Source organism: Dyella sp. (assembly GCF_051954575.1).
GTDB lineage: Bacteria > Pseudomonadota > Gammaproteobacteria > Xanthomonadales > Rhodanobacteraceae > Dyella_B.
Genome location: NZ_JBQCHP010000043.1, coordinates 1 through 56834, shown reverse-complemented (window position 1 = coordinate 56834; position 56834 = coordinate 1). Strand labels below are relative to the sequence as shown.

General features: G+C 63.9%; 53 protein-coding genes and 1 pseudogene. 35 read left to right on the top strand and 19 right to left on the bottom strand.

Going from position 1 to position 56834, the window contains the following annotated elements; translation table 11 throughout:
* Positions 1–77: 77 nt before the first annotated feature.
* Both ACTHNE_RS06540 and secB read right to left on the bottom strand, forming a co-directional pair.
* The gene (locus ACTHNE_RS06540; RefSeq protein ID WP_324944424.1) at positions 78–1103 is read right to left on the bottom strand and encodes an NAD(P)H-dependent glycerol-3-phosphate dehydrogenase; all 1026 of its coding nucleotides are present in this window, start codon (positions 1101–1103) and stop codon (positions 78–80) included.
* A 20-nt stretch (positions 1104–1123) separates the two neighbouring features.
* A complete protein-coding gene (secB, locus tag ACTHNE_RS06535) occupies positions 1124–1630 on the bottom strand; it encodes a protein-export chaperone SecB (protein WP_324944421.1) in 507 nt (168 codons plus the stop codon).
* 305 nt (positions 1631–1935) lie between these two features.
* On the opposite strand from secB, the gene rpmB reads away from it, so the two are divergent.
* The 5 genes from rpmB to ACTHNE_RS06510 all read left to right on the top strand — a co-directional run bounded on the left by rpmB (position 1936) and on the right by ACTHNE_RS06510 (position 4058).
* Positions 1936–2172, top strand: a complete 237-nt coding sequence (rpmB, locus tag ACTHNE_RS06530; protein ID WP_115477825.1) for a 50S ribosomal protein L28 — start codon at positions 1936–1938, stop codon at positions 2170–2172.
* Between the two features lie 12 nt (positions 2173–2184).
* Positions 2185–2352 (top strand): 50S ribosomal protein L33, encoded by a 168-nt coding sequence (gene rpmG / locus ACTHNE_RS06525; RefSeq protein WP_026635435.1) that lies wholly within the window; start codon positions 2185–2187, stop codon positions 2350–2352.
* 102 nt (positions 2353–2454) lie between these two features.
* Positions 2455–3027, top strand: a complete 573-nt coding sequence (locus ACTHNE_RS06520) for an isochorismatase family protein (RefSeq protein WP_324944412.1) — start codon at positions 2455–2457, stop codon at positions 3025–3027.
* A 67-nt stretch (positions 3028–3094) separates the two neighbouring features.
* On the top strand, positions 3095–3646 hold the full coding sequence (locus ACTHNE_RS06515) for a DUF4166 domain-containing protein (protein WP_324944409.1): 552 nt from the start codon (positions 3095–3097) through the stop codon (positions 3644–3646).
* A complete protein-coding gene (locus ACTHNE_RS06510; RefSeq protein ID WP_440268807.1) occupies positions 3639–4058 on the top strand; it encodes a thiol-disulfide oxidoreductase DCC family protein in 420 nt (139 codons plus the stop codon). The genes ACTHNE_RS06515 and ACTHNE_RS06510 overlap by 8 nt, the downstream gene beginning before the upstream one ends.
* Here ACTHNE_RS06510 and ACTHNE_RS06505 read toward each other — a convergent pair.
* On the bottom strand, positions 4045–5157 hold the full coding sequence (locus ACTHNE_RS06505) for a saccharopine dehydrogenase NADP-binding domain-containing protein (protein WP_440268806.1): 1113 nt from the start codon (positions 5155–5157) through the stop codon (positions 4045–4047). The genes ACTHNE_RS06510 and ACTHNE_RS06505 overlap by 14 nt on opposite strands.
* 64 nt (positions 5158–5221) lie before the next feature.
* On the bottom strand, positions 5222–6418 hold the full coding sequence (locus ACTHNE_RS06500) for a DesA family fatty acid desaturase (RefSeq protein WP_440268805.1): 1197 nt from the start codon (positions 6416–6418) through the stop codon (positions 5222–5224).
* A 144-nt stretch (positions 6419–6562) separates the two neighbouring features.
* Between ACTHNE_RS06500 and ACTHNE_RS06495 the strand changes: the two genes are divergently transcribed.
* Genes ACTHNE_RS06495 through mutM form a run of 5 tightly spaced genes read left to right on the top strand, consistent with a single transcriptional unit; the run spans position 6563 to position 10742 of the window.
* On the top strand, positions 6563–7315 hold the full coding sequence (locus tag ACTHNE_RS06495; protein ID WP_440268804.1) for an ABC transporter ATP-binding protein: 753 nt from the start codon (positions 6563–6565) through the stop codon (positions 7313–7315).
* On the top strand, positions 7312–8097 hold the full coding sequence (locus ACTHNE_RS06490) for an ABC transporter permease (protein WP_324946120.1): 786 nt from the start codon (positions 7312–7314) through the stop codon (positions 8095–8097). Before ACTHNE_RS06495 ends, ACTHNE_RS06490 begins: the two co-directional genes overlap by 4 nt.
* Positions 8097–9422 (top strand): GldG family protein, encoded by a 1326-nt coding sequence (locus tag ACTHNE_RS06485; RefSeq protein ID WP_324946123.1) that lies wholly within the window; start codon positions 8097–8099, stop codon positions 9420–9422. The genes ACTHNE_RS06490 and ACTHNE_RS06485 overlap by 1 nt, the downstream gene beginning before the upstream one ends.
* An 8-nt stretch (positions 9423–9430) precedes the next feature.
* Entirely contained in the window at positions 9431–9913 is a 483-nt protein-coding gene (locus ACTHNE_RS06480) for a hypothetical protein (RefSeq protein WP_324946126.1), read from the top strand.
* A gap of 1 nt (position 9914) precedes the next feature.
* Positions 9915–10742: a bifunctional DNA-formamidopyrimidine glycosylase/DNA-(apurinic or apyrimidinic site) lyase gene (mutM, locus tag ACTHNE_RS06475; protein ID WP_324946129.1), complete on the top strand. Its 828-nt coding sequence runs from the start codon at positions 9915–9917 to the stop codon at positions 10740–10742.
* A gap of 178 nt (positions 10743–10920) precedes the next feature.
* Here mutM and ACTHNE_RS06470 read toward each other — a convergent pair whose 3' ends face one another.
* Positions 10921–11694, bottom strand: a complete 774-nt coding sequence (locus ACTHNE_RS06470; protein ID WP_440268803.1) for a hypothetical protein — start codon at positions 11692–11694, stop codon at positions 10921–10923.
* A 33-nt stretch (positions 11695–11727) separates the two neighbouring features.
* Positions 11728–12360 (bottom strand): thymidine kinase, encoded by a 633-nt coding sequence (locus tag ACTHNE_RS06465; RefSeq protein ID WP_324946134.1) that lies wholly within the window; start codon positions 12358–12360, stop codon positions 11728–11730.
* A gap of 141 nt (positions 12361–12501) precedes the next feature.
* Here ACTHNE_RS06465 and ACTHNE_RS06460 point away from each other — a divergent pair, with 141 nt between their 5' ends.
* Both ACTHNE_RS06460 and bluB read left to right on the top strand, forming a co-directional pair.
* Positions 12502–14484, top strand: coding sequence for a UvrD-helicase domain-containing protein (locus tag ACTHNE_RS06460; RefSeq protein WP_440268802.1), 1983 nt, complete (start codon positions 12502–12504; stop codon positions 14482–14484).
* Between the two features lie 8 nt (positions 14485–14492).
* Complete coding sequence (bluB, locus tag ACTHNE_RS06455) at positions 14493–15185, top strand: 5,6-dimethylbenzimidazole synthase (RefSeq protein WP_440268801.1); 693 nt, start codon at positions 14493–14495, stop codon at positions 15183–15185.
* 83 nt (positions 15186–15268) lie between these two features.
* Here bluB and ACTHNE_RS06450 read toward each other — a convergent pair whose 3' ends face one another.
* Complete coding sequence (locus tag ACTHNE_RS06450) at positions 15269–16297, bottom strand: AI-2E family transporter (protein ID WP_440268818.1); 1029 nt, start codon at positions 16295–16297, stop codon at positions 15269–15271.
* An 85-nt stretch (positions 16298–16382) separates the two neighbouring features.
* Here ACTHNE_RS06450 and ACTHNE_RS06445 point away from each other — a divergent pair, with 85 nt between their 5' ends.
* The 3 genes from ACTHNE_RS06445 to plsB all read left to right on the top strand — a co-directional run bounded on the left by ACTHNE_RS06445 (position 16383) and on the right by plsB (position 21211).
* Positions 16383–17270 carry a 5'-nucleotidase, lipoprotein e(P4) family gene (locus ACTHNE_RS06445; protein WP_440268800.1) on the top strand — a complete coding sequence of 296 codons (888 nt, stop codon included), beginning with the start codon at positions 16383–16385 and terminating at the stop codon, positions 17268–17270.
* 284 nt (positions 17271–17554) lie between these two features.
* Positions 17555–18532 carry a hypothetical protein gene (locus ACTHNE_RS06440; protein ID WP_324938841.1) on the top strand — a complete coding sequence of 326 codons (978 nt, stop codon included), beginning with the start codon at positions 17555–17557 and terminating at the stop codon, positions 18530–18532.
* 33 nt (positions 18533–18565) lie between these two features.
* Positions 18566–21211 carry a glycerol-3-phosphate 1-O-acyltransferase PlsB gene (plsB, locus tag ACTHNE_RS06435; RefSeq protein ID WP_440268799.1) on the top strand — a complete coding sequence of 882 codons (2646 nt, stop codon included), beginning with the start codon at positions 18566–18568 and terminating at the stop codon, positions 21209–21211.
* A gap of 51 nt (positions 21212–21262) precedes the next feature.
* Here plsB and ACTHNE_RS06430 read toward each other — a convergent pair whose 3' ends face one another.
* Positions 21263–23995 (bottom strand): S8 family serine peptidase, encoded by a 2733-nt coding sequence (locus ACTHNE_RS06430; protein WP_440268798.1) that lies wholly within the window; start codon positions 23993–23995, stop codon positions 21263–21265.
* A 1018-nt stretch (positions 23996–25013) separates the two neighbouring features.
* On the opposite strand from ACTHNE_RS06430, the gene ubiE reads away from it, so the two are divergent.
* Positions 25014–25763 carry a bifunctional demethylmenaquinone methyltransferase/2-methoxy-6-polyprenyl-1,4-benzoquinol methylase UbiE gene (gene ubiE / locus ACTHNE_RS06425; RefSeq protein ID WP_440268797.1) on the top strand — a complete coding sequence of 250 codons (750 nt, stop codon included), beginning with the start codon at positions 25014–25016 and terminating at the stop codon, positions 25761–25763.
* A 94-nt stretch (positions 25764–25857) separates the two neighbouring features.
* Here ubiE and ACTHNE_RS06420 read toward each other — a convergent pair whose 3' ends face one another.
* Positions 25858–26547, bottom strand: coding sequence for a glutathione S-transferase family protein (locus ACTHNE_RS06420; RefSeq protein ID WP_440268796.1), 690 nt, complete (start codon positions 26545–26547; stop codon positions 25858–25860).
* Positions 26548–26586: 39 nt separating this feature from the next.
* Positions 26587–27510: a DMT family transporter gene (locus tag ACTHNE_RS06415; RefSeq protein WP_324938825.1), complete on the bottom strand. Its 924-nt coding sequence runs from the start codon at positions 27508–27510 to the stop codon at positions 26587–26589.
* A gap of 120 nt (positions 27511–27630) precedes the next feature.
* Between ACTHNE_RS06415 and ACTHNE_RS06410 the strand changes: the two genes are divergently transcribed.
* The 5 genes from ACTHNE_RS06410 to ACTHNE_RS06390 all read left to right on the top strand — a co-directional run bounded on the left by ACTHNE_RS06410 (position 27631) and on the right by ACTHNE_RS06390 (position 32629).
* A complete protein-coding gene (locus tag ACTHNE_RS06410; protein WP_440268795.1) occupies positions 27631–28131 on the top strand; it encodes an Lrp/AsnC family transcriptional regulator in 501 nt (166 codons plus the stop codon).
* Positions 28132–28162: 31 nt separating this feature from the next.
* The gene (pip, locus tag ACTHNE_RS06405) at positions 28163–29113 is read left to right on the top strand and encodes a prolyl aminopeptidase (protein WP_440268794.1); all 951 of its coding nucleotides are present in this window, start codon (positions 28163–28165) and stop codon (positions 29111–29113) included.
* A gap of 121 nt (positions 29114–29234) precedes the next feature.
* The gene (locus ACTHNE_RS06400) at positions 29235–31085 is read left to right on the top strand and encodes a M1 family metallopeptidase (RefSeq protein WP_440268793.1); all 1851 of its coding nucleotides are present in this window, start codon (positions 29235–29237) and stop codon (positions 31083–31085) included.
* A gap of 166 nt (positions 31086–31251) precedes the next feature.
* On the top strand, positions 31252–32232 hold the full coding sequence (locus tag ACTHNE_RS06395) for an alpha/beta fold hydrolase (protein WP_440268792.1): 981 nt from the start codon (positions 31252–31254) through the stop codon (positions 32230–32232).
* Position 32233: 1 nt separating this feature from the next.
* Entirely contained in the window at positions 32234–32629 is a 396-nt protein-coding gene (locus ACTHNE_RS06390; protein ID WP_440268791.1) for a GFA family protein, read from the top strand.
* A gap of 34 nt (positions 32630–32663) precedes the next feature.
* Here the strand turns inward: ACTHNE_RS06390 and ACTHNE_RS06385 are convergent, their stop codons facing one another.
* The 7 genes from ACTHNE_RS06385 to ttcA form a co-directional block, all read right to left on the bottom strand.
* Positions 32664–33515, bottom strand: a complete 852-nt coding sequence (locus ACTHNE_RS06385) for an SDR family oxidoreductase (protein ID WP_324939357.1) — start codon at positions 33513–33515, stop codon at positions 32664–32666.
* A gap of 86 nt (positions 33516–33601) precedes the next feature.
* Positions 33602–35197 carry an alpha,alpha-trehalase TreF gene (gene treF / locus ACTHNE_RS06380; RefSeq protein WP_440268790.1) on the bottom strand — a complete coding sequence of 532 codons (1596 nt, stop codon included), beginning with the start codon at positions 35195–35197 and terminating at the stop codon, positions 33602–33604.
* A gap of 420 nt (positions 35198–35617) precedes the next feature.
* Positions 35618–35920, bottom strand: coding sequence for a YciI family protein (locus ACTHNE_RS06375; protein WP_324939352.1), 303 nt, complete (start codon positions 35918–35920; stop codon positions 35618–35620).
* A gap of 10 nt (positions 35921–35930) precedes the next feature.
* Positions 35931–36698 (bottom strand): M48 family metallopeptidase, encoded by a 768-nt coding sequence (locus ACTHNE_RS06370; protein ID WP_324939349.1) that lies wholly within the window; start codon positions 36696–36698, stop codon positions 35931–35933.
* 278 nt (positions 36699–36976) lie between these two features.
* Positions 36977–37888 (bottom strand): recombination-associated protein RdgC, encoded by a 912-nt coding sequence (locus ACTHNE_RS06365; RefSeq protein WP_440268789.1) that lies wholly within the window; start codon positions 37886–37888, stop codon positions 36977–36979.
* A gap of 107 nt (positions 37889–37995) precedes the next feature.
* Positions 37996–39195, bottom strand: coding sequence for an amino acid aminotransferase (locus ACTHNE_RS06360; RefSeq protein WP_324939344.1), 1200 nt, complete (start codon positions 39193–39195; stop codon positions 37996–37998).
* Between the two features lie 64 nt (positions 39196–39259).
* Positions 39260–40174, bottom strand: coding sequence for a tRNA 2-thiocytidine(32) synthetase TtcA (ttcA, locus tag ACTHNE_RS06355; protein ID WP_324939341.1), 915 nt, complete (start codon positions 40172–40174; stop codon positions 39260–39262).
* Between the two features lie 75 nt (positions 40175–40249).
* Between ttcA and ACTHNE_RS06350 the strand changes: the two genes are divergently transcribed.
* The 13 genes from ACTHNE_RS06350 (at position 40250) to ilvA (ending at position 54244) form a co-directional block, all read left to right on the top strand.
* Positions 40250–40456, top strand: a complete 207-nt coding sequence (locus ACTHNE_RS06350) for a YdcH family protein (protein ID WP_324939338.1) — start codon at positions 40250–40252, stop codon at positions 40454–40456.
* Between the two features lie 111 nt (positions 40457–40567).
* The gene (locus ACTHNE_RS06345; protein ID WP_324939335.1) at positions 40568–41176 is read left to right on the top strand and encodes a GNAT family N-acetyltransferase; all 609 of its coding nucleotides are present in this window, start codon (positions 40568–40570) and stop codon (positions 41174–41176) included.
* Positions 41177–41685: 509 nt separating this feature from the next.
* Complete coding sequence (locus ACTHNE_RS06340) at positions 41686–43347, top strand: 2-isopropylmalate synthase (RefSeq protein WP_324939332.1); 1662 nt, start codon at positions 41686–41688, stop codon at positions 43345–43347.
* Positions 43344–44282, top strand: coding sequence for a branched-chain amino acid transaminase (locus ACTHNE_RS06335; RefSeq protein WP_324939329.1), 939 nt, complete (start codon positions 43344–43346; stop codon positions 44280–44282). Before ACTHNE_RS06340 ends, ACTHNE_RS06335 begins: the two co-directional genes overlap by 4 nt.
* Positions 44279–45691 carry a 3-isopropylmalate dehydratase large subunit gene (leuC, locus tag ACTHNE_RS06330; RefSeq protein ID WP_440268788.1) on the top strand — a complete coding sequence of 471 codons (1413 nt, stop codon included), beginning with the start codon at positions 44279–44281 and terminating at the stop codon, positions 45689–45691. The genes ACTHNE_RS06335 and leuC overlap by 4 nt, the downstream gene beginning before the upstream one ends.
* Positions 45688–46272: a 3-isopropylmalate dehydratase small subunit gene (leuD, locus tag ACTHNE_RS06325; RefSeq protein WP_324937443.1), complete on the top strand. Its 585-nt coding sequence runs from the start codon at positions 45688–45690 to the stop codon at positions 46270–46272. Before leuC ends, leuD begins: the two co-directional genes overlap by 4 nt.
* Positions 46269–47360, top strand: a complete 1092-nt coding sequence (gene leuB / locus ACTHNE_RS06320) for a 3-isopropylmalate dehydrogenase (protein ID WP_324937441.1) — start codon at positions 46269–46271, stop codon at positions 47358–47360. Before leuD ends, leuB begins: the two co-directional genes overlap by 4 nt.
* 11 nt (positions 47361–47371) lie before the next feature.
* Positions 47372–49072, top strand: coding sequence for a dihydroxy-acid dehydratase (gene ilvD, locus ACTHNE_RS06315; RefSeq protein WP_324937438.1), 1701 nt, complete (start codon positions 47372–47374; stop codon positions 49070–49072).
* Complete coding sequence (gene ilvC, locus ACTHNE_RS06310) at positions 49069–50085, top strand: ketol-acid reductoisomerase (protein ID WP_440268787.1); 1017 nt, start codon at positions 49069–49071, stop codon at positions 50083–50085. The genes ilvD and ilvC overlap by 4 nt, the downstream gene beginning before the upstream one ends.
* A gap of 73 nt (positions 50086–50158) precedes the next feature.
* Positions 50159–50473, top strand: coding sequence for a hypothetical protein (locus ACTHNE_RS06305; protein WP_440268786.1), 315 nt, complete (start codon positions 50159–50161; stop codon positions 50471–50473).
* Positions 50474–50540: 67 nt separating this feature from the next.
* Entirely contained in the window at positions 50541–52409 is a 1869-nt protein-coding gene (ilvB, locus tag ACTHNE_RS06300; RefSeq protein WP_324944591.1) for a biosynthetic-type acetolactate synthase large subunit, read from the top strand.
* A 39-nt stretch (positions 52410–52448) separates the two neighbouring features.
* Positions 52449–52688, top strand: coding sequence for an acetolactate synthase small subunit (ilvN, locus tag ACTHNE_RS06295; RefSeq protein ID WP_324944589.1), 240 nt, complete (start codon positions 52449–52451; stop codon positions 52686–52688).
* Complete coding sequence (ilvA, locus tag ACTHNE_RS06290) at positions 52685–54244, top strand: threonine ammonia-lyase, biosynthetic (protein ID WP_324944587.1); 1560 nt, start codon at positions 52685–52687, stop codon at positions 54242–54244. The genes ilvN and ilvA overlap by 4 nt, the downstream gene beginning before the upstream one ends.
* Here ilvA and ACTHNE_RS06285 read toward each other — a convergent pair.
* The gene (locus tag ACTHNE_RS06285; RefSeq protein ID WP_324944585.1) at positions 54233–54616 is read right to left on the bottom strand and encodes a VOC family protein; all 384 of its coding nucleotides are present in this window, start codon (positions 54614–54616) and stop codon (positions 54233–54235) included. The genes ilvA and ACTHNE_RS06285 overlap by 12 nt on opposite strands.
* 237 nt (positions 54617–54853) lie before the next feature.
* Here ACTHNE_RS06285 and ubiA point away from each other — a divergent pair, with 237 nt between their 5' ends.
* Positions 54854–55756 (top strand): 4-hydroxybenzoate octaprenyltransferase, encoded by a 903-nt coding sequence (gene ubiA, locus ACTHNE_RS06280; protein ID WP_324944598.1) that lies wholly within the window; start codon positions 54854–54856, stop codon positions 55754–55756.
* 117 nt (positions 55757–55873) lie between these two features.
* Here ubiA and ACTHNE_RS06275 read toward each other — a convergent pair.
* A pseudogene (locus ACTHNE_RS06275) lies at positions 55874–56686 on the bottom strand (IS5 family transposase); the annotation flags it as partial.
* Positions 56687–56834: the final 148 nt, after the last annotated feature.

Below are 56834 nucleotides of genomic sequence, written 5' to 3'. Positions count from 1 at the left end.
ATCAAAACCTTGAGCTTAGCAGCGATCAGGGTGCACGCCGCAACAAGCGCGTGCACGCCGATCGAAAAACGTGCCGCTCAATGGGTTTCGAACAATCCCTGCGGATATTCCGGCTTCTGTTCGCGCGCCATCAGCGCCTTCAGGCTTTCCACCGGCGTGACTTCGCCATGCAGCACGGCGCGCACGCCCTTGCTGATCGGCAGATCCAGGCCATGCTTGTCGGCCAGACGCATCACTTCGTCGGCGGTGACGACGCTTTCCACCACCTGGCCGATCTGCGCAACGGCTTCGTGAATGCCGATGCCCTGCCCCAGCGCGAGGCCCAGGCGGCGGTTGCGCGACAGGTCGCCGGTGCAGGTGAGCACCAGGTCACCCAGGCCGGACAGGCCCATCAAGGTTTCCGGTTTCGCGCCGAGCGCCACGCCCAGGCGCAGCATTTCGTTCATGCCGCGCGTGATCAGGCCGGCACGCGCGTTCAAGCCCAGCTTCATGCCATCGGCCACGCCGGTGGCGACGGCCAGCACGTTTTTCATCGCGCCGCCCAATTCCGCGCCGAGCACGTCGTTGCCGGTGTAGGCGCGGAAGTTCGGCGCATGCAGCAGCGTGGCGAGCTGCTGCGCGAAGGGCTCGTTCTCCGAATGCACCGTGACCGCGCTCGGCATGCCGGCGGCCACTTCGCGCGCGAACGAAGGTCCGGTGATGACCGCGGCCGCGCGTCCCGGCAGCTTCTGCGCCACCAGTTCATGCAGGAAGCGCCCGGTACCGGGCTCGAAACCCTTGGTGGCCCAGGCGATGCTGGCGTGCGGATCGAGCATCGGCGCGATCTCGTCCAGCATTTCGGCGAAGGCATGGCTGGGCACCACGATCAGCACGATCGTGGCGCCGCGCACGGCCTTGGCCAGATCGGGCTCGAAGCCGAGCCCGGCCGGCAGTTCGAGATCGGGCAGATAGCGCTGGTTGCGGTGGCTGGCCGCCATTGCGGCCAGGGCCGACGCATCACGCCCCCACAGGCGCGTGGGCACACCGTTGCGCGCGGCCAGCGCCGCCAGGGCCGTTCCCCAGGAGCCAGCGCCGAGGACAGCCAGGATCGGCTGGTCGGTCATGTCGGGACCTGGTCGCTCGATCAGCTGTTGAGCTGCTGCGGCGCCTCGCCGCCGGTCGCCGTGCGGCGCTGCTGCTCGGCGTACAAGGCTTCGAAATTGATCGGCTGCAGCAGGAACGGCGGGAAGCCGCCTTCCTGCACCAGGCTGGAAATCACCTGGCGGGCATACGGGAACAGCAGGTTCGGGCAATAGCTGCCGATGATGCCGGCCTGGTCGGCCTCGGTGAAGCCGGCGATGCCGAACAGGCCCGCCTGCTGCACTTCGGCGAGGTACGCGGTGCGCTCGTTGATGGTGCAGGTCAAGGTGAGCGTGAGCACCACTTCGTACAGGTCATTGCCCAGGCCGGTGGCGCGCTGGGACAGGTTCAACTGCACCTGCGGGGCCTCGGTGATTTCGCCGATTTCCTGGAAAATCTGCGGCGCGTTGGGCGCCTCGAAGGACACGTCCTTGACGTAGATCTTCTGCAGCACGAGCTGCGGCTGGTTGGCCGAGCCGGTGGCCTGGCCGTTGGCGGAGATGTCTGCCATGGGTATCCCTCGATTCAAAAGACGGGCGCACGGGGCGCAAAGGAGGGAGATTGTTCCATACATCCCCGTCTGTCGCCATGTCGGCGAACGACGACGGATGGGGTGACGGATTGCACATGCGGCTGTTTTTACGGGATAATGCACGGCTCGCCCATTGTCGACCCGGTGATCCGGGCATTCCGCGACGCGATGCGGACCTCACGGCTACGGCGAAAGCAGCACCCTCCAGCATCGCGTGGCGCACAGCGCCGCTGGGCCGATGTCGCCCTGGCCAACGGGCGTTCACCAAGATTACGGAGGTCATCATGGCCCGTGTATGCCAAGTCACCGGAAAAGGTGTGCAGACCGGCAACAACGTCTCGCACGCCAACAACAAGACCCGCCGCCGCTGGTTGCCCAACCTGCATGAGCGTCGGTTCTGGGTTCCCAGCGAAAACCGCTGGGTGAAACTGCGCGTCTCCAACCAGGCGCTGCGCACCATCGACAAGAAGGGCATCGAGGCCGTGATCGCCGACCTGCGTGCCCGCGGCGAAAAGATCTAAGGAGCCCAAGCCATGTCCAAGAGCAAGAGCGACAAGATCCGCCTGATTTCGTCGGCCGGCACCGGCCACTTCTACACCACGCAGAAGAACAAGAAGAACACGCCCGACAAGTTCGAGTTCAAGAAATACGATCCGGTCGTGCGCAAGCATGTGATCTACAAGGAAGGCAAGATCAAGTGACCTGCCGCAAGGCATGTCATCATCCGGCCTAGGCCGGATCCAGGAAAGCCCGCCGCCCGGCGGGCTTTTTTTTGGCAGGTCAAACACGAGATATTCCACGCCATGGCTACTCGCTCGGGATCCAAGTGCGCACTCCTCGTTGTCGACGTCCAGGTCGGCGTCGTCGCCACCGCCTGGGAGCGCGATCGCATCGTCGGCAACGTGGTACTGGCAGTTCGCAGGGCGCTTGAAGCCGGGGTGCCCGTAGTCTGGGTGCAGCACGAAGACGAAGAACTCAAGCACGGCACGCCACCATGGCAGTGGGTCCCGGAGCTTCAGCCTCTCGTCGGCCAGACCCGCATCAACAAGAAGTACAACTCAGCGTTCGAGGGCACCGAGCTACTCTCTTTGCTCGAAAGGCTCGACGTTTCCCGCATATTCCTGGCCGGCGCCCTCACAAACTGGTGCATACGGGCCACCGCGCACGCCGCCCTTGAGCGAGGCTTCGACCTCACACTCGTTGGCGATGCGCACACCACGACGGATATGGAGCTTGAATCCGGGCGGATGATAGAAGCCTGCACCATCGTTGAAGAGCTGAACACTGCGATGCACTGGCTTTCTTATCTGGATCGCACCAATTCGGTCGTCACTGCAGCAGAAGCCGACTTCGGCGCGTGCGCAGGGGCAAGCTGACCCTTGCGGGCGCGCATTGCGTCGATCTATCGAAATGATGACGGCAGAACGGAAGAGCGCACATCCCATGAACATCGGCGACGCACTGTTTCCTCGCCTGCTGGGCGAATCGGCTTGGCGCCAGTTACCCGGATCGGTGCGCCGCATGCATGGCGCTGACGCCTGCGTGCTGGCACGTGGCATAGCCAACGTGGAAGGCGAGCATAACTTCGCCTTGCGAACGCTGCGGCGCATGCTTGGCCTGCCGCCTCCTGCCACGGGGCAAACGCTGGAGGTGCGCATCGAGCGCCGCGGCAGCCGCGAAGTCTGGACACGGCGCTTTGCGTCAGGCCGCATGCAATCGACCCTGCGTCACGACGCAGCGGCCACGCACCTGCTGGAGCGGCTTGGACCGGTCATCCTGCGCTTCAAGCTATGCCCGGATGCACAAGGGGTGACCTGGCATCTGGATGGTGCATCGATGCTCGGCCTGCCCCTGCCTCGCCGCTGGCTCGGCACTGTGCTGTCTCACAGCGGCGAGCGTGATGGCCGCTACGCCTTCACCGTCGACACTCGCCTACCATGGCTAGGTCGATTGGTGGCTTACCGGGGCTGGTTGGAGATCGTTAGCGATGACTGAGGATGCCCACTCTGCCGTGGTGGTTTATGACGGCGTCTGCCTCTTGTGCAGCCGCTGGGTGCGCTTCCTGCTCGAACACGATCGCCAGGGACGCTACCGCTTCGCCTCCATGCAAGCGCAAAGCGGCCGGCAATTGCTGCGAAGCCACGGGCTGGATCCGGATTCGCCGTACTCGATGCTGCTGGTCGAAGGCGGCCACGGCTACACCGATACCACCGCGATCGTCCGTATTTTGCGCAGCTTGCCTGATCGTCGCTGGCGTTGGCTCGGCGGCTTGATGTCATGGATTCCGCGCATCCTGCGCCATGTTGCCTATCGCTTTATGGCACGCCACCGCTATCGGCTGTTCGGGCGCAGTGAGCAGTGCTTCGTGCCATCGCCGGAGCAGCGCTCGCGCTTCATCGCGACATGATTTTTAGGTCAACGCGAACGCCGTAATCGGCGAGCGCCGCCAACGCGTCATCCAGGTCGAACAAGCCCATGCACGGCATCGCTCCACGCGCGGTGAGCGTACCGTCCGCCTTCTTGCGCGCCAGCACCACGGCAGGCATGGCCGGAATCTGCGGACCGTCTCCCGTCGCGGCATGCAGCGACCAGCGCAGGCGTAGCGGCCGTGAATGCTTGTCGATACCCTCGAGGAGCATCAGCATGCCGCCTTCGTCGGTACCGGCGCGAAGAAACCATTCGCTGATACGCCGCAACCGATGCGCATGGCGCGCCAGGTCGTGGATGACGCCAAGGCGCACCAGCCACGCCAGCAACCATGTGCCGAAGTGGAGCCGGCGCAACTCCAGCCCCGCGCGAAAGGTGACGCGCTGCACGCCGGCGTAGCGTTGTGGGAAGAGCGTGAGATCGGGAACGTCGCACAAGCCGACCCAGCGCGGTCCCGACACGAACGGCAGGCGCTGCGTCGACAGCCAGCCATGGCCGCTTCGCCACGCGCCATCGCGCCACAGCGGTATCGGGCGTCCGCAGTAACCGAGTATCGCCGCCACCGTCGCGTCGCCGCGCGGCGTGCGGTTGCCGGGGCTGATCGCGTGATCGATGGCAAGCAGCGTGCTGAACCGATCGCGCAAGTGGTCGACCACCGCACTGCTCAGCGCCGGCACCGTCGAGGCGCCACTCACCAGCAGGCAGCCTGCTTCGCGTGCCTGCGCATCCAGCGCGCCGATACCCGCCACGAACTCGCGGCCATCGGCCAGATCCACATAATCGCTGCCGCAGTCAAGGCAGGCCTTGGCGACGCGATAGTCCTGCTTCTGAAAGGGACCTGCGGCGTGAATGACCAGGTCTGGCTCGAGGCTGCGCAGCACGCCCTCGAAACCGGGCGCTTCCACGTCGATCACCGCCGTCCGGACGGAAGGGTCGGCAAGTTCATCCTGCAGATGCGCCAGCGTCGCTGGCGTGCGACCGGCAAGGGTCAACGCAAATCGCGCATCATGCGCAAGACGCGCAGCGATACGCGCGCCGAACACACCGGCTGCCCCGATCAACAACACCCTTGTTGCCATGATGCATCCGTCCATAAAAAAGCCCGCCATGAAGACGGGCTTTTGCTGAAACGTCAATCTGCGATCAGACGCTGCTGGCCACCGAGTAGCCCTTCAAGCGCTGCGCAAATTCCTGCAGCGCGCGAATGCCGCTCTGCTCGGCCTCGACGATCCACTGCTGCAGGCCCTTCAGCGCCTGATCGGCACCGCGCTGCTCCATCAGCTCGGCCAGGCGATTGCGGAATTCGCACACGGTCTTGAGCGCTGGACGCTTGGCCAGCACCGCCTGCATGCGCTCGCGGCCGTCACCGTCGAGCCAGCGGCCGCCATCGGCCAGGGCGCGACGCATGCGGCGCGGGATCGACTTGATGCCTTCGCCGGCGTGCTGCGCTTCATCGCGCAGGGTCGGCACGATCACGTTGCGGTAGTAGTCGGTCATCGCCTGGAAGCGGTGGGTGAGCACGGCCTTCAGGGTTTCGGCGTCGGGCAGATGCACGTTGGGACGCACGTCCAGCGTGGGCGCCACGCGCAGCACCTTGGCCAGGCCCAGCTTGCGCAGCACGCAGATGGCGGCCCAGCCGATGTCGAACTCCCACTTGCGCAGCGCGAACTTGGCCGAGCTTGGGAAGGCATGGTGATTGTTGTGCAGCTCTTCGCCGCCGATCCAGAAACCCCAGGGAATCAGGTTGGTGGCGGTGTCGGAGCTTTCGAAGTTGCGGTAACCCCACCAGTGGCCGATGCCATTGACGAAGCCGGCGGCCCAGAACGGGATCCAGATCATCTGCACCGCCCACACTGCCGCGCCGATCACGCCGAACAGGGTGAGGTCGATGATCAGCATCAGCGCCGGACCCCAGTAAGGGTGGCCGCTGTAGAGCTTGCGCTCGATCCAGTCATCCGGCGTGCCGCGGCCGTACTTTTCCAGGTCTTCCTTCACGTAGCTGGCGTCGCGGTACAGCGACACGCCGTCCCAGAAGACCTTCTTGATGCCGTAGATCTGCGGGCTGTGCGGATCTTCCTCGGTTTCGACCTTGGCGTGGTGCTTGCGATGCACCGCCACCCATTCCTTGGTGACCATGCCGGTGGTGAGCCAGCCCCAGAAGCGGAAGAAGTTGGCGACGACAGGATGCAGGTCGACACCGCGATGCGTCTGGCAGCGGTGCAGGTACAGGGTGACGGTGAAGATGGTGAGCTGGGTCACCACCAACAGGTAGACGAGAATCGCCACCCAACCGGCCTGGCTCACGCCACCGGAAAGGAAATGCAGCACTGCATCGAGCATTTTGGTAAATCCTGAAGTAGTAAAGGCAGTCTAGTGGAGGGGAGCCCGTACCTACCAGCATGGTACGGCCTTGGGCGTCGGTTTCCGTTAAACCGTGACGTCAAACGGTTGTGTAGCGGATGGGGTCGCCCCGACAATCATGCAATGAACGCGCCGAAACCCGCTTTATCTCCCGTACTGCAACTTGAAAGTGTGACCCGGCGCCGCGCCGGCCGGCCGGTCGTGTCCGATCTCAGCCTGCGCCTGGAGGCTGGGCAAGTCCTTGGGCTGCTTGGGGTGAATGGGGCCGGCAAGTCCACCACGCTGGCAATGGTCGCCGGCGCGCTGCGGCCCGATCGAGGGAGCATCCGCATTCAGGGACAGGACTTCCTGGAGCACCCGGAACTGGCCCGGCAGGCCCTCGGCTGGCTGCCCGAGGCTGCCCCGTTATGGCCAGAACTGACCGTACGCGAACACCTGGAGGCCCACGGCCGCCTGCGCGGGCTCTCCGGCGCTCGGCTCGACGAAGCCCGTAACGGGGTGCTCGAACGCCTCGAACTGAACAACCTGTCGCGCCGCCTGGCCGGCGTGCTGTCGCAGGGCCAGAAGCAACGGCTGGGGCTGGCCTGCGCGCTGCTGCACCGGCCCGCCCTGCTGGTGTTGGACGAACCGGCCAACGCACTCGACCCGGTGCAGGTGGTCGCCTTGCGCACCCTGCTGCGTGAACTGGCCGCCGCCGGCACGGCGGTGATCCTTTCCACGCACCAACTGACCGAAGTGACGGCGGTGTGCGATCGCGTGGCGATCCTGCACGAAGGCGTGCTGCGCTATGACGGCGCGCTTGCCGCGGACCAGCACGCCGTGCTGGAAAAAACCTTTTTCGACATCGCCATGAACGGCAAGGCGCAGGCCGCATGACCTTACTCGCTGTGACGCGGCTGGAATTGCGCCGTCTGTTCGTGCGTCCGCTTGGCTGGATCGTCGCCGCGCTGGCGTTGGCCGAGCTGGGCTGGCGTTTCGCGCTGCTGCTGCAGATTTTTCTGCTCAACCAGGTCAAGCTCGCGGCCTTGCCGGATGGCCCGGGCTATACCGACCTGGTCGCCGTGCGCCTGTACAGCAGCTTCATCACCGGCAGCCCGTTGCCGTTCGGCATGATCGAACTTGCGTTGCTGCTGGTGCCGCTGCTGACCATGACGACACTCGCGAGCGAGCGCAGCGCCGGCACCTTGCCGCTGCTGTTTTCCACCGGCCTTTCCGCCTCGCGCATCCTGCTCGGCAAATACCTGGCGGTGCTGATCTGGCTGGCGTTGTGGTTGCTGCTTGCGCTGGCCATTCCTACAAGCCTTGCGCATGGCGTGGCGCTGGATTGGGGCAAGCTCGCCGCCGCCACGCTGGGCACCTTCCTGGGCCTGGCCGTGCTCGGCGCAATAGGCGTGGCCTGTTCGGCGTTTGCCTCGCATCCGGCGGTGGCCGCCGTGGCCGCGCTGATGATCAGCCTGGCGCTCAACTGCATCAATCTCGGCGCGCAGCTCGCCGGCATCAACAGCGGCTTCATCAACTGGCTGGCGATGAGCACGCATCAGGAAACGCTGCTGCGCGGCCTGGTATCCAGCGCGGACGTGGTGTGGTTCCTGCTGGCGATCGCGGTGGCGCTCGCACTGGGCGTGCAGCGCCTGGCGGCGGACAAGGAGCGTGGCTGATGGACATGGCTTTCATGCGCCGCCTGCACGGTTGGCTGTTTGCGGTGCTGGTGCTGCTGGGCGCCGGCGCGATCGGCTATCTCACCGCTCGCCATGATCGCGTCGCCGATTGGACGTTCAACAGCCGCGTCAGCATGTCGCCGGAAACGCGCGCGGTGCTGGCGAAGTTCGATGGACCGGTCGACATCGTCAGTTATGCCAGCCCGCAAGGCGACCTGCGCCAGACCATTGCCGCCGCCTTGCAACGCTATCAGCGCGCCAAGCCGGATCTGCATTTGAGTTTCGTCGATCCGCAGCAGGATCCGGCAGCCATGCGCAACCTCGGCATCACTGTCGATGGCGAACTGATCCTGCACTATCGCGATCGCCAGCAACGCCTGGACACCCTGACCGAGCGCAGCCTCACCGATGCGCTGGAGCGCCTGGTGCGCGGCGGCGATCGCATCGTCGCGTTCGTCACCGGCGACGGCGAACGCCGCGCGGACGGCCCAGGCAATCCCGATCTGGGCACCTTCGTATCGCAACTGGAAAAGAGCGGCCTGCGCGCCGTGCCGCTGAACTTTTCGCAGGTCACCGGCGTGCCCGAACACACTGACCTGGTCGTGCTGGCCGGGCCGCAGGCATCACTGGCGCCCGGCGCCACCAAGGCGTTGCTCGATTACCTGGCCGGCGGCGGCAACCTGCTGTGGCTGGCCGATCCGGGCAATCTCGACGCGAGCCTGCAGCCGATCGCCGATGCGCTCGCGCTTCGCGTGTTGCCCGGCGAATTGATCGATCCCTCGTCCGCGGCGCTGGGCCTGAAGGATCCACGCATCATCGCGCTGGGCGATTATCCGCCGAGCATCATCACGCGCGGCTTTACGCTCACCACGCTGTTTCCGGAAGTCGCGCCGCTGGCCCAAACGCGCAAGAGCGACTGGAAACTCGAACCCTTCCTGCGTTCCAGCCCGCAAGCCAGCACGCAGTCGCTCGACAAAAGCGCCGCTGCAGTACTGAAAGGCCCGCTCGATTTCGGTTTCGCGCTCAGCCGTCTTTCGCCAAGCCCCGACAAAAGCGAGCAGCGCGTGGTGGTGATCGGCAACGGCGATTTTCTTTCCAACAGCTATCTGGGCAACGGCGGCAACCGGGCGCTGGGCGAACGCATCTTCAACTGGCTGCTGGGTGACGACCAGCTCATCAGCATGCCGCCGCGCGGCGCGCCCGATCGCATGCTCAATGTTTCGCAAGGCGAACTGGGGTTGTTGAGCGCCGGCTTCATACTGATTCTGCCGCTGATTCTGCTGGCGATCGGCGGCCTGATCGCCTGGCGCAGGCGGCGCGTGTGAAGCGGACGGTGCGCAAGCAGCTTTGGTTCTTTGTTGCGGTAGTCGCACTGCTGGTCGCCGCATGGTGGCAACTGCACGCCGACCAGCAGGCCGCGCCCGGCACGCTGCTGCCGCTCAAGCCGGACGCGATCACGCACGTGACACTGGAAACCGGCCGCGCGCCAGCGGAGCGCTACGTAAAACGCGGCGAACACTGGTGGCGTATCGATGCAGCCAACGAAACGCGCGCCGATGATCAGCGCCTGGAAGAACTGGTGCGCATCGCCGCCGCGCCGGTGCGCAGTTGGCAACCGGCAGCCGGCTACGACCTGGCGAAGATCGGCCTGGCGCCCGCGCAGGCCAGGCTCGAACTGGACAGTGAAACGCTGCGCTTCGGTATCGCGACGGCGATCGGCCACAACGTTTACGTGCAGGTTGGCGACCGCATAGGCATCGTGTCGATGCAGCATATGCCACGCTCGGCACAAAGCCAGACGATCCAGGCGCAATAACATGCCTGAACTCCCCGAAGTCGAAACTACACGTCGCGGCATCGCACCACACCTGATCGGTCGTCGCGTCGCCAGCGTTACGTTGCGGCGCGCCGACCTGCGCTGGCCGATTCCGCGCGAGATCACCGAAGTGCTGCCCGGCCAGCGTATCGACGAAGTCGAACGCCGCGCCAAATATCTGCTGTTGCACACGCATGCCGGCAGCGCGCTGTTGCATCTGGGCATGACCGGCGTGCTGCGCGTACTGCCGCCGGACGTAGCACCCGGCCCGCATGACCACGTGGACATCAGCCTCGAACCATTAAAAGGCGAACGCGCACGCATCCTTCGCTTTACCGATCCGCGGCGCTTTGGCTGCCTGCTATGGCAAGCACCTGGCACCACGCACGAGCTGCTCGCAGACCTCGGTCCCGAACCGCTCACCGATGCTTTCGACGGCGATCTGCTGTGGCAGCGTTCGCGCGGACGCAAAGCGGCAGTGAAACTGTTCCTGATGGACAACGCGATCGTGGTCGGCGTAGGCAACATCTACGCGAGCGAAGCGCTGTTCGCGGCCGGCATCGATCCGCGCCGGCCGGCCGGCACGGTATCGCGCGCACGCTATCAACGCCTGGCCGGCGAGGTGAAACGCATCCTGGCCTGGGCGATCGAACGCGGCGGCACGACCTTGCGGGATTTCCTCAATCCAGATGGCGCGCCGGGGTATTTCTTTCGCGAGCTGTTCGTGTATGGGCGCGAGGGCGAGCCATGCAGGGTGTGCGGTACGCCGATACGGCAGCAGGTGATTGGGCAGCGCTCGACGTTTTGGTGTCCGCGGTGTCAGAAGTGATCAACGTGCGGTGCTGATCTGCTCCCTCCCCTGCATGCAGGGGAGGGCCGGGGTGGGGTTGCACGAGCTTGCGGCGCAATTGAAATACGTCGCGAGATTGCTTCACCCCCACCCCAACCCTCCCCTACTGCACGTAGGGGAGGGAGCGGAAATCGCGCGCTAAAGTGAATGCAGAAGTTCAGGCCGCATCAGGCCAATAAAACTCAACATACGTATTGTTGAATTGCGGATCGTCAAACGCGCCACCCACCTCCGCGACCAGGCCGCCGACCATCCCATCCACTTCCAGCGCTTGCCCATCGGCAAAACGCGCGCCCAAGGCTTCCAGCTCCATCAACCGCTGGCACAACGCCCCGGCGCGATCGGTTTCGCGCTCCGGCACGTTGCGCAGGCTGATATCCGGACGACCGAACTTGCGCATGCCGCGCGTGTGGATCCAGTAACGCCCCGCTTCGTCTTCGTCGCGCAAGATCAGCACATGGTTGCGCAAGGGCGCGCCGTCCTTGACCAGATAACGGTCGCGCCACTCGGTGGCATCGAACAGGGTGAGAATCTGCGGATCGAGAATCGCCACGCCACCGATGTCGAGCAAGCCTGCCAGCACGCCGAACGTGTCGCGCAGATAGCCGGTATCGGCCTGGTCCTTGAAACGTCCATGCAGCACCAACACCTGCGGCGCGGCCATGGCCTGCTCGAACGCTTCCGGCGCATCGTTCTTGAACAATTCGCCCAGTGGTCCTTTCAGCGGATAGCCTTCCCAATCACGCAACACGTGATGATGGTGACTGGTGAGCTGCACTTCTTCCGGCAGGCCGTCGCTGCCGTAGGTCGCCGATGGCACGCGCGTCGGCTGGAATTTGCCGAACGCGTAGAACTGCAAAATGACTTCCTCGTCGCTGGGCTGCCAATGCGGGCGCTGCCAGGCGGGAAAATAAGTGTCCGGATTGCTCATTCGATGTTTTCCTTGTACTGATGCCATTGCGGATCAGTGCTTCTCTTCCAGTGGCAGAGTGGACTGCTTCAGTTCGATACGGCCATGTCCGCGGGTGATTTTCTTGAATTCGGCGCGGCTCACCGAGACATAGCGTTCGTTGCCGCCGATCTCAACCTGCGGCCCTTCGGTGATCGCCCGCCCCTCGTCATCCACCCGCACCACCATGGTGGCCTTGCGGCCGGTGTGGCAGATGGTCTTGATTTCTTCCAGGATATCGGCCCAGGCCAAGAGATAGCAGCTGCCCTCGAACAGTTCGCCACGAAAATCGGTACGCAAACCATAGGCCAGCACGGGAATATTGAGTTCGTCGACCACGTCGGTGAGCTGCCATACCTGCGCCTTGTTGAGAAACTGCGCCTCGTCCACGAACACGCAATGCAGGTCGCCATGCGCGACGATGTCCGCCCGCACCTGCGCCAGCAGATCGGTCTTCGCCGTGAACCGCTGCGCCTGCGAGCGCAGGCCGATGCGCGAGGCCACCACGCCCTCGCCATAGCGGTTGTCCAGCGCCGGCGTGAGAATGAGCGTGCGCATGCCGCGCTCGAAGTAGTTGTACGCGCTCTGCAGCAAGTTGGTGGTCTTGCCGGCGTTCATCGACGAATAGTAGAAGTAGAGCTTGGCCATGGGCTTGGGGGTAAGCGGGATGGCGCATGGTAGCGCGACCGGCTGCCACCGCGAGGAAGTCTTTGCAAGCCTGCTCCGATCGGCCCTGCTTTGCTACGATCTGGCTTCGCGCTGCGCGCACCTGACCGATCCGACCGACGCATGCTCAACCCCCAACAACTGGCCGCTGTCGAACACGTCGACAGCCCGCTGCTGGTGCTCGCGGGCGCCGGTTCCGGCAAGACATCCGTGATCACGCAGAAGATCGCGCACCTGGTGCAGCGCCGTAAGCTGGCCGCCTCCAAGATCGCCGCGATCACCTTCACCAACAAGGCCGCGCGCGAGATGCGCGAGCGCGTCGCCAAACTGGTAAGCACCGAGGATGCGCAAGCGCTCACCGTGTGCACGTTCCACGCGCTGGGCCTGAAGTTCCTGCAGATGGAACACGCCCGCGCCGGACTGCGCCGCGGTTTTTCCGTGCTGGACGCCGACGACAGCGAGGGCATCGTCAAGGAACTGGCGCCCAAGGGCGCAAAACCGGACGTGCTGTTCGGCCTGCGCAATCTGCTCAGCCGCGCCAAGAACAGCGGCCTGTCGCCGGAAGAAGCGCTGGCCGCTGCGCGCAGTCCGCGCGAGCTGGAAGCGGCGACGATCTATGAGCTCTACCAAAACCGCCTTGCCGCGTTCAACGCGGTTGATTTCGACGACCTGATCCGATTGCCGCTGCGCATCCTCGAAAGCGACGATGAATGTCGCACGACATGGCGCGAACGCCTGCGCTATCTATTGGTAGACGAATACCAGGACACCAACGACGCGCAATATCGCCTGCTCAAGGCGCTGACAGGCGAGCGCGGCAGCTTCACCTGCGTGGGCGACGACGATCAGTCGATCTACGCCTGGCGCGGCGCCAATCCGGAGAACATCGATCAGCTTGGCAAGGACTGGCCGAGCCTGCGCGTGATCAAGCTGGAACAGAATTACCGCTGCGGCCGCCGCATCCTGCGCGCCGCCAACCAGCTGATCGCCAACAACCCGCACCTGCACACCAAGAAGCTGTGGAGCGAGCATCCGGAAGGCGCGCCGATCCGCGTGATCGAATGCAAGGATGCCGAACACGAAGCCGAGCGCATCGCCGGCATGGCCGCCACCCTGGCCGAAAAGCACAAGGTGCGCTGGCACGACATGGCGATCCTGTACCGCGGCAACTTCCAGGCGCGTCCGCTGGAAAAAGCCTTGCGACTGGCGCGCGTGCCGTATCACCTGACCGGTGCGCTGTCATTCCTCGATCGCGCGGAAGTAAAGGATCTGCTCTGCTATCTGCGCCTGCTCACCAACCCCAGCGACGATGCGGCGTTTTTGCGCGTGGTGAACGTGCCCAAGCGAGAGATTGGTGCGACCACGCTGGAGAAGCTGGGCCAGATCGCACAAACAAAACACTGCTCCCTGCTCGAAGCCACACGCAGCGACAGCGTGCTGCGCCAGCTGAGCCCACGCCCTGCCGCGGCGCTCGCTTCGTTCTCGGAACTGTTGGATGAGTTACGCAGTGCATCGCTGCACGAAAGCGCCGCCGATCTGGTCGACCGTGTGCTGACGCGCACGCAGTACGCCACGCACATCATGGCCAGCACGCAAGACGCCGCTTTGCGCGATCGTCGCCTGGGCAATCTGCGCGAACTGGCCGACTGGTTCCGCGCGATGCAAAAGGGCGGCAACAGCGCCGGCGATCTCGCCTCGCAACTGGCGTTGCTCACGCATGCCGATCGCGACGAACCGGGCAACGCGCTGCGCATGATGACGCTGCACGCGGCAAAAGGCCTGGAATTCCGCTTCGTCTTCATCGTCGGCTGCGAGGACGGCACACTGCCGAACGACGCCGCGATCGACGAAGGCCGCGTCGATGAAGAACGCCGGCTGATGTACGTGGGCATTACGCGCGCCAAGGAATTGCTGACGCTGTCATGGTCGTCCAAGACCAAGCGCTACGGTGAAATCCACAGCAACCAACCTAGCCGCTTCCTGCACGAATTACCGCAGGACGATCTGCACTGGGAAGGCAAGGATCCGGAAGCGGACAAGGAAGCTGTGCGCGAAACCGCCGAATCGCATATGGCGAAGATCGCCGCGATGCTGGCCGGCAACTGAGCCCAGCCATGAGCGATCATCGTTTTTCGGAAGAGCAGCGCGCGGGCCTGTATCGCGCCATCCATGAGCGCCGCGACGTGCGTTCGCAATTCCTGCCTGATCCCATCGCCGCGGAGGTGCTGGCGCGCCTGCTCCTGGCCGCCCATCACGCCCCTTCGGTCGGCTTCATGCAGCCGTGGGATTTCATCGTCATCGACAGCATCGACGTGAAACGCGCGGTGAAGGCGCTGTATGACGATGCGAACGCCGACGCCGCCAACAACTATTCGGATGAGCGCGCCGCGCAGTATCGGCGACTGAAGCTCGAAGGCATCGTCGACAGCCCGATCAATCTGTGCATCACCTGCGATCGCCAGCGCGGCGGCCCGCACGTGCTTGGCCGCAACACCATGCTGGAGACCGACCTCTTCAGCACGTGCTTGGCCGTGCAGAACCTGTGGCTGGCCGCACGCGCCGAAGGCATCGGCGTGGGCTGGGTCAGCATCGTCGATCCGGCACGGCTGGCCGAGACCTTGAAGCTGCCCGCGCAGGTCTATCCCGTGGCCTATCTATGCCTGGGCTATGTCAGCGAGTTCCTGCCCAAACCGGAACTGGAAATCGCCGGTTGGCGGTCGCGCCTGCCGCTGGAGCAGTTGATTCATGGCAACACCTGGGAGGGCGCCGTGGAGAACGATGCGCTGTTGAACGCCATACGCTCGTAGGTTGGGGGCAAACCCCAACATTCATGTCGTCGTGCATCACGATGTTGGGGTTTGCACCCCAACCTACGGAATCAGGCGCCTGATCAAATCAAGCGCTGCTGCTCCAGTTCCCGTTTCAGATACGCGTAATAGATCGGCGCCGCCACCAAGCCGGCCAGCCCGAACGCCGCCTCCATCACCAGCATCGCCACCAACAGCTCCCACGCGCGGGCGCGGATCTGCGTGCCGATGATGCGCGCATTGAGGAAGTACTCCAGCTTGTGGATCACGATCAGAAAGCCCAGCGCCGCGGCGGCTACCCAGATCGATATGGACAGGCTGGCGATCGTCACCGCAGTGTTGGAAATGAGGTTGCCTATCACCGGCAGCAGGCCAGCGAGGAAGGTCACCACTACCAGCGTCTTCGCCAGCGGCACGTGGATGTCCATCAGCGGCAGTACGCCGAGCAGAAAGATGGCGGTGGCGACAGTGTTGATCAGCGAAATCTTGATCTGCGCGAACACGATGTTGTGAAACGCCGCCGCCAGATGGTGGCAACGCTCGCCCAGCGCTGCCGCCAGTGGACCGACCTGATGCGGAGGGCGCGCCCGGTTGAGCGCCACCAGCGCACCCAGCACCAGGCCCAGGATGATATGCACCAGCACGCGCGCGGTCTCCTTGCCGACGTTCTGCAGGCTCATCGCATGCTTGCGGGTCAGTTCCAACGCCATCACACGCAACTCGTCCACGCTGTCGGGCAGCCAGTTGGTGAGCGATTGCGGCAATTGCGCACGCGCCTTTTCCACCAGCGGCATCAACTGTTGTTCCCACAGCGCGGCGGGGTTGCTGATCTCGTTACGGAAGAAGCCCACCAGCGCCACGATCAGCAGGGTCAGCAGACCGACCACGATCACGCCCAGCACCGTCACCACGACCAGGCGCGCACGCTCGCCGGAGATGCGCCGCCCAAGCAGCGGCGTCATCGCATGCACCAGCTCGTACACCAGCAATCCCGCCAGCAGCGCGGGCAGCAGATGGAGCCACAGCACCAGCAACAGCGCCAGGGCGGTCAATGCATAGCTGACGGTGCGGATGCTGCGGGTGGAAGGCAGGGCTGCGTACACGGGCGCGATCCATGGCTGAAGGACGTAGTGCGGCAAGTCTGTCATAAACTTGCGCGATCCTCTGCCGGTTCCGTCTCTCCAAACAGGGTGTTTCATGACCAAGTTCCTGCCCGTGCTGTTGGGCACGCTGCTGCTTTGCGGTTGCGCCAGCGAGGCGCAGCATCCATCGCTGGCTTCCGCGCAGCCCACGCCCGCCTCCGTTGCCACTGTCGCCGCCGATGACAATCTCAACGCCGTCGCCTGGACGCAGACCGCGCTGGAGCATGATTTGATCTATCAGGAGACCTTCCGCAGCGCGCAGTCGCAATTGCTCGCCGCGCTGAAGGACAGGAACTGGGACGCCCTGCCCGCAGAAGATCGCAGTACGCCGTACAAACATCTGAAACCGGCGGTGATCCTGGACATCGACGAAACCGTGCTAGACAACTCGCCCTACCAGGCACGCCTGATCCGCAAAGGTGGCGAATTCAACGAGGCCGATTGGGCCGCTTGGTGCAAGGAGGAGCGCGCACGCGCCTTGCCCGGCGCGGTGGAATTCACCCAATTCGCGGCCAGGCACGGTATTGCCGTGTTCTACATTTCCAATCGCGCACAGGACCTGGATGCCGCCACGCTCGACAACTTGCGCAAGGCTGGCCTGCCTGTGTCCGGTCCGGAGGCCTTCCTGGGGCTGGGGACGCTCCTGCCCGGCTGCGATCAGGTGGGCACCGAGAAAAGCTGCCGCCGCCAGCTGATCGGCCAGCATCATCGCGTGCTGATGCAACTCGGCGACCAGCTCGGCGATTTCCTCAGCGTACTCACCAATACCGCAGCCGGCCGGGTTCAGGCTATGGCACCCTATAAGGACTGGATCGGTACGCGCTGGTTCGTATTTCCCAATCCCACTTACGGTTCATGGGAACCATCGCTGTTCAACAATGAGTGGAGCACTCCGCGCGAGCAACGCCGCCAGCAGAAAATTCAAGCTCTTCGTGTTGAATAAATTCAATTAGTTACAGGATAAAACTTAAAGTATTGCCTGAAGTCAGGAAGGGCCGTATCATGGCCGCGCCGATCCTGCTGACCTCCAAATTCTGCGGGCAAGGCCATTTCCCTTCCGGCTATGCCGGCATGACCCTGCGAGGCCCAACGCCCGCGGGGTTTTCTTTTTGGCGGGCTACGCGAAACTCCGGACAGGCTCTAAGATGCACCGCGCACCGCCGTACGGCGCCGCACTCTGCCCCTTGCCAGGACGGCAAGCCACCGCCCTCCCAAGCGAGAGAATCCATGCGTTTTCAAACCCTTGGCCGTAGCCTGCCGCTGTTGGCGCTGCTTGCGCTGGCCGCCTGCCACAACAAGGAAGCGGCCACCGCCGTGCCGGGAGGCGCCACACCGGAAGCGGCCGTGCAGGAGTCCGTGACGCTGATCAAGGCCGGCGACTTCAACGGCTTCTGGAAGCATGCCCTGCCCCCGGCCGACTATGCCGACCTGCGCACCGACTGGACCCGCCCGCGCCCCGACCAGCGGCCAATCACCGACCAGGACCGCGCCCGCTTCGCCCAGGCGCTCAAGCAGCTCACCGCGCCCAACGCCCAGACCACGCTGTACGACCAGCTCAAGCCGAAGCTGACGCAGATGGAACAGCAGTATCACGACCAATTGCCGGTGATGATCGGCATCGGCCAGGCCATCCTCACCACCGGCATCGCGCAGAACAAGACGATGACGGAAAACCAGAAGCAGCAGATGCGCGACGCGCTCAACGTGCTGCTGCCCTGGGCGCAGCAGACGCCGTGGTTCGACCAAGACAAGGCCAAGCAGGCCGTGGGCGTGGTGGTGACCACCGCGCGCCAGCTCGACCTGAAATCGCCCGATCAGCTGCAGAGCATGGATTTCGACACTGCGATGAAGAAGTACGCCACCGCGTACCAGGGCATCAAGCAGCTGCTGACGATCTACGGTCTTTCCATCGACGACACGCTCGACTCGGTAAAAGCCAGCACCATCGGCATCGATCATGGTCACGCCCACGTGAAGATCGACTACACCCTGCTCGGCAAGCCACTGAGTTCCGACTCGCAACTGGTGCTGGTGGACGGCCGCTGGTACAGCCAGGATCTGCTCGACAGCGAACGCGCGCAGCACGAACAGCTCCTGCACCCGCCGGCACCGGCCAGCAGCAGCGCCGCGCCGTCATCCTCGGGCAGCACGCCACCACCGGCCAACGATGCGCCGGCCGGCACGACCGTGGCGGCAAAGCCCTAAGATCGCCGGTGCACCGACCGCTACACTATGCAGATGCCTACTATGACGACCGCGGAATCCAGCTACCGCAGCCGCGCCCCCTGGTGGTTCAACCTCGCCGGGCACCTGCTTGAACCGTGGGTACGCATTCGCCGCGATCCGGCCGAACCGGCCGCTTTGCTGCAAACCGATGCCCCCGTTTGCTACGCGATCGAGCGCGACGGTTTTTCCGACGCGCTGATCCTGGACCGCGCCTGCCGCGAAGCGGGCTTGCCCAGCCCCATGCAGCCGCTACCGTTCACGCGCCGGCGCCGCTCGGTGTTCGCACTGGCGCGCCGCGATGGCTGGCTGTTCGGGCGCAATCGCAAGCGCTCGCCGAATGAACCCTTTGGCCAGTTGGTGCGCGCCCTGGAAGGTTTTCCGGATCGCGACATCCAGATCGTGCCGGTATCGATTTACGTCGGCCGCGCGCCCACGCGCGAGTCCGGCTGGTTCAGCGTGCTGTTTTCGGAAAACTGGGTAATGGTCGGCCGCTTCCGCCGCATGCTCGCGCTGCTGCTCAATGGCCGCGACACGGTGGTGCATTTCTCGGCACCCGTTTCGCTGCGCTCGGTGCTGAACGAAGAAGGCGAGGTGCGTCCGGAGCGCTTCGCCCGCAAGATGGCGCGCGTGATGCGCACGCACTTCCGGCGCATTCGCGCGGCGGTGATCGGGCCGGATCTTTCGCACCGCCGTACCGTGGTCGACGCCGTGCTCAACGCCGAGCCGGTGCGCAGCGCGATCGCCTCCACCGCGACGAAGGAAAACATCACCTACGCGAAGGCGTGGCAACGCGCGCACAAGATGATGATGGAGATCGCCGCGGACTACTCGCATCCGGTAGTGCGCTCGGCCTCGTTCCTGCTGCGCAACTTCTGGAACAAGCTGTACGACGGCATCACCATGCACCACTTCGACAAGGCCCGCGCCGCCGCGCCGGGCTACGAAGTGGTGTACGTACCCAGCCACCGCAGCCATGCGGATTATCTGTTGCTGTCGTACCAGTTGCACGATTCGGGCGTGGTCGTGCCGCACATCGCCGCCGGCGTGAACCTCAACCTGCCGGTAATCGGGCCGATCCTGCGCCGCGGCGGCGCGTTCTTCCTGCGCCGCAGCTTCAAGGGCAATGCGCTGTATTCGGTAGTGTTCAACGAATACGTCGCGCAGCTGATCGACCGCGGCGTGCCGATGGAATATTTCATCGAAGGCGGGCGATCGCGTACCGGCCGCCTGCTCGCACCGCGTGCCGGCATGCTGGTGATGACCGTGCGCGCCTTCCTGCGCGCGCCGCGCCGTCCCGTACTGTTCCAGCCGGTCTACATCGGCTACGAGAAGCTGATGGAAGGCAAGAGCTACATCGGCGAGCTGTCCGGCAAGCCGAAGGAAAAGGAATCACTGATCGGCCTGCTGCGCGGCCTGGGCGTGCTACGCCAGCGCTACGGCCATGTGGCCCTGAACTTCGGCGAACCGATCGAGCTCACCCCGCTGCTCGAGGCGGCCAGCAACCAGTGGCGCGACACCACCACCGATCCGAGCACCAAACCGGAATGGCTGAGCAGCGTGGTCGATCAGCTGGCCGAAAAAATCCAGATCAACATCAACCGCGCCGCCGACGTCAATCCGATCAACCTGCTCGCACTCGCCCTGCTTTCCACGCCCAAGCACGCGATGGCGGAAAACGATCTGCTGGCGCAGCTGGAATTGCTCAAGGCCTTGCTCGAAGCGTTGCCGTACTCCGATCGCATGACGCTTACGCCGCTGGCGCCGGACGCGATCATTGCCTACGGCGAGCAGATGGGCTGGATCACGCGCGTGCGCCATCCGCTCGGCGACGTGCTTACGGTGGAAGGTGAGCCGGCGGTATTGCTGAGTTACTTCCGCAACAACGTGCTGCATCTCACCGCCGTCGCCGCGTGGGTGGCCTGCTGCTTCCTCAACAACCGGCGCATGTCGCGCGCTTCGGTCATTCGCCTGGGCCGCATCATCTATCCCTTCATCCAGGGCGAGCTGTTCCTGCCGTGGGATACCGAAGGCTTTGCCATGCAACTGCAGGCCACCATCGATTTCTTCGTGCGCCGCGGCCTGCTCGAAGCGGTCGGCGAAGGCCGCCTACTCGAGCGCGGCCCTGGCCAGGACGACGCCGCCTACCAGTTGCGCGTGATCGCACGCAGCCTGATCCAGGCGTTCGAGCGCTACTACATCGCCATCGCCGCGCTGGTGAAGAACGGCCCGCACACCATCACCGCATCCGAACTGGAAAACGTCTGCACCCTCACCGCCCAGCGCCTTAGCCTGCTCAGCGAACCGCTGGCGCCTGAATTCTTCGACAAGGCCCTGTTCCGCGGCTTCATCCAGAAACTGCGTGAACGCCGCATCGTCTGGACCGACGCCAACGGCAAGCTCGACTACGACAGCGCACTGGAAGACATGGTGCGCGATGCCCGCGTGATCCTCGCCCGCGAAATGCGCCATTCGATCCTGAAGATCACCGGTGGTGAAGAAAGGGAAACGCTTCGCCCCGCTCCGGAAACCGAGCAAGCGCCTGCCACGTCAGAGCCGGCGGCCGAGTCCCAGCCCATGACTACCAGCGAAGAGCTGCATGAGCGGCATGTGATTGCCGAGCATCACGAGCATGCCCCAGTAGATCACGAGAAGGACTGATTCCCGCTCGCTGCGCACGAATGCCGCCATTCGTGCGCAGCCGGGATGCGGTCAGAAGCGATACCTTGCACCAGCGCTGAATACTGCCGCCTTCGTTCCGCCGCCTGCAATCTGGCCGTCCAGATTGGCGAACCACGACCACTGGTTGTTCAACGAGGCATTCAAGCCCGCCCCGATCCAACCGCTGTTGCGCGGGGTATTCACCCCCTCCAGCTCGAACGTGGCGCTTGGAGCGCCAGCATAGGAGGCAGTGAACCCGAGGTTCCGGCCAGCGAGCACGCGCTGGTACAACGCAAAGCCCTTCAACGAAAGCTGGCCTGTACCCCAATTCCAGCGATAACCCAGCCGAGCCCCGATTTGCGCATAGCTCTGGTTGAAACCATGGTCAGAAGCGGTGATACCAAAGCCGCCAGCACCATGCTCCGCAATGGCGCCACGGCACAAATATTCGCCTCCTGCAGATACGAATGGCGTGGTGGTCCATGCATTCGACCTCGCGTCGTATCCCATTTCCAAATAGGCCGACGTCATCCTGTCGTTGCGCGAACTGTTGATTGCGGCCGGCACGGTACCTAACACGCCCCAGCGGCTGGTATCGGCATGAATCCAATCCTCGCCGATACGGCCTGACAGATAGGCATTACCCATGTCGTACTTGGCATACAGCATTACACCCGTGCTGCGTGAGGTGTTGTTACCGCCTTGCATGGAGTAGCGCGAACTCAAGCGATTCCAATCGAGGCCAAGCCCCAGTGCAAAATGCTCTGCGAGCTTGACGTCGTAACCGGCAACGGAGCCACCGCCGCTATAGCTTCCCGTTGCATAGCCTGTACGGGCGATGTTGCCATCCGCTCCAGTCCCCTGAAACCACACGCCCTGAGCCGTACGATCTTCGCCTAGATCGGCAAGGCGATCAGCCACCGTGCGATTGACGATGCCGGCTTGTTGAAAAGTCAGACCTTGGGAAGAGGCCAGCAACTGGCCCGAAAGACTGTTGATCGAAGATGCAGCCTGTGCAAAGGAGTTAACGTGCAGAAAGTCACCCGCTGCATCGAGGAACGCTTGGTGCGCCGAGGGATCGGTCGTTGCCCATTGATTGGCCTGTACCAATGCAGTTTGTATGTGTTGCGCCGTCTGCTGCGTGGTGGCCACCGCAGGCATCGCGGCACGCGCGACGGCTGCAACCGACGACTGACTAAGGCTGACATCGACCTCAGTAGCGGTGTAAGACAGGGTGCCACTGGTATAGACGCCATCTGTGACAGTGAACTGCCCGAACACACCAGATACACCTCCGTTCGCCTGTAGCACCAGCTCCGTTGCCTGCGGTGTATAGCCCGAAGGTATTCCTACGATGAGATGAGAGTATTTGTCCAAGGTCACCACACCGGAAACCTTGATCGACGAAGTCAGCAGCACCTCCGTTTCAGACGTCTCTGCTGCGCCCGGAACCGTAGAGAGCGTCAAGTTGCCATTGATTTGCAATGGACCACCGCCCCCCGAATAAATAAAACCGCTGTCGATCACGTTGCCGTTGATGACACTCCCCTTTTCAACGCTCAGCACCCCCCCTGATGGATTGATGACGACGTTGGAAGTCAATGTGCCATCAACGATAAGTTCGCCACCGTTGACGGTTGTTTTGCCAGCGGCAGTCGTCGTGCCCACTGATACATATAGCTCACCGCCATTAACGGTAAGACCACCGATTGCATTTTGCCCCATTAAAAACAGCGATCCTGCACCGTCAAGCTGGAGCGAACCGCTGCCGCTCAGGTTGTTGGAGAAAATTGCCGTTTGATTGTTTGGGATATTGACATCGAACGCACCCCAATTGAGTTGCCCTGGCCCATTCACCGCCGCCGCTGCATTTACCAATCCGTACCCGTAATAATCCGGGCTGCCCAGATTGGTCGCCGTACCCAGCAGCGTCTGCTGGACATTGGTAGCGGTAAAGAATGGAAAGCGCTGCCACACTAGAGCCGCGACGCCACTTACCACTGCGGCGGCTCCCGAGGTGCCATCACCCGCCCCGGTCGAGAAACCGGTATTGGCTACCGGGGAAACGTAAATGTATCCCGGCGCAGCCAGACACCACGGCGCAGCAACGCCGCACGCATTGGATGTAGCCGCTGTATCGAGTCCGGTGACTTGGCCGCTTGCATTCAACGCCACGTTCACCACAGCGAGCCAGTTCTTTTGGAGCGTGGGCTCGTAGTACGGCAAGCCTGCTTCAATGCTTGGCTGCGACATGCCTTCGTTGCCCGCCGCCCAAACCATCAATTGGCCATTGGCAACAGTTGGCTGGAGGATCGCATACCTTGTGGTCACCTTCGGATCCGAGGCGCCAACCGCGGTGATTGACGTGCTGCTGCCGTAGGAGTTGTTGATCAGCTTGACGCCTTGCGCAGTCAGGTCGGCCAGCGCCTGCGGGATCAGGCTGACGCTGACGCTGCCCGTGCTGTCGCCGACCCTTGCGATGTACAGCGACGACTGCGGCGCCACGCCGCCATAGAAAGGATTGCCGCCGGAGCCGCTGGCGTTCGCAGCACCCCCGATGATCTCCGCCATCATGGTGCCGTGCCCATCCGTATCTTTTGGCGTGGTGTTGCTGGAATCGACGTAGTCCTTGAACCAACTGATGCGATTGATCAGCGCAGGGTTATCCGCCTGTGCGCCGCTGTCCAGGACGCCAACTTTCACGCCCTGTCCCTGGTTACCCGTCAGGCTTTGCGTGTTCACCCAGGCAAGCGGCACGTTCTCTGGGTCAAGTTGCGCACGCAACGGGGTGTACAAAGCTATGGTCGGCGTGGGTAGCGGCGTAGGGCTGCCCGTCAATGTCGTCGGCGCCGGTCCCGGCGGAGGGGTTGGGGCAGGAGCGGGAGCAGGGATTGGAGCAGGCGCTGGGCTAGGAACAGGTGTTGGCGCCGGAGCGGGAGCGGGAGCTGGCGTCGGCGTCGGTGCTGGGGCCGGTGCCGGGGATGGCGTTGGCACCGGCGCCGCTGACGACGGCCGCACGTTTCCATTACCACCGCCTCCACCGCCGCACGCAGTCAACGAAACCGCCAACGCGATCGCAACGGAAAAGGCCAACAGGTTATGACGGTTGAAACTCATGATGATCGCTCCCTGCTTTTGGATTAGATGCACGCGGCCCATACACGCTGACGCATGCGACTTCGGTGTCGATAAAAGGGAAAGGCGCCGCTATGGATTAGCGCAGGCGACTACGCTGGGCTGCTTTTGTTGCTGGAATCGATGGCAAGGAGGGGGCGTCAGCCATGTGGAATGGTGCTCCGGCTGACCTGCGTAACTATTCAAATTTGCCATCGATCCATCGAACCCCTGAATTGAAACAAGGACAGGGACCGCAGTCGCCTGTCCGCCGCCGAGAAGCCTTCAAGAGCATCCAATATCGCAAGCAGCTCAGACATGCTTGCGGTTCAATCAAATGAGCGGCAGCGTGATGCACCGCTTTGCCCCTTGACGCAGCACGACGCTTGCGCGTCAGCTGAAGCCCCCGTCGATGGCCATGCTACGGCATTCTTTGGCCGCCTTGCATAGGCCGGTTGACCTGGCAGGGAATTTTTTCCGCATGAATTTGCGAACGCATAGATCTTGCCGTGCCTACCGCGTGCTACACCAAGCACGCTCATGATCCCCTGCACCGAGCTGCGTGTTGCCAACCCTTTGGCCGCGCCGGAGCGCAAGGTTCCGCCGGCCAGCCGATCAAGCCATCATGATACGGACATGACAGGCAAGGTTCTCTTAATCCATACCACGCATCCTGTACCATGCGCGCATGAGCGAGCAGCCCACTACCCATTTCGGCTTTCGTGACGTTCCGGTCGCGGAGAAGCAGAAGCTGGTCGGCCAGGTTTTCACCTCGGTCGCCCGCAACTACGACCTGATGAACGACCTGATGTCGTTCGGCATCCACCGTCTGTGGAAGCGCCATTTCGTGGCTGTCAGCGGCATTCGTCGCGGCGATCGCGTACTGGACCTGGCTGGCGGCACGGGCGACATCGCCGCCCTGATCAAGCCGGTGGTGGGTGAGAGCGGCGAAGTGGTGGTAGGCGACATCAATGCGTCCATGCTCAACGTGGGCCGCGATCGCCTTACCGATCGGGGCCTGGTGTCGGGCTTGCGCTGGACGCAGTTGAACGCCGAGGCGCTGCCCTTTCCGGACAACAGCTTCGATGCGGTCACCATGGCCTTCGGCCTGCGCAACGTCACCGACAAGGACAAGGCGCTCGGCGATATCTACCGCGTGCTCAAGCCGGGCGGGCGCGCGCTGATACTGGAATTTTCCAAAGTGCGCAACGAACTGCTCAGCAAGCTCTACGATTTCCATTCCTTCCAGGTGCTGCCGAAACTGGGCAGCCTGTTCGCGCGTGATGCGGACAGCTACCAGTACCTGGCCGAATCGATCCGCAAGCATCCGGACCAGGAAACGCTCAAGAGCATGATGGAAGGCGCGGGTTTTGAGCGCGTCGACGTGCGTAACTTGAGCCAAGGCATCGTGGCGATTCACCGCGGCTACAAGTTCTAGGCTCGCGCTGACCCGTCGTTCGCCCGCCTCGCCACAGCCATCCAATTAAACAAGCGCCGGCCGGCCATGTGGCGTGCAACTGTCTCTACGCGCGTCACGCGGTGCGCAGATCCTGCAACAAATCGCCTTGCCGCAACGTTTCCTCTTCATGATCAGGATCGCGCCAGGTTTCCTGCAAGGCGGCGTCATACCAGCGGCGCATGGAAGGCAAGGCCAGCATGCGCTGCACGTACGCTTGCGATGTTTCGTCGACGGGCAGGCGGTAGCTTTGCATGCGGAACACAACCGGCGCATAGAACGCATCAACGGCAGTGAAGGCATCGCCAGCAAGATAGGGGCCGCCGAAGCGGCTCAGTCCTTCGTGCCACAGCTCCTGCACACGTGCGATGTCGCGCGTGAGTGCAGGTGATACCCCATGCAGCTGCAAGCGGATGCCGCAATTCATCGGACATTGCGAACGCAGCTCCTGAAAGCCCGAATGCATTTCCGCCGCGGCGCTGCGCGCCCACGCCCTGGCGCGCTTGTCAGCCGGCCATACGCCGGCGTGGCGTTCGGCCAGATATTCGGCGATGGACAGCGAGTCCCACACCACCGTATCGCCGTCGTGCAGGCAAGGCACTTTGCCGGTCGGTGAAAATTCGCGGAATGCATCCCAGCTCGACGAGGTGCCGCCACGGAACGGCGCCAGCTTTTCTTCGAATGGAATACCCAACTGTGTCAGCAGCACCCACGGACGCAGCGACCAGGAGGAGTAGTTCTTGTTGGCGATGTAGAGCGTGTACATGTGCGTTCCTTTTTGCCTATGCAGTGCAAAGCCCGATCATCAACACTCTTTCGCCGCCACCGCCTCGGCGGACACTGTTCTTGCCGGCGCACGCCGCTTCGTATTGGCCAGCGCCACGCCGCCCACCGTGATCGCGCCACCAACCAGCGTCAACCAGCCCGGCTGCTCGCCCAGCCAGACCCAGCCGATCAGCACCGCGATCGGCGGCGAGAAATAGATGAAGCTGGATACCTGCGAGGCCGACGCGCGACGCAACGCCGCATTCCAGGTGAGGTAACCGACGAAGGTCGGCGCAATGCCGAGCCACACCAGCGCCGCGATATGCGACCACGGCGCTGCAACCAAGGCGTGCGGCAGGCCCAGGCCAAACGGCACGGTGCCCAGCGTGCCGGCCATAAACGCAAACGTGGTGACGCCGATCATGTCGTTGCGCACGAAGAACGGCTTCTGGCCAACGAAGAAAATGGCCGACGCGAGCACGCTCACCAACACCAGCGCCGCCATCGGCTGGAAGCGCACTTCCTTGCCGCTGGTGAGCACCACCAGCACCACGCCGAACAGCGCCACGGCCAGACCGATGGCGCTGCGCAAGCCGATGCGCTCGCCGATCCACACTGCCGACAGCGCAGCAGTGACGGCCGGCACCAGCGAGATGAGGATCGCTGCGGTGCCGCTGGCAATGCGCGTTTCCGCATAGTTGAGGCAGACGTGGTAAGCGGTGAGGCCGATCACGCCCAGCACCGCGAGCTGCGGCCAATCGCTGCGCTTGGGCAGCGGCGAGCGCCGCGCCAGAAGCAAAAGCACGAAGCACGCGGCGCCGATGGCCAGCCGCGCCAGCGCCACCTCGCCCGGCGTGAACGAGGCCAGCGCATAGGCGATCGCCGCATAGGCGGACGACCAGGTAAGCAGCGCGATGGTGATATAGATGAGCGCGCGCCCGTCGAGGCGTTCTTGGGTGTGCATGAGTTGATCCCGTTGGGGGCCGGAACGATACAAATCCTAGTCTTGGCCTCCCGGCCGAGGAATAATGGATCCGAAGTCCATCCCCACGTTTCGCCATTGATCAAATCATCTTCGACGCTTATGGCCTACGAATCGAAACCCGAATGGGACACCAAGGATTGGCAACTGCTCGAAGCCCTACAGCAGGATGCACGCATCGGCTACGCCGAACTCGGCCGCAAGGTGCGCCTTTCCGCACCCGCCGTGGCCGAGCGCGTAAAGCGCCTGGAAGAAGCCGGCGTCATCACCGGCTATCGCGCCGTGGTCGAACCCAAGCGCATGGGCTTCGGCATCGAAGCGATGGTGCGCTTGCGCTGCGATGGCGGCACCTGCTCGCGCATCGGCAAGGTAGTGGCGGACGTGCCCGAAGTGCTGGACTGCCGTCGCCTGGCCGGCGAGGATTCCGCACTGTTGCGCGTGGTGGCCATGTCGATCGAGCATCTGCAGGCCGTGCTCGATCGCCTGCTTAAGATCCATCCGAGCATCAGCACCACCACTTTGATCGTCTTGCAGACGCCGCATGCGAATCGCACCGTCACGCGCAGCATGTGGGACGCGGCGCGCGCACTGTCGAACGATTGAGCATCACTTTTCCCTTCAAGGATTGCCCGGCATGCGCACGATGTACCCCGAGATCGAACCCTACCGTACGCATCGCATCGCGGTGGACGCGCGGCATACGCTGTACGTGGAGGAATGCGGCCATCCGCAGGGCCTGCCGGTCATCTTTTTGCACGGCGGTCCGGGCGCCGGTCTCGCGCCGTATCACCGGCGCTTCTTCGATCCGGCGCGCTACCGCATCATCCTGTTCGACCAGCGCGGTGCAGGACGCTCCACACCCTTCGCCGATCTCACCGACAACACTACCTGGCATCTGGTTGCCGATATCGAAGCCATCCGCGAACAGATGGGCGTGGAACGCTGGGCGGTGTTCGGCGGCTCCTGGGGTTCCACGCTGGCGCTGGCGTATGCGCAAGCGCATCCGGAACGCGTGCTGGGCCTGGTTCTGCGCGGCATCTTTCTCGGCCGGCCGGAAGAAGTGCGCTGGTATTACGAGGAAGGCGGCGCATCGTGGATCCTGCCGGAAAAATTCCAGCGCTACGCCGCGGCCATTCCGCCGCAGGAACGCGGCCAACTGCTGGACGCCTATTGGCAGCGCTTGACCGGCGACGACGCGCAGGTGCGATTGAACGCCGCCAAGGCGTGGGGCACGTGGGAAGGCAGCGGCCTCACGCTGGAAGAGAGCCCGGAAACCGAAGCGAGCTTCGCCGCACCCGAAGTCGCGGTGAGCCTTGCGCGCATCGAGGCGCATTACTTCCGCAACGGCATGTTCCTGGAACCCGGGCAACTGCTGCGCGATGTCGGCAAACTCCGCCACATCCCTACCACCATCGTGCACGGCCGCTACGACATCATCTGCCCGGTGAAGAACGCCTTCGACCTGGTCGCCGCATGGCCCGAAGCCGAGTTCCACGTGGTGGTCGCCGGCCATGCGGCATCGGAACCGGCGATCGTGGACGTGCTGGTGCAGGCGACGGATCGGCTTGCCGATCGTTACTGCTGATCGCATCAAGTACGGACACCGCAAGGAACTGCCCCGCAGCGCAAACCAACCTCCGCCATGGGCCAGGCCAGGCGCGGCGATGGCATACTCGCCGCTCCCGATTCCCCATGGAAGCCGCACGATGTCCCCGCTTCGTACCCTGGCCCTTGGCGCGCTGGTCCTGCCGGTGGCGGCCTATGCCAACGATCCGTACTCGTATGCCCAACCCGATGAGGTGCGCGTCACCCATCTGGATCTGAAGCTCAAGCTCGACTTCCCACAACGCAAGCTGGACGGCCAGGCCACGCTGACGCTGGACTGGAAAGATCCCAAGGCGGCCGCGCTGGTGCTGGACACGCGCGATCTGGCCATCGCGAGCATCGAGTCGATCGATGCGGGTGGCAAGACGGCGCCGCTGAAGTACGCGCTGGCACCGCGAGACAAGCAGCTCGGCAGCAAGCTCACGATCCAGGCGCCGCAGCATCCGCACGAAGTGCGTATCGTCTATAGCACCTCGCCCGACGCCAGCGGCCTGCAATGGCTGCCGCCGGCGCAGACGGCGGACAAGAAGCAGCCTTTCATGTTCTCGCAATCGGAATCCATTCACGCGCGCTCGTGGGTGCCGCTGCAGGATTCGCCGGCAATTCGTTTCACCTATGACGCCGAGGTGACGGCGCCGAAGGACACGCGCGTGGCGATGAGCGCGCCGAACGATCCGGCTCACGCATTGGACGGCGACTTCAGTTTCAAGCAGACGCATCCGATTCCTTCCTACCTGCTGGCGATTGCCGCGGGCGATCTGTCGGTGAAAGAAACCGGTCCGCGCTCGGCGGTGTATGCGGAGCCTTCGGTGGTCGGCAAGGCCGCGCACGAATTCGAAGACACCGAGAAGATGATCAAGACCACCGAGCAGCTCTACGGTCCGTATCGCTGGGGCCGCTATGATCTCTTGGTGCTACCGCCGAGCTTTCCCTATGGCGGCATGGAGAACCCGAACATGACGTTCGCCACGCCGACCGTGCTGGTGGGCGACAAGAGCCTGGTCTCGCTGGTGGCGCATGAATTGGCGCATTCGTGGTCGGGCAACCTGATCACCGCGGCATCGTGGCGCGACATCTGGCTCAACGAAGGCGTCACCACGTACGTGCAGGGCCGCATCACCGAAGCGCTGTACGGCAAGCGCCAGGCGGATGAGGAAGCGCTGCTGGATATCCACACGCTGCAGCGCGAAGCAGGCAAGCTGCCGGCGAATGCGCAGCGACTGGCGCCTGAGCCCGGCAACATCGAGGCGGATGACACCCTTTCCGACGTGGCCTACAACAAGGGTTCGTGGTTCCTGCGCACGCTGGAGCAGCGTTTTGGACGCGACACCTTCGACAATTACCTGAAGGGCTACTTCGACCACTTCGCATTCCAGAGCATCACCACCGAACAGATGCTCGACTACTTGAAGCCCAACCTGATCGACAAATATCCGGGCAAGATGAGCTGGGGTGAAGTGAAGGCATGGGTGTATGACCCCGGCATCCCAAAGAACGCGCCGATTCCCGATTCGCCGCGCTTCGATGCCATCGACAAGGAACGCGCAGGCTTCCTCGCCGGCACGCTCGGCGCCGACAAGCTCGATGCGAAAGACTGGAACACGCAAGAGTGGATGTATTTCCTCGACGGCCTGCCGGAGAACCCGCCGCTCGCCAGGATGCAGGAGCTGGATGCCGCCTGGCATCTTACCGGCACGCCCAACGCCGAAATCGGCATGCGCTGGTACGTGCATGCGATCGGCGCCGGCGACAAGGCGGCGTGGCCTGCCGCCGCGGAACATATGACGCGCATTGGACGTCTGTACCTGACCATGCCGCTGTACCGCGCGCTGAGCAAAACGCCGGATGGCCTGGCGTTTGCGCAACAGGTGTATGCGAAGGCGAAGAGCGGCTACCACCCGTTGACGCAGCAGGCGGTGGAAGCGTTGTTCGAGAAGGCTGGAAAACATTAATTCAATCTCGCCGCACTCAGCTCCCTCCCCTGCGTGTAGCAGGGGAGGGTTGGGGTGGGGTGAAGCAACCTCGCGAAGCATTCAAGCTGTGCGGCAAGCGCATGCAACCCCGCCCCGGCCCTCTCCTGCCATGCAGGGGAGGGAGTAATAAACTTGAGAGATACCTATGAACACCAGCACCACCCGTCCCCTCTGGCAGCGCCTGCTGATCCGCCGCCTCAAGTTCCTCGGCATCATCGCCGTGGTGGCCGTCGTCGGACTCGGCGGAAGCTACCTGTTCGCACCGCAGTGGCTGCTTCAAGCCAAGACCTGGCACGAAGTGATGAACGCGCAACTGGAAAAGCGCTCCGTACAGGCCGGCGATACGCGCTGGGTGTACTACGAAGGCGGCCAGGGTCCCACCATCGTGCTGCTGCACGGCTTTGCCGCGCGCAAGGAAGTGTGGCTGAAAGTGGCGCCGATGCTCACCGCGCATTTCCACGTGGTCATCCCCGATCTTCCCGGCTGGGGCGAGTCGTCGCGCAATCCGGGCGCCAGCTACAACATCGACAACCAGGCCGATCGCCTGAACGACTTCATCCAGACCTTGCATCTGCAGCACTCGCTGATCGTCGGCCACTCGATGGGCGGCGCGATCGCCGGCGTGTATGCGGCCGAGCATCCGCAGGATGTCGCGCAACTGGCGGTGGTCGACGCCTTCGGCCTTAAGTTCAAGGAGAACGCGTTCGCCAAGGAAGCCTTGAGCGGCAAGGATCCGTTCGTCTACGACGACCGCGCTGGATTCATGCGCGCCAATGCCTGGGCGTTCGAGCACGTGCCGGATATCCCCGGACGCTTCATCGACGTGTTCGTCGAGGACAACGTCAAGAACCGCGCATTCATCGACCACACCTTCAACGAGCTGCGCGAGAACTCGCAGGTGCTGTCGCTGCAGACGCGCCTGGACAAGCTCACCATGCCGGTGCTGGGCATGTGGTGCCATGACGACAAGATCATCGACATCTCCGCACTGGAAAGCCTGCGCGATGGCCTTACGCACGCGCCGTCGATCAGCACCAGCATCTTGAACGGCTGCAATCACATGCCGCAGATGGAAAAACCCGATGCGTTCGCGCGGGTGCTCACCAGCTTCATGCTGGCGCATTGACATGCATACGTTCGAAGGCGCCTGTCATTGCGGCACGGTACGGTTCCAGCTGACTGCAACCGTGGACGAACTGACGATCTGCGATTGTTCCTTATGCAGGATGCGCCAAGCCCTCATGCTCAAAGTGCCAGAGGCTGCACTGATCATCCTGCAAGGGGGGCAGGCGCTGACCTTGTATCAATGGAACACGCGGCGAGCGAAGCACTACTTCTGCAAACACTGCGGCATTTACGTGTTTCATCGTAAACGCTCTGCACCTGATCACTATGGCGTCAACGTGTTCTGCCTGGAGGGTTTCGACCCCGCCGCATGGCCCGTGCGCATCACCGAAGGGGCCAGCATGACCGTCGAGGACGCTGCGGCCCGTCCGGAATGGCCTGGCCCGCGGGTCATTTGATCCGACCCGTGCCACGCACAAGCGGAGATAACCATCATCCGCCGGTTGCGAACCCCGGATACAAAGTCATGCCGCCATCGACGAACAGCGTGGTGCCCACCACGTAATCGGACAGGTCGGAGGCGAGCCACACAGCCGCGCGGGCGATGTCTTCGGGTTCGCCGATGCGGCCATAGGGCACCAGCGTCATCAGGCTTTTGTAGGCTTCCGGTGTATTCCACGCAGTAGTGTTGATCGGCGTGCGAATGGCGCCGGGCGCTATCGCATTGACGCGGATGCGCTGCGGCGCCAGCTCCTGCGCCAGGCTTTCCATCAGCAGCTTGATGCCGCCTTTGGACGTGGCGTAGTTTGCATGGCCAGCCCATGGAATCTCCTGGTGCACGGAACTCATGCAGATGATTTTTCCCGCCGCACAAGAAATCTGCGACACCACGCCGCGACGCACGAATTCGCGGACCGCTTCGCGTGCGCACAGGAACTGCCCGGTGAGATTCACGCTGAGCACGGTGTGCCATTGCGCCAGCGTCATCGCATGAAACGGTGCGTCGCGCTGCAGTCCGGCGTTGGCGACCAGGATGTCCAGCGTGCCGAAGCGCTCGATCATCTCGCCGAACATGTTCGCCACCTGATCCTCGTCGGAAACGTCGGCCTTGCAGGCGATGGCGTCGACGCCGTGGGCGCGAATCGCCGCCACCACGTCATTAGCTGCTTCATCGCCTTGCACATAGTTCACCGCCACGTCCGCCCCCGCTTCGCCGAGCGCGAGCGCCACCGCGCGACCAATGCCGGAATTGGCACCGGTGACCAGGGCCTTCTGGCCGACCAGGAGTTTGGGCAGGGTCAAGGAGGGCGCGGTGGAAGATGCGGCCGCTGCAGTGGTGTTCATCGTGATCGTCCTCGTCGTTGGCGAGGACAAGCGTGTCGCCCATCGGGTTGGGCCGATGTGAGCGGCATGAACAGATCGCGTCGACGCTACGCGTTGGCGCCGGCGCAAGCCTCGTTCGCCGGATGTTCTGGTTTCTCGTGCAGCAGGCGACGCGTGACGCCGTTGGTCCAGCCGAAGCCATCCTGCAGGGGATACTCGCCACCGCCACCACCGATGGCGCCACCCTCCGGCACGATCAGCACATATTTCTCGACCAGCTTGCTCTCGCGCTGGTACAGGCTGCCCACGGTTTGCAGCCAGCGATGCGCGATGTTCTCGGCCAGCTCATGCAAGCCGTAGCGACGCAGGCCGTGGATCGCCAACCATTGCAGTGGCGCCCAGCCGTTGGGCTTGTCCCATTGCTCGCCGGTTTCGACTTCGGTCGCGCCCAGGCCGCCGTCATCGAGCAGGCGCGTGCGTAATGCTTCGGCCACGCGCACGGCCTGCTCCTGGCTGGCGAGGCCGACGTAGAGCGGCGCGCTGGTGGCGGCATTGAGCGCTTCGCGTGGCGCGTGGCGTTGCCAGTCGTAGTCGAGAAAACTGCCGGCCGCTTCGTTCCACAGCCAGCGATTAATCGCGGCGCTACGTCGCTGCGCACGCGCCGCGAACGCTTCTGCCTGCCGTCGCTGTCCATCAGCATGGCTGAGCTCGGCAATCTGCCGCTCCAGCTTGTACAGAAACGCGTTGAGATCCACCGGCAGGATTGCCGTGGTGCGGATCGTCTCGAGCTTGCCGCCGTCGCACCAACGCGAACTGAAATCCCAGCCGGACGCGGCGCCCGCGCGCAGATCGCGATACACCTCGGTGCTCGGCCGCGATGTACGGCGCGCGGTGGTCACGTCTTCCAGATGCGATTCTTCGCGCGGCGTATCGCGATCGTCCCAATAACGGTTGAGCAGGCTGCCATCGTCCAGCCGCACGCCATGGCGATGCGCGTCGCCGGGCCGCAGCGCTTCGGCGCCTTCCATCCAGAAGTCGTACTCCTTGCACAACTGCGGCAGCCACTCGATCGCGCCACACACGCCGTGCGATTCGAACAGCTCCACCATCAACGCGAACACCGGCGGCTGCGAGCGGCTCAGGTAATAGGTGCGATTACCGTTGGGAATGTGACCGTAGGTATCGATGAGATAGGCGAAGTTGCTGGCCATGCAATGCAGCAGGTCGTGGCGCCCGCTTTCGGCCAGGCCGAGCATGGTGAAGTAGGAATCCCAGTAATACAGCTCGCTGAAGCGTCCGCCCGGCACCACGTAGCAATGCGGCAGTGGCAGCAGCGACGATCGGGCCGGATGCCGATTCGGATGCCGGCTCAGCACGTCCCACAAGCTATCGATATGTTCTCGCAGCGGTTGGCCCGGCACCGACACGTAATGGCTGGTGTGCACCTTCGGCACTTCGAAATGCGCATGCACGAAGGCGTTGAGATCGAAACCGGACTGCCCACGCTGCGCGCGATACAGATCCAGGATGCGTTCGGGTTCGCCCAGCGGCGCGCAGTCGACGAAGGTTTTGCTGTCCGCGAATACGCGCGACATCTGCACGTCGACGAACAGCTCCTGATAGCGATCGGCAGGCGTCAGCGTATCGGCAGGCGCCACGCCTGCACATTGGGAACGTGGTGGCGCAATGGTTTGCTCGTTCATCGCAGCTTTGCTTCGACGTGGCGCTCGCGGGGATCGAGCACGGTAATCCTTATGCTCACGCTACGGTGGCGGTCGTAGAACGGGAGTGAAGCTCAGGATCAGCCAGCACACAGGCGCTTTGCGCGGCCGTGGCTAGGGATGCTCTGATCTATTCCACGTACCCAGCATGACGTCCAGAAGGCTCGCAGGGTGTGTCGCGCGGCGCAGGGCAGACTGGCCGTCTGTTCAAGCCGCGGGGCACGGCCTGCGGGCCTTCTGGACGTCACCCCTTCATTGAATTCAAAACGTTGGGGCCGCACGGTATGCGCCCCTCGCTTCGCCTCGTCGTCTTGACAGACGGCCAGTCTGCCTGCAACGACCCGGCAAACCGAGGGGCGCATACCGTGCGGTGACGGGTGCGTGGAATAGATCAGAGCATCCCTAGGCCTGTTGCGGCAGCACGGCGCGCATCGGATGGCACTCGAAGCGGAAACCTCGCGCGGCCTTGATCACCGGATCGTTATCGAGCAGCGCCGTCGGTTGCAGCTCATCGGGCAACTGCATCACCAGGATGCCGTACACCGTCGCAGGGTCCGACACCGGGCCGAACACCACGACGTGGCCATGGCCCATCTGCTCGCTCCAGTACTCCGCATGCGCCTTCATCAGCGCCATTTCCTCGGGCGTGATGTCGGCGGGAAAGTTGGCGCGCGGGCCGTGCAGTTTGCAGAAGAAATGACGCATGGGAACCCGATCAATCAGCCACGTCGGCGATCAGACGATCCAGCTCGGCCTTCAGCAAGGCGCCGTGCTGGCGCAGCCAATCGCGTTGTTCGCGCCAATCCGGAAAGATCGATTCCACATGCGCCCAGAACCGTGGCGAGTGATTGCGCACTTTTAGGTGACACAGCTCATGCGCCAGTACGTAACGCAATGCCGAGGGCGGTGCGAGCGCCAGCGCAAGATCGAGATTGATGCGATCGCGCGTATCCAGGCTACCCCACAGGCTCTTCATCGGGCGAACACGCAACGCGGTTGGCGCCAGCCCCAATTGCGGCACGTAGCCGGCGAGCCAGCGCGATACGTCACGGCGGATCTGCGTTTCGAAATAGGATGCAAGCAGGCCACGCGCAACCGGCAGTGCGCGGCTGTGCGGACGAGGGATTTCCAGCGTGATGCCGGCATCGTGCGCCACCACGCGCGGATACGCGCCTTCGGCCCAATCCAGCACGGTGGTTTCGCCGCGCAAGGGAAATTCGATCGAGGAGCCGACGCGCAACGGCGGCAACGGATCGACGACCAGATTGAGTTCGCCGAGTTTCCTCTCCAGCCAATCGGCGTTGTGCCGCAGGAACGCGTTCACCTGTGAAGGGTGCGTGCCTTGCGGATAGGTGATGCGCGCGCCTTTCGTCGAAACCGTCAAGCGCAGCCGCCGCGCTCGCGGATGCGAAGCTTTGAGCACACGAATCGTATTGCCGCTGGGTGTCGCCAACTCCAGCCAGTCGCCGTCGAGATACGCCATGGTCCTGCCTTTTGCTACTGCGCCCGTGGCCAAGGGGGAGGCCCGGGCACAGGCAGGATGTGGGGTGCCGGGGCTTCGCGCAAGGGCTTTTTTGCCGCTATGGCGGGAAGCTCGGTCTGGCGCGCGTCTCAGGGCGACTGGGACTGCCGGCGCTACTCCCTCTCCCCTCCGGGGAGGGGGTCGGGGTGAGGGGCACGGCTTGGAGGAAGGCAAGAATGCGCCTGGAAATAGGCGGTTGAACCTCGTGCATGGACCCGCCAACAGGCAAGGTTGCCCCCTCACTCCGGCCGCGGCAACCCGAACCACTCTTCGAGCTTGCCCAGCAAACGCTCCAGCTCCAACGTCAGCAACGCGAAGCGCGCGTCCATCTCAGCCGCGGCATCCTGCTGGCTGTCGCCCATCTCGTCGAGCACCGCGTCGAGGAATTTCAGCTTGCGCACCACCAGGTCTTCGCCGAGCACGAAGCTGATTCGGTCGTCGAACACCAAGCCAAGCTGGAACACCTGCTTACCGTTGCGCAGATGTTCCTTCACTTCTTCCGCATCGAGGTCCTGCCGGCGACAACGCGCGATGGCGCCGGTGGCGGTGGCCGGATCGCGCAGTTCGCATTCGTCGCCCAGCGTGAGTTCACCGGGCAGGTTGCCATTGGCGAGCCAGTCGGTCATCAGCACGCGCGGGCCTTCTTCCGGCGCGAGCGGCACCGCGGGGAAACTGCCAAGCGCTTCGCGCACCTGCGTGAGCGCATTTTCCGCGCTCTTGCGGCTGGCGGTATCGAGCACCAGCCAACCGTGCTTGCGATCGGCATAGGCGGACATGCGCGAGCTGCGCACGAAGGCGCGCGGCAGCAGTTCGGTGAGCAGGTCTTCCTTCAGGCGCTTGCGCTCGCGGCCGCCGACCTTGCGGCCTTCCTCCTCGGCGATCTTCTGCACCTTGCGTTGCAACTCGTCGTTCACCACCGCGGCAGGCAACAGTTTTTCTTCGCTGCCGACGGTGACCAGCGTGCATGCGTTCACGACATGGGTCATGGCCGCATCGTCACCGCGACCGACCGGCGGCACGAAGCCGCGCGTGCCCATTTCCAGCGGACCGCACGGGCGCAGGCGATGTTCGCCCAGCACTTCGTCGAGGCGCTGGAGGTCTTCGGCCACGGAGGGAGAAAAGCGGAACAGCGTGAGATTGCGGAAAAACATGCGGAATCCAGTCGCGGAGCCGTCGTCCCGGCGCACGCCGGGACCCAGCGCCTTTGAGGCGAGAAGTCACTGGGCCCCGGCGTTCGCCGGGGCGACGATGAAGGGAATTAGCGAATAACGGCAGCGACCGCAGCCACCACGTTATCCAGATTGTTGCGGTTGAGCGCCGCAACGCAGATGCGTCCGGTGCCGATGGCGTAGATCGCATGCTCTTCGCGCAGACGATCCACCTGCGCCTTGCTCAGGCCCGAGTAGGAGAACATGCCCGCCTGCTGCTGGATGAAGCCGAACTGCGGCGCACCGTTCGCGGCCAGCTTTTCCACCATGCCGGCACGCATCGCGTGGATGCGTTCGCGCATTTCGGTGAGTTCCTGTTCCCACAGCGCGCGCAGCTCGACGCTGTTGAGCACGCCGGCCACCAGCGCGCCACCGTGCGTGGACGGGCTGGAATAGATCGAGCGGATGATGCGCTTGACCAGCGACTGCACGCGCAGCGCTTCGTCGCGCGTCGCGCCGACGATCGACAGCGCACCCACGCGCTCGCCATACAGCGAGAACGACTTGGAATACGAATTGGCCACCACGAACGAATCGATGCCCGATTCGGCGAACAGGCGCACCGCCGCGGCGTCTTCGTCGATGCCTTTGTCGAAGCCCTGGTAAGCCATGTCGATGAAGGGCAGCAGCTTGCGATCCTTCACCACCGCAACGACCTGCTTCCATTGCTCTATCGACAGATCCACACCGGTGGGGTTGTGGCAGCAGGCGTGCAGCAGCACCACGGTGCCGGGTTCGAGCTTGTTGAGATCGGCCAGCATGCCCGCGAAATCCAACCCGTTGGTGGCGGCGTCGTAATAGCCGTAGTCCACCACCTCGAAGCCGGCTGCGTTGAACACTACGCGATGGTTTTCCCAGCTCGGACTGCTGATCGCCACCTTGGCCTTGGGCAGAGCTTTCTTCAGCAGTTCGGCGCCCACGCGCAGCGCGCCGCTACCGCCGATGGTCTGCGAGGTAGCCACGCGGCCAGCCGCCAGCAGCGGCGAATCCGGGCCGAACACCAGCTTTTGCGTGGCCTGCGTGTAGGAAGGCAAGCCGTCGATAGGCAGATAGCCGCGCGGCAGTGATTCTTTCGCCAGTGCCTCTTCCACCTGGCGCACGGCGCGCAGCACGGGAATACGACCGCTCTCGTCGTAATAAATGCCCACGCCCAGATTGACTTTGCCGGGGCGCGAATCGGCCACGAAAGCTTCGGTGAGGCCCAGGATCGGATCGCCTGGGGTCATTTCAACGGATGCGAAATGGGACACGGTTCTACTCGAAAAATGGAAGAAGAGATATGGACGTCCAGACGTCCGCCTTGAGTTGTACGGTTCAGCTGTTTTCGCTTTCCGAACCTGCCAGCCAGCCGTGGACGTCGGCGCGCCTGGCCCCTTCCCGCGAACCCAGCGCGGCGAAATCGAACAGCTTGCGATCGGCCAGTTGCGAGGGCGCCACGTTGCCCAGTGCGCGAAACATGGTCTCGCTGCGTCCGGGATACTGGCGCTCCCAATCCTGCAACATGCGACCGACCGCCTTGCGCTGCAAGTTCTCCTGCGAGCCACAGAGATTACAGGGAATGATCGGAAACTGCTTGTGTTCGGCGTACTCGGCGATATCGCTTTCCTTGCAATACGCCAGCGGACGGATCACCACGTGGCGCCCGTCGTCCGAGCGCAGCTTGGGCGGCATCGCCTTCAGGTTGGCCTGATGAAACAGGTTGAGGAAAAACGTGGCTAGGATGTCGTCGCGATGATGCCCCAGCGCGATCTTGGTGACGCCGTTCTGCGTCGCCCAGCGGTACAGCGCGCCGCGGCGCAGGCGCGAGCACAGGCTGCACATGGTCTTGCCTTCGGGAATCACCCGCGTCACCGTGCTGTAGGTGTCCTGCTCGATGATGTGGAACGGCACACCGCGCCCGGCGAGGTATTCGGGCAGCACGTGCTCGGGAAAGCCCGGCTGCTTCTGGTCCAGGTTCACCGCCACCAGCTCGAAGCGCACCGGCGCCTTCGCCTGCAGCGACAGCAGCACGTCGAGCATGGTGTACGAATCCTTGCCGCCGGACAGGCACACCATCAGCTTGTCGCCGTCCTCGATCATGTTGAAGTCGGCGATCGCCTGGCCGACCTGGTGGCGCAGGCGCTTGGCCAGCTTGGCGGCTTCATAGGCGCGCTTGCGCGCGGGATCGGGCGGCGTGGCCTCGGGGTGAGCGGACATGGCGGGCAAGGAATGCGGCAGTAAGCGGGACATTGTACCCCGCCCGCCGGCCGCGTCCCGGCGCGTTACAATGGCTGCTTACCGTCGTCGCCCACGCTGATTCCGCCCATGCAGGCCCAGGACCCCGCCCAGATCGCCCATTTGCTGGCCGAATTGCGCCAGGAGCACCGCGACCTGGACGTGGCTATCCAGCAGATGTCCACGTCGCTCGGCTGCGATGAGCTGCAGATTACCCGCATGAAGAAGCGCAAGCTGCTGCTGAAGGACGCCATTGCACGGCTGGAAAGCAAGCTGATTCCGGATCTGGATGCCTGAGGGGCAAGGAGCGGGAATCGCAAATCGTCAATCGGAAATCGTTAGGGCCTGTTCTCACGCTGGCTCTCTGCTTTTACGATCACGGTTCCCCGATCAATGATTCCCGCACCCATGCCCACCCTCACGCCTGTCCGCCTCGAAGACGATTACGTCCTGCTCGAACCCCTAGGCCTGCATCACGTTGCCGAGCTCGAAGCGGCCGCCGCCGACGGCGAACTATGGAACCTGTGGTTCACCAGCGCCCCCGCGCCGGGCGAGGCGCGCGGCTACATCGAGAAGGCGCTGGCCGGACTGGCCGCGAACGCGATGCTGCCGTTCGCAGTGCGCGAGAAAACCAGCGGGCAGATCGTCGGCACCACGCGCTACTACGATTTCGCGCCGGAGCTGCCGCGCATCGCCATCGGCTACACCTGGTACGCCAAGCGCTGGCAGAAGAGCCACCTCAACACCGCCTGCAAGCGCCTGCTGCTGAAGCATGCCTTCGAGAGCCTGGACTGCGTGGCGGTGGAATTCCACACCGACCACCGCAACCTCGACTCCCAGCGCGCGATCGAGCGCCTGGGCGCGCACAAGGATGGCGTGCTGCGCGCCCACAAGCGTCGTCCGGACGGCACGCTGCGCAATACGGTGTGTTACTCCATCCTGGCGGGCGAATGGCCCGACGTGCAGCGCTGGCTGGATATGCGGCTGGAGCGGCTCAGCGCGCAGGCGCACGCCTGATCCTAAATTGGGGTGCAAACCCCAACATCGTGATCCTGATGGACATGGCAACGTTGGGGTTTGCACCCCAACCTACGGCCTCGATGCCAAAAATGCGCATGGTTTCGAATGAAACAACATCGTTGCGCATGAAACGAAAATCGCGCGAGTGCTTGATGAATATGGACGTTTAGCCATCCAAACACGTCGAAATCGGCAATTCGGAAAATTTCTCATAAAAAAGTAGTTGACACGTCTAGCCACCTGCCTTACGGTCGACGACATGCCGCAACGCAACAGCCATCGCGAATTCATCGCTGCGATCCGTCCACCGACGGTCGAGATGCTGCCGTTCGCCGGCCTCCTTCTTATTTCCCTTGTACTCGTACTCCTCATTACCAACGGAGGTGCGGGCTGAGGGCGCGTGTCAAGGTAAAGCAGAACTAACCTAGATACCCCAAAGAACCCCGCACCCGACAAGGATGCGGGGTTTTTTATCGCCTCTTAGCCAGCCCAAAACGGAGCCAGGCATGACCCCCCAGACAGCACAACCGAACGACACCGCCGAGGGCGGCGAAAGCGCCGAAGATTGCGTACGCATTTTCGACACCACGCTGCGTGACGGTGAACAGGCCCCCGGTTTTTCCATGGACCGGCGCGCGAAATTGTGCATGGCACAAGCCCTGGAAACGCTGGGCGTGGACATCCTGGAGGCGGGTTTTCCGCAGGCGTCGCCGGATGATTTCGCCGCCGTCGACGAGATCGCGCGAAGCCTGCGCCACACCACCGTCGCCGCGCTGGCGCGATGTCAAACCGGCGACATCGACACCGCAGCACGCGCACTGGAACGCGCGCATCGATCCCGCATTCACCTGTTTCTCTCCACCAGTCCGTTGCATCGCGAGCACAAGCTCGGCATGAGCAAGCAGCAGGTACTGGACACCGCCGTCGCCTCCATCCTGCACGCACGCAAATACTGCGCTGACGTCGAATTCTCCGCCGAAGACGCACTGCGCACCGAGCCCGAATTCCTGGTCGAAGTCTTCAGCGCCGCCATCGCCGCCGGCGCCACCACCGTCAACGTTCCGGATACCGTGGGCTATACCACGCCCGCCGAGATCTACGAGCTGTTCGCCTACCTGCGCCAGCACGTGCGCGATGCGCACAAGGCGGTGTTCTCCTCCCATTGCCACGATGATCTGGGCATGGCCGTGGCCAACAGCCTGGCCGCCGTGAGCGCCGGCGCACGCCAGGTGGAATGCACCATCAACGGCATCGGCGAGCGCGCTGGCAATGCCGCGCTGGAAGAAATCGTGATGGCGCTGAAGGTCCGCGCACCGCGCTTCGGCCTCACCACCCACATCGACACGCACAAGCTCTACCCCACCTCGCGCCTGCTGAGCCAGGTCACCGGCCAGGCGGTACAGCGCAACAAGGCCGTGGTGGGCGACAACGCGTTCGCGCATGAGTCGGGCATCCATCAGCACGGCATGCTCAAGCATCGCAACACCTACGAAATCATGCGTCCGGAAGATGTAGGTATCGCCGAAACCACGCTGGTGCTGGGCAAGCATTCGGGCCGCCATGCGCTGCGCCAGCGCCTGCAGGCACTGGGACACACGCTGGAAGAAGCGGAACTGGATAGCGTATTCAAGCGCTTCAAGGCACTGGCCGACCGCAAGCGCGAGATCCGCGACGAAGACCTGGAAGCACTGGCCCTGGGCCAGGATCCGGACGCGACCGGTCCGTGGCATCTGACCCAGCTCAACACCGCTTCGCATCTGAACAGCAGCGCCTCCGCCTCGGTGAAGCTGACCCATGACGATGGCCGCGAAGTCGGCGAAGCGGCGATCGGCGATGGCCCGGTCGACGCCGTGCTGCGCGCGATCGAACGCGCCACCGGCACCGACATGGTGCTGACGCGCTTCCAGGTGCGCGCAATCAGCGAAGGCGGCGATGCGCAAGGCCAGGCGCAACTGACCGCGCAGCACGCCGAGCGCGACTGGAACGGCAGCGGCGTGAGCACCGACATCATCGAAGCGACCGCACGCGCCGCGCTGGCCATCGTCAACCGCATCGAACGGCAGGGCTCGTCCAAGCGCCTGCATCCGCAACTTGAAGACGGTGATCGGGAAGGATCGCCGTTCGACCTTCGCGAGCACGGACGGTCGCCACAGGAGATCTCCGCATGACTACGCCCTTCCTCTGGCACAACGGCCGCATCAAGCCTTGGGCCGAAGCCACCTGCCACGTCAGCACGCACGCGCTGCATTACGGATCGTCCGTATTCGAAGGCGAGCGCGTGTACGCCACGCCGGAAGGGCCGGCCTATTTCCGCCTGGCCGATCACACGCGCCGCCTGTTCGAATCGGCGCGCGTGTACGAGATCGAGGTCGGCTACACGGAAGACCAAATCAACGAAGCGTGCCTGGAACTGATCCGCGCCAATCGGATGGCCTCTGCCTATGTCCGACCGATTGTCTTTCGCGGCGCCGGCGGGCTCGGCGTTCTCCCCAGGGACGGCGCGCCCGTCGACGTCGCGATCATGGCCATGGAATGGGGTGCGTACCTGGGCGAAGCGGCCGAGCGTGGCGCGGACGTATGCGTGTCCTCGTGGAACCGCGCGGCGCCCAACACCTTCCCCAGCTGGGCGAAGGCCGGCGGCAATTACCTGAGCAGCCAGCTGATCGGCCTGGAAGCGCGTCGCGGCGGTTTCGATGAAGGCATCGCGCTGGGCTACAACGGCCTGCTGAGCGAAGGCGCGGGCGAGAACCTGTTCCTGATCAAGCGCGGCAAGCTGCTCACGCCGCCGTCCAGCGCCGGCATCCTGGCCGGCATCACGCGCGACACGGTGATCACGCTGGCCAACGATCTGGGCTACGTGGTCGAAGAACGCGACCTGCCGCGCGAAGCGCTGTACAGCGCCGACGAAGTGTTCATGACCGGCACCGCGGCGGAAATCACGCCGGTGCGCTCGGTCGACCGCAAGAAAGTCGGCAACGGCACACCCGGCCCGATCACGCGCGCGCTGCGCGATGCGTTCTTTGGCCTGTTCGATGGCCGCACGCAAGACCGATACGGTTGGTTGACCCACGTCGAAACCATTGCAGCAAAGGAAGTCGCATGAGCGCGCGCACGCTATTTGAAAAAATCTGGGATGCTCACGTCGTGGCGCCCGAATCGGTCGATACGCCGGCGGTGCTGTATATCGACCTGCACCTGGTGCACGAAGTCACCTCGCCGCAGGCATTCAGCGAGCTGCGCTCACGCGGGCTGAAGCTGCGCCGCCCCGATCGCACGCTGGCCACACTGGATCATTCCACGCCTACGCTGCCGGCAGCGGCGAATGGCGAGCGTCCCTACGCGAACGCCGAAGCGAAGGCGCAGGTCGCGCAGTTGGAAGCAAATTGCCGCGAATTCGGCGTGCAGTTGTACGGCTGGGAAAGCAGCGATCGCGGCATCGTGCACGTGATCGGTCCCGAGCTGGGCGCCACGCAGCCGGGGATGACGATCGTGTGCGGCGACAGCCACACCTCCACCCACGGTGCATTCGGCGCGCTGGCGTTCGGCATCGGCACCACTGAAGTGGGTCACGTGATGGCCACGCAATGCCTGCTGCAACGCAAGCCGAAAACCTTCGCCATCCACGTCGACGGCAAGCTGCCGCGCGGCGTCGGCGCGAAGGATCTGATCCTGCACATCATCGGCGAGATCGGCGTCGACGGCGGCACCGGCTACGTGCTGGAGTACCGCGGCGAAGCGATCGAAGCGCTGTCGATGGAAGAGCGCATGACGGTATGCAACATGTCGATCGAAGCGGGCGCACGCGCCGGCTTGATCGCACCAGATGAAACCACCTTCGCCTGGCTGAAAGGCCGCCCGCGCGCACCTCAGGGCGCCGCATGGGAGGCCGCCGTGCAACGCTGGCGCGGACTGCGCAGCGACGAAGGTGCCAAGTACGACCGCGAAGTACGCATCGACGCCAGCCAGATCCGCCCCACTGTCACCTACGGCACGCATCCGGGCATGGCGATCGCGATGGACAAGCCCGTGCCTGCCGCACGCAATGCGGTCGAACAACGCGCGCTGGACTACATGCAGGCGAAGGCCAACCAGCCGATGCAAGGCATGGCGGTGGACGTCGTGTTCATCGGCAGCTGTACCAACTCGCGTCTGTCCGACTTGCGCGAAGCGGCCAACGTGATGCGTGGCCGCCACGTCGCCAACGGCGTGCGTGCGCTGGTCGTACCCGGTTCCGAAGCGGTGCGCCGCGATGCTGAAAAAGAAGGCTTGCACGAGGTGTTTCTGGCCGCCGGTGCCGAATGGCGCATCCCGGGCTGCTCGATGTGCATCGCCATGAACGGCGACCTGGCGCAACCGGGCCAGCTGGTGGTGAGCACCTCCAACCGCAATTTCGAAGGCCGCCAGGGCAAGGGCGCGCGCACGGTGCTGGCCAGCCCGGCCACCGCCGCCGCATCGGCCATTGCCGGCACCATCGCCGATCCACGCGAATACCTGACGGAGGTGGCCGCATGAAACCTGTAACGCGTATTCATTCGCGCACCGCAGTTCTGCCCGACGAAAACATCGACACCGATCGCATCATCCCTGCGCGCTTCCTCACCACCACCGAACGCGCTGGCCTGGGCAAATTCTGCTTCAACGATTGGCGTTATCGTCAGGACGGCAGCGACAACCCGGATTTTCCGCTCAACAAGCCGGAAGCGAAGGGTTGCTCCATCCTGGTCGCCGGCCGCAATTTCGGCTGTGGCTCCTCGCGCGAACACGCGCCGTGGGCGCTGCTCGATTACGGCATCCAGGCCGTGCTGTGCAGCGAGATCGCCGACATCTTCCGCGGCAACGCGCTGAAGAACGGCCTGCTGGCCATCGTGCTGGACGAAGCCGAGCACCGCTGGCTGCTGCAGAACCCCGGCGTGGAACTGGCGATCGACGTGCGCGAGCAGACCATCCAGTTGCCGGACGGTGGCCTGATCCGCTTCAAGCTGGAAGCGTTCGCGCGCCACTGCCTGCTCAACGGCGTGGACCAGCTCGGCTTCCTGCTGCAGCACAACGACGCAATCACCCATTACGAACAGATCCAGGAGAAGGCGGCATGAAAGCGCGCATCGTTACCCTGCCCGGCGACGGCGTAGGTCCCGAAGTTCTCGACGCGGCTGTTGCCGTCTTGCAGGCCGTTGCCGAACGCAGTGGCCACACCTTCGAATTTGAAACACAGCTGATCGGCGGCTGCGCCATCGACGCCACCGGCGAACCGCTGCCGGCCGCCACGCTGGAAGCCTGCAAGAAAGCTGATGCGGTGTTCCTGGGCGCGGTGGGCGGACCGAAGTGGTCCGATCCGCAGGCGAAGGTTCGCCCCGAGCAAGGTTTATTAGCGATCCGCGCTGCATTGGGCGTATACGCCAACCTGCGTCCGCTGCAGGTGCATCCGGCGCTGGCTTCGCTGTCGCCGCTGAAGAACGAAAAGCTGAAGCACGTCGACGTACTGTTCGTGCGCGAACTGACCGGCGGCGCGTACTTCGGCGCCAAGACGCGCACTACCGATACCGCCACCGACGAATGCAAGTACACCGTGGCCGAAGTCGAACGCGTCACGCGCCGCGCCTTCGAACTGGCGCGCGAACGCCGCCAGCACGTCACCTCGGTGGACAAGGCGAACGTACTGGAAACCTCGCGCCTGTGGCGCAGCACGGTCACGCGCATCGCTGCTGAATATCCGGACGTGAAGCTGGAGCACCAGCTCGTCGATTCGATGGCGATGCTGCTGCTGACGCAGCCCTCGCGCTACGACGTGGTCGTTACCGAAAACCTGTTCGGCGACATTCTCACCGACGAGGCGGCCGCACTGGCCGGTTCGCTGGGCCTGCTGCCTTCGGCCTCGCTGGGCGAAGGCAAGGTCGGCCTGTACGAGCCGATCCACGGCTCGGCGCCGGATATCGCGGGACAAGGCGTGGCCAATCCGGTCGGCGCAATTCTTTCCGCGGCGATGTTGCTGCGTCATTCGCTGGGACTGGAGATCGAAGCCACCACCATCGAAGCGGCGGTGAACCACGTGCTGACCAATGGCCCGCATACCCGCGACATCGGCGGCAAGGCCGGTACGGCCGAGATCCGCGATGCGGTGATCACCGCCCTCGACGACGTCGCCACGCCCGCCTTTCTGTGCGGCCTGCGTGCCTGCGGTTGAACGGAGCGACGATGCGTAGCGATCTGATCAAAACCGGCCCCGACCGCGCCCCCGCGCGCGCCATGCTGCGCGCCACCGGCCTCAAGGATGGTGACATCACCAAACCGCTGGTGGCGGTGGTGCATACCTGGTCCAACGTAAGCCCGTGCAACCTCAACCTGCGCGACCTGGCCGAGCACGTTTCGGCTGGTATCCGCGCCGCCGGCGGCACGCCGATCGAGTTCAACACCATCGCCGTCACCGACGGTATCGCGATGGGCACGCCCGGCATGCGCGCTTCGCTGATCAGCCGCGAGGTGATCACCGATTCGATCGAACTGGCGGTGGATGGCCACTGCCTCGACGCGATGGTGGTGCTGTGCGGCTGCGACAAGACCATTCCCGCCGCCGCGATGGCGATGGCGCGCTTGAACATTCCTGCGGTCGCGCTATACGGCGGCAGCATCGCGCATGGCAATCACAATAATCATCCGATCACCATCCAGCAGGTGTTCGAGGCGGTCGGCGCGCACGGCGCCGGCAAGATCGACGATGCCGAATTGGCTGCCGTCGAAAAAGACGCCTGCCCCGGCGCCGGCGCCTGCGGCGGCCAGTTCACCGCCAACACCATGGCGATGGTGCTGCAGACGCTGGGCCTGTCGCCGATGGGTTTCAATGACATTCCCGCCACGCATCCGGCCAAGGCGCATGCCGCGTACCGCTGTGGCGAGCTGGTGATGGATTGCCTGCGCGCGCAACGCAAGCCGCTGGATATCCTGAGCCGCACCGCTTTCAGCAACGCTGCACGCATGGTCGCCGCCACCGCCGGTTCCACCAACGCGGTGCTGCATCTGCTGGCGATTGCACGCGAAGCCGGCGTGCCGTGGACGATCGAGGATTTCGAACCGGCCTCCGTGCACACGCCGGTGATCGCCGACCTGCTGCCGGGCGGCCGCTACACCGCGGTCGAATTGTTCGGCGCGGGCGGCAGCGCGCGCGTCGCGCAGGAACTGATCGCCGCCGGCATGCAGGAAGACACCCCCACCGTGACCGGCCGCAGCCTGTTCGAGGAAGCCGCCGCCGCACCGCGCGCCGAACAGCAGGACGTGGTGCATCCGGTGAGCCAGCCGCTGAAACCACGCGGCGGTTATTCGATCCTGTACGGCAATCTGGCGCCGGAAGGCTGCATCCTGAAACTGGCCGGCAAAGGCGCCACGCATTTCGAAGGCCGCGCACGCGTGTTCGAAAGCGAGGAACAAGCCTTCGCCGCGGTGCAGGCCGGCAAGCTCGCCAAGGGCGACGTGGTCGTGATCCGCAACGAAGGCCCCGCCGGCGGCCCCGGCATGCGCGAAATGCTGGGCGTCACCGCAGCCCTGATCGGCCGCGGCATGGGCGATGACGTCGCGCTGATCACCGACGGGCGCTTCTCCGGCGCCACGCACGGCTTCATGGTCGGACACATTGCGCCGGAAGCCGCACGCGGCGGCCCGATCGCGCTGCTGCACGAAGGCGATCGCATCGTGATCGACGCGCAGTCGCGCACGATTTCCACCGATGCCGATCTCGCCACACGCCGCGCCAGCTGGCAGCCGCCCGCGCCGAAAGTCACGCGCGGCGCGCTGGCCAAATACGCACAACTGGTGGGTTCGGCCTCCGAAGGCGCCACCACGCATCCCTCTACCCAACCCACCAAACAAACCGTCACACGTACCGACGCAGGAGTCACCGCATGAGCACCACCGCCACCACCGAAACGCTCGCCAAGGCGCGCATCGCCGTTCTTGGCTACGGCAGCCAGGGGCGCGCCCACGCGCTCAACCTGAAGGACTCGGGCCTGGACGTCGTCGTCGGCCTGCGCCCGAACGGCCCCACTTGGCAGAAGGCCGTGGCCGACGGCTTCCACGTGGTCGAGCCGGGCGAAGCCGTGCGCGGCGCCGACCTGGTCGCCGTGCTGACGCCGGACATGGTGCAGGCCACGCTGTACAAGCAGTCGATCGAACCGAACATCAAGCCCGGCGCCGCGCTGCTGTTCGCGCATGGCCTGAACGTGCACTTCAAGATGATCGAACCGCGCAGCGATATCGACGTAGTGCTGGTCGCACCGAAGGGCCCGGGCGCACTGGTGCGCACCGAATACGAACGCGGCCGTGGCGTGCCGTGCATCTACGCCGTGTACCAGGACGTGAGCGGCCACGCTGAAGAAAAGGCCACCGCCTATGCCGCCGGCCTGGGTGGCGCGCGCGCCATGCTGATCAAGACCGACTTCAAGGAAGAAACCGAAACGGATCTCTTCGGCGAGCAGGCCGTACTGTGCGGCGGCGCCAGCGAACTGGTGATGAAGGGCTTCGAGGTGCTGGTGGAAGCCGGTTACCAGCCCGAGATCGCCTATTACGAAGTGCTGCACGAACTGAAGTTGATCGTGGACCTGTTCTACGAAGGCGGCATCACCAAGATGCTGGAATTCGTCTCCGAAACCGCGCAGTACGGCGACTACGTCAGCGGCCCGCGCGTGATCGACGCCGCCACGAAGGAACGCATGAAGGGCGTGCTCAAGGACATCCAGGACGGCACCTTCACGCGCAACTGGGTGGCCGAATACCAGGCCGGCCTGCCGAACTACAAGAAGTGGAAGCAGGCCGATCTCGATCACCCGATCGAGCAGGTCGGCGCCAAGCTGCGTGCGCGCATGGCGTGGCTGCAGAGCGGCGCAAAAGCCGATCAACCTGCACTGAAGAAGGTTGGTTAACCCCATGCGGCGCTCACTCTTTCCCCCTCCCTCCGGCGAGTGAGCGCCGCATGGCTCTCTTGAGGACGCATCCATGAAACGTTTCCACATCGCGCTTGCCGTTGGCGATCTTCGCGACTCCATCGCCGATTACAGCGCACGCCTCGGCCAGCGTCCGAATGTCGTGGTCGAGGACAAGTACGCGATGTGGCGCACGGACCTCTTGAATTTCTCGATCAACCAGAACGCCGAGCGCGCCGGCCAGTTGCGGCACATCGGCTTCGAGGAAGACAGCGCGGAAGGCTTCAGCAGCACATCGGATGTGAACGGTATCGAGTGGGAACTCTTTTCCGCGCAAGCGCAGGACGAGCGCATCGTTGAGATGTACGGCGTACCCGTCCGCGTTTGACGGAAGGCGCCCCTTTAATCATCCACCCGCAACACATGCTTCAAATACACCAAGGATCGACGTGAACATGCCACTGCTGAAACCCACACCCGCTGCCGATGCCAAACTGGCCGTCGCGCATCATCCGCTGGCAGGCACTGCCATGAGCGGGGCGGATGTCGTCGTACAAGTGCTGGCGGATGAAGGCGTGGAGGTACTCTTTGGCTATTCCGGCGGCGCGATCCTGCCCGTCTACGACGCGGTGTTCCGTCACAACGCGGAACATCTCAAACCTGACGGCAGCGAACCGATGCCGCTGATCGTGCCCGCCAATGAACAAGGCGCGGGCTTCATGGCTTCCGGCTATGCGCGTGCGTCGGGCAAGGTCGGCGTCGCCATCGTTACCTCCGGCCCCGGCGCCACCAACATGGTGACGCCAGTGCGCGACTCCACTGCCGATTCGATTCCGCTGGTGGTGATCTGCGGCCAGGTCGCCACGCAGGCGATCGGCAGCGATGCGTTCCAGGAAGCGCCGATCAGCAACATCATGAGTTCCTGCGCCAAGCACGTGTTCCTGGTCACCGAGGCGGAGAAACTGGAAGCCACGCTGCGCACCGCATTCACCATCGCGCGCAGCGGTCGTCCCGGTCCGGTGGTGGTGGACGTGCCCAAAGACATCCAGAACGCCAGCGTCATCTTCGATGGCCAGAAGGAGCTTCCGCTGCCCGGCTATCGTGCGCGCCTGCGCGCGGTGGAACAGGCCACCTTGAGCGACGCCGACTGCGAGGCTTTTTTTAGCGCCCTGCTACAGGCGAAACGCCCGTTGATCTACGCCGGCGGCGGTATCGTCGCCAGCGGCTCGAGTGACGTGCTGCGCGATTTCGTCGAGACGTTCGGCCTGCCGGTGACTACCACGCTGATGGGTATCGGCGGCTTCGACACCACCCATCCGCTGGCGCTGCACATGCTGGGCATGCACGGCACGGCATATGCGAACTATGCGGTGGAAGATTGCGATTTCCTGTTCGCGCTCGGTGCGCGTTTCGACGACCGCGTCGCCAGCGTGCCATCGCAGTTTGCGCCGAAGGCGAAATTCATTGCGCACATCGATATCGATCCGGCCGAGATCAACAAGGTGAAACCGGCCGATTGGCATCACGTGGGCCCCTTGGATCGCGCGCTGCAACGCCTCACGCAGCACGGCAAGGCGCACGGCCACCAGCCCGTGCTGGCGGATTGGCACGCGCATCTTGCCGCACTGAAACGCAAGCACGCGATGAATTACGACCGCGACAGCGCCTTGATCCAGCCCTACGCGGTCCTGGAAGAGATCAACCGCCACACGCAGGGCCGCGCCATCATCACCACCGGCGTGGGCCAGCATCAGATGTGGTCGGCGCAGTACCTGGATTTCCGCGCGCCGCGGCATTGGCTCACCTCCGGCTCGATGGGCACGATGGGCTTCGGCCTGCCCGCCGCGGTCGGCGCACAGTTCGCGCGGCGCGACAGCCTGGTGATCGACATCGACGGCGATGCCAGCATCCGCATGAACCTGGGCGAGCTGGAAACCGTCACCACCTATGGCCTGCCGGTGAAGGTCGTGGTGCTCAACAACGTCGGCGACGGCATGGTGCGGCAGTGGCAGAAGCTGTTCTTCAAGGGCCGCTTCGCTTCTTCCGACAAGAGCCTGCACCGCAAGGATTTCGTGCGCGCCGCCGAAGCCGACGGCTTTGCCTGGGCGCGCCGCCTGGAACGCCGCGAGGACCTGGCCGCCACCGTCGCCGAATTCCTGGCGTTCGAGGGGCCGGCGTTCCTCGAAGTGATGATCGACCCGGATGCCGGCGTGTATCCGATGGTCGGCCCGGGCGCCAACTATTCGCAAATGATCACCGGCGATTTCATTCCGGCGCGCGCGGTCGCGCACACTGGCGAAGCTGCCGCTTCCGATAGTTTCTAAGCATCAACACGATTGATCGACACACCACAGGAACAGGCCATGCAACACACGCTTTCCATCCTTCTGCAGAACGAAGCCGGCGCGCTGGTGCGCGTCGCAGGCCTGTTTGCCGCACGCGGACACAACATCGACACCCTGACCGTGGCCCCGACGGCCGACCCTGCCGTATCGCACCTGCTGCTGACCGTGCGCGGTGACAACGACGTGCTCACCCAGATCCTGCAGCAAACGCGCAAGCTGGTCGACGTACTGCAGGTTCAGCACGCGACACACGCATGAACGCGAGACTGGCGGATAACGATCCGGCGACCGCCGCCGCATCGGTCGTGCAGCGCGCCGAAACGGCGCACGTGTACGACGTGGCACAACGTACGGCGCTGGAGCGCGCAGCGCTGCTGTCCGAACGACTGGCCGCAACGGTGCTGCTCAAGCGCGAGGATCAGCAGCCGGTGTTTTCGTTCAAGCTGCGCGGCGCCTACAACCGCATGGCGCAGCTCGATGCGGCTGAACGCGCGCGCGGCGTGGTCGCCGCCTCCGCCGGCAATCATGCACAAGGCGTGGCGCTGGCCGCATCACGCCTGAAGATCCACGCCACCATCGTGATGCCGGTGACGGCGCCGCAGGTGAAAGTGGATGCGGTGCGGCGCTTCGGCGGCGCCTATACCGAAGTGGTGCTGCACGGCGATTCCTACAGCGATGCGCAAGCCGAAGCGCAGCGCCTGCGCGAAGCGCGCGGCGCCACCTTCGTGCATCCGTTCGACGATCTGGACGTGATCGCGGGACAAGCCACCATCGGGCTGGAACTGCTGGCGCAATATCAGGAACCGCTGCACGCCGTGTTCGTGCCGATCGGCGGCGGCGGCTTGGCCGCCGGTGTGGCCGCCGTGATCAAGGCACGCCGCCCCGACGTGCGTGTGATCGGCGTGCAGGCCAGCGATGCCGATTCGATGGCGCGCGCGCTCGAAGTCGGCGAACGCGTGGTGCTGGATGAAGTAGGCCTGTTTGCCGACGGCACCGCCGTGAAGCAGGTTGGCACGCAAACGTTTTCGCTATGCCAGCAATACCTCGATGACGTCCTGCGCGTGGATACCGACGCCATCTGCGCGGCGATCCGCGACATCTACCAGGATACGCGCTGCATTCCCGAGCCTTCCGGCGCGCTCGCGCTGGCGGGGCTCAAGCAGTACGTGGCCGGGCACGGCCCGCTCGATGGCGCGGTGGTGGCGGTGGTGTCCGGCGCCAACATGAATTTCGATCGCCTGCGTTTCGTGGCCGAACGCGCGGAAGTCGGCGAACAGCGCGAAGCCGTGTTCGCGGTGACCATCCCGGAACAGCGCGGCAGTTTCCGCCGTTTCTGCAGCGCGCTGGGCCAGCACGCGATCACCGAATTCAATTACCGTATCGGCGATGCGCAAGCCGCACATATTTTCGTCGGCGTGCAGACCGCGCTGCGCAGCGAACGCGAGGCCTTGGTGACGGCGTTCCGCGCGAACGATTTCGGCGTACTCGACCTCACCGACGACGAACTGGCCAAGCTGCATCTGCGTCACATGATCGGCGGTCGCTCGCCGCTGGCGCGCGACGAGCGTCTTTATCGGTTCGACTTTCCCGAACGCCCCGGCGCATTGGCGCGTTTTCTGGATCGCATGCATCCGGACTGGAACATCAGCCTGTTCCACTATCGCAATCACGGCGCCGATTACGGCCGCATCCTGGTCGGCATCCAGGTGCCGCCGAGCGAACTGGCGCTGCTCAAGGATTTCCTTGCCGCACTGGGCTATCCGCACGTGGACGAAAGCGACAACCCGGCCTACCGGTTGCTGCTACGCGAATAGACGGCCGCGCAGGGATTCATCGATGGAGCTGCCGGCATCCAGTTCGAACACGTGGTTGTCGTAGTCGGTGAAATAGAGCGTGTCTTCGCGTGCCATGAAATGTTCGACATCAAACGTGGCGAGCTTGTCCGCATAGGACTTCAATTCGTGCCGGCTCACTTCGAAGGCGATATGGTCGCCGTTGCGCGAAGGCGGGCCTTCGCCCTGCCGCAGCACGAACCACACGCCGCCGAATTTGGCGAAGGTCTGCAGGTGCCCTTCGTCGTCCGGCCGGTCGGTGATCACCTGCGCGCCGAGCACGTCGGCAAACAGCTCCGCGGTGCGCGCAGGATCGCGCACGATAAGGGAAATATGTCCAATGAAAGTGCCCATGTTCGTCCACCCCGACGATCCAGCCCTCGACCGAGCCAGCGCAAATGTACTACTGGTCCGGCGCTCTGGCGTAACCGGTAAACCGGGCACGCTACACTAAGGTTCATGGCACCGACCTCCCGCAAGCGCCCGCGGCGCACCTCTCCCGCACCCGCTCCCCATCGCGCCCGCGCCGCCGTCACCGGCCGGGTATCGCCCCCGCCGCGCCCCGCCGATAGCTCAACCCGCGCGGCGCGTGTGCTGGATGCCCTGTTGCAGAAGCTGCCCGAGCGCCATCGCCAGAAGGCACACGACATTCTGGTCCTTACGCGCATGGACCGCCCGATCGGCGCTTTGCTGCTGCTGTGGCCGACCTGGTGGGCGCTATGGCTGGCGGCGGGGGATTTCCCCCCGTGGAAGCCCTTGATCATCTTCACCCTGGGCGTGTTCGCGATGCGCGCCGCCGGCTGCGCCATCAACGATTACGCCGACCGCCACCTCGACCCGCAGGTGGCCCGCACCGCTGGACGGCCGATCGCCGCCGGCCGGGTGACCCCGCGCGAGGCGCTGATCGTGTTCGCCGCGCTGCTGGTGTTCTCGTTCCTGCTGGTGCTGATGACCAATGCGCTGACTATCAAGCTCTCTTTCATCGGCGCCGCGCTGGCCGCGCTCTACCCCTTCACCAAGCGCTACACCGACTATCCGCAGGTGGTACTGGGCGCCGCCTTCGGCTGGGCCATCCCGATGGCCTTCGCCGCCGTGCAGAACACCGTACCGCCGGTGGGCTGGCTGCTGTTTATCGCGAACATTTTATGGTCGGTGATCTACGATACCGAATACGCAATGGTCGACCGCGAGGACGACCTCGCGGCCGGCGCACGTTCCACCGCGATCCTGTTCGGCGATGCGGACCTGCCGATCATCGGCGTACTGATGGGCACGATGCTGATCGCGCTGGTGATGATCGGCAATCGTGCGCACCTGGGTTGGCCGTATTGGTTGGCGGTCGCAGCGACCGCCGCATTGTTCGGCTGGCAACAATGGTTGATCCGCCATCGCGAACGCGATGCCTGCCTCGCCGCATTCCGCCACAACAACTGGGTGGGATTGATCCTTTGGGTGGGAATCGCACTAACGTTGGCAATCCGAACCAATTTATGAGCCTTTAGGGAACCTCTGAACAAATCGAAATGGACGACCAAACATCCGTCGTCACTCCGAATCCGTTAAATCTAATCCACTGGTATTAACGTAAGCCCCCGAAGAGGCCGCCTTTCTTCATGCACGCGCAGGCGTCATGGCCATCAGCTGGCGCCTGACCATCCACAGGTTCGACAGCGCAAACAGTGTCTTGATCTGCGCTGTGTTCTTCGCCAACCCTTTGTAGCGCACCTTCACGTAACCAAACTGGCGTTTGATCACCCGAAAGGGATGCTCCACGTGCGCACGAATCTGTGACTTGAGCTTTTCAAGCTTCTGCAGCGCACGCTTATATCGGCTAGGTTTCATCGCCTTGATCGCACCGCGCTTCCGGGCAATGTGCCATGCCAAGCGCCTGCTTGGCATACGCTTGGCTGCGCCGGTATAGCCGGCGTCAGCGTGCACGGACGTCTCCTTGCCATGCAGCAAGTTCGCGACCTCCACGACATCTGCCACGTTGGCCGCCGTGCCCGTGACGGTGTGCACCAAGCTAGAGCCAAGATCGACGCCAATATGCGCCTTCATGCCGAAGTAATACTGGTTGCCTTTCTTGGTTTGATGCATTTCAGGATCACGCGTCCTCTCCTGGTTTTTTGTCGAACTCGGTGCGTGAATAATTGTGGCGTCCACGATCGTGCCCTGCCGCAATAGCAGTTGCTTCTGCCCCAAATGGGCGTTCACCGTATCCAGAATCCTCTGCGCCAACTGGTGCTGTTCCAGCAACCGCCGGAACTTCAGGATGGTCGTCTCATCCGGGATCGCATCCTCGTTCAATTCCAAGCCGGCGAAGCGGCGCATGGATTCGATCTCATACAGCGCGTCTTCCATCGCCGGATCGCTCAAGGCGTACCACTGCTGCATGAAGTGAATGCGTAACATGGTCGACAGACCCATCGGCTGAACCGCCCCGGGTTTGCCGGAGGCTGTTTGATTTGAGTCACGCCGCTTCGGGCAGCACGCTCTGTGGTTGATAGTAATCGGCTTCGGCTTGCGCCGGTGTGCGGTAACCGATCGACGAAAGCAAACGTCGATGGTTATA

Excerpts from the sequence above, each read along its gene's own strand:
- ACTHNE_RS06285 (WP_324944585.1), bottom strand. The coding sequence starts at position 54,616 with ATGGGCACTTTCATTGGACATATTTCCCTTATCGTGCGCGATCCTGCG.
- ilvB (WP_324944591.1), top strand. The coding sequence starts at position 50,541 with ATGCCACTGCTGAAACCCACACCCGCTGCCGATGCCAAACTGGCCGTC.
- ACTHNE_RS06365 (WP_440268789.1), bottom strand. The coding sequence starts at position 37,888 with ATGTTTTTCCGCAATCTCACGCTGTTCCGCTTTTCTCCCTCCGTGGCC.
- mutM (WP_324946129.1), top strand. The coding sequence starts at position 9,915 with ATGCCTGAACTCCCCGAAGTCGAAACTACACGTCGCGGCATCGCACCA.
- rpmG (WP_026635435.1), top strand. The coding sequence starts at position 2,185 with ATGTCCAAGAGCAAGAGCGACAAGATCCGCCTGATTTCGTCGGCCGGC.
- ACTHNE_RS06400 (WP_440268793.1), top strand. The coding sequence starts at position 29,235 with ATGTCCCCGCTTCGTACCCTGGCCCTTGGCGCGCTGGTCCTGCCGGTG.
- ACTHNE_RS06390 (WP_440268791.1), top strand. The coding sequence starts at position 32,234 with ATGCATACGTTCGAAGGCGCCTGTCATTGCGGCACGGTACGGTTCCAG.
- ACTHNE_RS06510 (WP_440268807.1), top strand. The coding sequence starts at position 3,639 with ATGACTGAGGATGCCCACTCTGCCGTGGTGGTTTATGACGGCGTCTGC.
- ACTHNE_RS06415 (WP_324938825.1), bottom strand. The coding sequence starts at position 27,510 with ATGCACACCCAAGAACGCCTCGACGGGCGCGCGCTCATCTATATCACC.
- leuC (WP_440268788.1), top strand. The coding sequence starts at position 44,279 with ATGAGCGCGCGCACGCTATTTGAAAAAATCTGGGATGCTCACGTCGTG.
- ACTHNE_RS06495 (WP_440268804.1), top strand. The coding sequence starts at position 6,563 with ATGAACGCGCCGAAACCCGCTTTATCTCCCGTACTGCAACTTGAAAGT.
- ACTHNE_RS06370 (WP_324939349.1), bottom strand. The coding sequence starts at position 36,698 with ATGGCGTATCTCGACGGCGACTGGCTGGAGTTGGCGACACCCAGCGGC.
- ACTHNE_RS06485 (WP_324946123.1), top strand. The coding sequence starts at position 8,097 with ATGGACATGGCTTTCATGCGCCGCCTGCACGGTTGGCTGTTTGCGGTG.
- ACTHNE_RS06375 (WP_324939352.1), bottom strand. The coding sequence starts at position 35,920 with ATGCGTCATTTCTTCTGCAAACTGCACGGCCCGCGCGCCAACTTTCCC.
- ACTHNE_RS06445 (WP_440268800.1), top strand. The coding sequence starts at position 16,383 with ATGACCAAGTTCCTGCCCGTGCTGTTGGGCACGCTGCTGCTTTGCGGT.
- ACTHNE_RS06520 (WP_324944412.1), top strand. The coding sequence starts at position 2,455 with ATGGCTACTCGCTCGGGATCCAAGTGCGCACTCCTCGTTGTCGACGTC.
- ACTHNE_RS06490 (WP_324946120.1), top strand. The coding sequence starts at position 7,312 with ATGACCTTACTCGCTGTGACGCGGCTGGAATTGCGCCGTCTGTTCGTG.
- bluB (WP_440268801.1), top strand. The coding sequence starts at position 14,493 with ATGAGCGATCATCGTTTTTCGGAAGAGCAGCGCGCGGGCCTGTATCGC.
- ACTHNE_RS06345 (WP_324939335.1), top strand. The coding sequence starts at position 40,568 with ATGCCCACCCTCACGCCTGTCCGCCTCGAAGACGATTACGTCCTGCTC.
- ACTHNE_RS06395 (WP_440268792.1), top strand. The coding sequence starts at position 31,252 with ATGAACACCAGCACCACCCGTCCCCTCTGGCAGCGCCTGCTGATCCGC.
- ACTHNE_RS06500 (WP_440268805.1), bottom strand. The coding sequence starts at position 6,418 with ATGCTCGATGCAGTGCTGCATTTCCTTTCCGGTGGCGTGAGCCAGGCC.
- ubiE (WP_440268797.1), top strand. The coding sequence starts at position 25,014 with ATGAGCGAGCAGCCCACTACCCATTTCGGCTTTCGTGACGTTCCGGTC.
- ACTHNE_RS06410 (WP_440268795.1), top strand. The coding sequence starts at position 27,631 with ATGGCCTACGAATCGAAACCCGAATGGGACACCAAGGATTGGCAACTG.
- ACTHNE_RS06305 (WP_440268786.1), top strand. The coding sequence starts at position 50,159 with ATGAAACGTTTCCACATCGCGCTTGCCGTTGGCGATCTTCGCGACTCC.
- pip (WP_440268794.1), top strand. The coding sequence starts at position 28,163 with ATGCGCACGATGTACCCCGAGATCGAACCCTACCGTACGCATCGCATC.
- ttcA (WP_324939341.1), bottom strand. The coding sequence starts at position 40,174 with ATGTCCCGCTTACTGCCGCATTCCTTGCCCGCCATGTCCGCTCACCCC.
- ACTHNE_RS06515 (WP_324944409.1), top strand. The coding sequence starts at position 3,095 with ATGAACATCGGCGACGCACTGTTTCCTCGCCTGCTGGGCGAATCGGCT.
- plsB (WP_440268799.1), top strand. The coding sequence starts at position 18,566 with ATGCCTACTATGACGACCGCGGAATCCAGCTACCGCAGCCGCGCCCCC.
- ACTHNE_RS06335 (WP_324939329.1), top strand. The coding sequence starts at position 43,344 with ATGACTACGCCCTTCCTCTGGCACAACGGCCGCATCAAGCCTTGGGCC.
- rpmB (WP_115477825.1), top strand. The coding sequence starts at position 1,936 with ATGGCCCGTGTATGCCAAGTCACCGGAAAAGGTGTGCAGACCGGCAAC.
- ACTHNE_RS06350 (WP_324939338.1), top strand. The coding sequence starts at position 40,250 with ATGCAGGCCCAGGACCCCGCCCAGATCGCCCATTTGCTGGCCGAATTG.
- leuB (WP_324937441.1), top strand. The coding sequence starts at position 46,269 with ATGAAAGCGCGCATCGTTACCCTGCCCGGCGACGGCGTAGGTCCCGAA.
- ilvD (WP_324937438.1), top strand. The coding sequence starts at position 47,372 with ATGCGTAGCGATCTGATCAAAACCGGCCCCGACCGCGCCCCCGCGCGC.
- secB (WP_324944421.1), bottom strand. The coding sequence starts at position 1,630 with ATGGCAGACATCTCCGCCAACGGCCAGGCCACCGGCTCGGCCAACCAG.
- leuD (WP_324937443.1), top strand. The coding sequence starts at position 45,688 with ATGAAACCTGTAACGCGTATTCATTCGCGCACCGCAGTTCTGCCCGAC.
- ilvN (WP_324944589.1), top strand. The coding sequence starts at position 52,449 with ATGCAACACACGCTTTCCATCCTTCTGCAGAACGAAGCCGGCGCGCTG.
- ACTHNE_RS06460 (WP_440268802.1), top strand. The coding sequence starts at position 12,502 with ATGCTCAACCCCCAACAACTGGCCGCTGTCGAACACGTCGACAGCCCG.
- ACTHNE_RS06465 (WP_324946134.1), bottom strand. The coding sequence starts at position 12,360 with ATGGCCAAGCTCTACTTCTACTATTCGTCGATGAACGCCGGCAAGACC.
- ACTHNE_RS06440 (WP_324938841.1), top strand. The coding sequence starts at position 17,555 with ATGCGTTTTCAAACCCTTGGCCGTAGCCTGCCGCTGTTGGCGCTGCTT.
- ilvA (WP_324944587.1), top strand. The coding sequence starts at position 52,685 with ATGAACGCGAGACTGGCGGATAACGATCCGGCGACCGCCGCCGCATCG.
- ACTHNE_RS06420 (WP_440268796.1), bottom strand. The coding sequence starts at position 26,547 with ATGTACACGCTCTACATCGCCAACAAGAACTACTCCTCCTGGTCGCTG.
- ilvC (WP_440268787.1), top strand. The coding sequence starts at position 49,069 with ATGAGCACCACCGCCACCACCGAAACGCTCGCCAAGGCGCGCATCGCC.
- ACTHNE_RS06340 (WP_324939332.1), top strand. The coding sequence starts at position 41,686 with ATGACCCCCCAGACAGCACAACCGAACGACACCGCCGAGGGCGGCGAA.
- ACTHNE_RS06540 (WP_324944424.1), bottom strand. The coding sequence starts at position 1,103 with ATGACCGACCAGCCGATCCTGGCTGTCCTCGGCGCTGGCTCCTGGGGA.
- ACTHNE_RS06470 (WP_440268803.1), bottom strand. The coding sequence starts at position 11,694 with ATGAGCAATCCGGACACTTATTTTCCCGCCTGGCAGCGCCCGCATTGG.
- treF (WP_440268790.1), bottom strand. The coding sequence starts at position 35,197 with ATGAACGAGCAAACCATTGCGCCACCACGTTCCCAATGTGCAGGCGTG.
- ACTHNE_RS06385 (WP_324939357.1), bottom strand. The coding sequence starts at position 33,515 with ATGAACACCACTGCAGCGGCCGCATCTTCCACCGCGCCCTCCTTGACC.
- ACTHNE_RS06505 (WP_440268806.1), bottom strand. The coding sequence starts at position 5,157 with ATGGCAACAAGGGTGTTGTTGATCGGGGCAGCCGGTGTGTTCGGCGCG.